The sequence below is a fragment of the Rubrobacter calidifluminis genome (genome assembly GCF_028617075.1).
In the GTDB taxonomy this organism is placed as follows: Bacteria; Actinomycetota; Rubrobacteria; order Rubrobacterales; family Rubrobacteraceae; genus Rubrobacter_E; species Rubrobacter_E calidifluminis.
This window is the reverse complement of the sequence record NZ_JAQKGV010000013.1, coordinates 56,433-99,635: the sequence shown is the minus strand read 5'-3', so window position 1 is coordinate 99,635 and position 43,203 is coordinate 56,433. Positions and strand designations below refer to the sequence as shown.

Sequence of the window (43,203 nt, the reverse complement as noted above, 5' to 3'; positions counted from 1 at the left end):
GCGCACGTTTTCGGTATCGGAGAGGTGATCTGCCACCCACTGGGTGCTGACCAGCTTCTCCGGATGGGCGTAGCCCTTCTCGCGTATCTCCTTCTCCACCTCGGCCATCTTCCTCAAATGCCTCCTTCTTCTTCCACATTCAGAGGTGCGTGCAGCTCTCATTGTAGAACATATCCCGATAAATTTTGTCGGATATGATGAGGTCGATGTAAGGGGGGACGCTCCGGGTTTATACTGCCCGAACTATGGAGGGAATTCACGCATACAGGGAGCTACTGGAGAGAGCGGCGGAGGTTTCGCTCGGGGCAGAAGAGGCCAGGGTGCTGGCGCGAATGGCCGTGGAGGATCCCGAGCCCGCGATGGAGGCGGCGGCACGGGTACGGGACCGGACGTACGGGCCGAGGATCTCGTACTCGCGCAAGGTCTTCATCCCGCTGACCAGGCTGTGCCGGGACAACTGCGGCTACTGCACCTTCGCCCATCCACCGCGTAAGGGAGAGAGGGCCTACCTCACGCCGGAGGAGGTACTCGAGATAGCCCGGGATGGGGCCGAAGCCGGGTGCAAAGAGGCGCTCTTCACGCTCGGGGACAAGCCGGAGAAACGCTATCCTGAGGCCCGACGCGAACTCAGGGAGATGGGGTTCGAGACGACCGTGGAGTACCTGGCGCACTGCTGCGGGCTGGTGGCCGAAGAGACCGGACTCCTGCCGCACGCCAACCCCGGCGTGCTCTCGGAGGAGGACGTACGGCTGCTGCGGGGGGTGGCCGTCTCGCAGGGTATCATGCTGGAGGAGGTCTCGGGGAGGCTGCTGGGCCGGGGCATGGCCCACTGGGCCTCGCCGGACAAAGTCCCCGAGAGACGACTCGAGACGCTCGAGGCGGCGGGGAGGCTCGCGGTGCCCTTCACGACCGGGCTCCTCGTCGGGATCGGGGAGAGCCCCGAGGAGCGGGTGGAGACTCTGCTCGCGATCCGCGAGGTGCACGGGCGCTACGGGCACATCCAGGAGTGCATCGTGCAGAACTTCCGTGCCAAGCCGGGGACCAGGATGCAAGACGCACCCGAGCCTTCTGAGAAGGAGATGCTCGCGGCGATAGCGCTCGCCCGGCTCATCCTGCCGCCCGAAGTCACGGTGCAGGCCCCGCCGAACCTGGCCGACGGCGAGGCCGGGTACCTGAGGTACATAGACGCCGGGATCAACGACTGGGGAGGCGTCTCCCCCGTCACCCCCGACCACGTCAACCCCGAGCGGCCCTGGCCGCACCTCGAAGAGCTCGAACGGGCCACCGGTAGCAGAGGATATCTGCTCCTCGAGCGGCTCGCGGTCCACCCACGCTACGCGCTGGAGGCGGAGCGGTGGGTTGACGAGGCCCTGAGGCCGAAGGTCCTCGCCGGGATGGACGCCGAGGGGTTCGCGCGCGTCGAGAGCTGGGCCCCGGGCAAGGACGAGCCGGTGCCGGGGAGGACGCTCGAGGAGATGAGAGGCCGGAGGCCCTCCCGGATGCGCCCGGAGTTCGTCGCCGCTCTCGCCGGGGCCGGGGAGAGGGATCTGGACGAGGAGGAGGTAGCGCTGCTCTTCACCGCCCGCGGTCGGGAGCTGGCGGAGCTGTGCCGGGTCGCGGACGAGCTCAGGCGGGAGGTCAACGGGGACGTGGTCACCTACGTGGTGAACCGCAACATCAACTACACCAACCAGTGCTACTTCCGCTGCCGCTTCTGCGCCTTCTCCAAAGGGCCGAAGTCGCTCAATCTGCGCGGCGAGCCCTACCTGATGGATCCCGGGGAGGTCGCGCGCAGGGCACGCGAAGCCTGGGAGCGGGGGGCGACCGAGGTCACGATGGTCGGGGGGATACACGGCAGGTTCACCGGCCAGAACTACCTGGACTACCTGCGGGCGGTGAAGGACGAGGTGCCCGGGATGCACGTCCACGCCTTCACGCCGCTCGAGGTGTGGCAGGGGGCGCACACTCTGGGCATCCCGGTCGATGAGTTTCTGGTGCGGCTGAAGGAGGCCGGTCTCGCGACGCTCCCCGGTACGGCGGCCGAGATCCTGGACGACGAGATACGCAGGATCATCTGCCCGGACAAGATCAACACCGCCCAGTGGGCGGAGGTGATGCGCAAGGCGCACGCGATCGGGCTGCGCTCTACCTCGACGATCATGTTCGGCCACGTCGACGGGCCGGTGAACTGGGCGCGCCACCTGCTGGTCCTGCGCGAGATACAGGCCGAAACGGGTGGGTTCACCGAGTTCATCCCGCTCCCGTTCGTGCACATGGCGACGCCCCTCTTCCTGCAGGGCCGTTCGCGGAGGGGCCCGGCCTTCGCCGAGACGGTGAAGATGCACGCGGTCGGCAGGATCGCGCTGCACGGCTACATAGACAACGTGCAGGTCTCCTGGGTCAAGCTGGGCGTCGAGGGGGCGAAGGCGTGCCTCGAGGCAGGGTGCAACGACCTCGGCGGCACACTCATGAACGAGAGCATCTCGCGCTCGGCCGGGGCGAGCCACGGGCAGGAGATGCTCCCGGAGGAGATGGAGCGCATGATCCGGGAGATCGGACGCATCCCGCGCCAGCGCAACACGCTCTACGGTGAGCCCGAACGTCACGTGAAGGCGTCATGAGGAGGCGTCGTGGGCCGTTTCAGGAGGTTTTTCAGGAGGTTCTCGGGGGGTGATGAAGAGGGTCGGGGAGGCTCCCACCTGGGAGGCCTCACCGACGAAGAGCTCGAAAGGATAGGCACCGAGGAGGATCCCCTCGCGGACTACGAGGAGGCCCTCCGGCGCAACTTCGAGGCGATGGAGGCCGAGGGGCGGGGTGACGTGGAGCGGGCCATTTTGCTCTACGAGCAGAACGTCGCGGAGCGCTTCGTCGAGAGCCATCCCTACGAGAGGCTCGCCATGATCTACGAGCGCCGGCGGCGGTACGCCGAGGCCCTGCGGGTGACCGAGAGCTTCATCGAACTCGCACGGAGCGGGACGATGCCGCGCGGCGCGCAGAGGTCCGCCGACCGCAGGCTCGCTGGCTTCGAGGAACGGGCCGAACGCTACCGCAGGATGCTCGGTTCGGGGTGAAGCTCAGCGGTCTTCCCCATTCCGTCCCCTGATCCGCTCCACCCTTTCGAAGGTCCTCTCGCAGAGCCGGTAGACCAGGTAGGAGCCGACGCTACCCGAGACGAATATGGAGAGCGGGAAGAAGACGAACGCGGCGGCGGCGAGGATCAGCACCAGCAGGCAGGCGAGGGTCACCAGAGGACCGGTCATCGAGAAGAGGAGCGCGTTCCTTATCACGAGTGACCAGCGGGCCTCGAAGTTGACGATGACCGGGAAGATGTAGACCAGCGTGAAGACGTACAGGAAACAGACTACGAAGAGGACGACGTAGAGGATCTCGCTTACCGGGGATCCCATCCCGCGCACCACGGCGAAGTCGACCGCGAGGATGACCCCGACCAGCGCCCAGAGAAAGCCGATCCAGGTACTCTGACGGAAGTTCTCCCGGAAGAACGAGAAGAAGGAGCCGGTCACCCCGGGCTCCCTCCCCTTCACCCACTCCCGCACCACGCCGAACATCGCGGCCATGGAGGCCGGAAGCGTGATGATCGGGACGCTGCAGACCAGCCAGAGCAGGTTCAGGTACAGGAAGTTGGCGCAAACCTCGAGCGCCCGGTACCATCTGCTCTCCAGCATGTTCATTCGCCAAAGACTTCCTTCCCCGGCCGACTCTACCAGAGATCAGGTCCCCACAGCATTACACATTTGACAACAACCTTCCCGGCGGAATAAAGTGAGTACATTCTGTGGTGGGATTGGTGGGGCAAGGTGTGGGACCGCGTGTCCTGCACCGCTCCGTACGCGGAACCTCTTCGCGGAAAGGAGGGAACCATCTGGTGCACGACGGACGTGTCAGAAACGAAAATCGCAACAAACGCTGGTGGAACCTGCTCCTCATACTGCCGTTTCTGGGCCTTCTGTTTCCCCAGCTATACGCTTCGGACGCACCCCGGCTGTTCGGCTGGCCGTTCTTCTACTGGTACCAGTTCGTCTGGCTGTTCATAACGGCGGCCATCGTGACCACGGTATACCGGGCGACACGCTAGGGGGTCTGCAATGCCGCACACCTTCGACCCGGTCGCGCTGACGGTCTTCGCGATACTCTTCCTGCTGGTCACGGTGGTGGGGTTCGTCGCCGCCCGCTGGCGCAGGGGAGACCTCGGGCTGCTGAGCGAGTGGGGGCTGGGTGGCCGACGCTTCGGGACATGGGTGACGTGGTTTCTGGTCGGCGGGGACATCTACACCGCCTACACGTTCATCGCGGTGCCGGCGCTGGTCTACGGCGCGGGCTCGACGGGCTTCTTCGCCGTTCCCTACACGATCCTGGTCTTCCCGATCCTGTTCTTCATCTTCCCCCGGCTGTGGTCGGTGGCGAAGAAGCGCGACTACATAACCCCGGCGGACTTCGTCCGGGGACGTTACGGCAGCGGGCTCCTGGCGCTCATCGTGGCGTTCACCGGCATACTCGCTACGATGCCCTACATAGCGCTGCAGCTCGTCGGGCTGCAGGCGGTCATCGCGGCGATGGGCATCGGCGGCAGCAGCTCCGCCCTCGTCAACGACCTGCCGCTCATCATCGCCTTTATCATCCTCGCCCTCTACACCTACCAGAGCGGGCTGCGGGCCCCGGCGCTCGTGGCGGTCGTGAAGGACCTCACGATCTACATCACCGTGATTGTGATGGTCATCTACATCCCGTACAGGCTCGGGGGCTTCGGACACATCTTCGACGCGGCGGCCGCCGAGCTGCCCAAGCACAACCCGCCGGGCACCCTGATCCCCAGTGCCTACAGCGGCTACTCCTCGCTGGCGTTGGGCTCGGCGTTCGCGCTCTTTCTGTACCCGCACGCGCTCACAGGCGTCTTCAGCGCCAACTCGGGTAACGCGATCCGGCGCAACGCCACCCTGCTCACGGCCTACTCGATAGCGCTGGCCATAATCGCGCTCTTCGGGTACATGGCCATCGCGGCGAACCTCAAGCTCGAGAGCCCGAACTTCGCCGTTCCGGACCTGGTGCTCAGGTTCTTCCCCTCGTGGTTCGCCGGGTTCGCCTTCGCAGCGGTCGGGATCGGGGCGCTGGTCCCGGCGGCGATAATGTCGATAGCCGCGGCGAACCTCTTTACCCGCAACATCTACCGCGAGTACTTCCGACGCAACATCTCAGACCGGGAGGAGTCACAGGTCGCCAAGATCGTCTCGCTGATCGTCAAGGCAGGAGCTCTGGCGTTCGTCATCGGCATCCCGACGCAGTACTCGATCAACCTGCAGCTTCTCGGGGGCATCTGGATCCTGCAGACGCTCCCGGCGGTGATCCTGGGCCTCTATACCCGCTGGTTCCACCGCTGGGCGCTCGCCATCGGCTGGCTGGTCGGGATGGCGACCGGCACGGCGATGGCCGTCTCGCAGGGGTTCTCCTCGATCTTCCCACTTACGATCGGCAGCTTCAGCCTCTCGGCGTACGCCGGGCTCTACGCGCTGTTCGCCAACCTGGTCGTAAGCGGTGCACTCACGCTGGCTTTCCGGGCGCTGGGCGCCCCCGAAGGGGAGGACGAGACCGCTCCGGGAGATTACAGCGACCTGGAAGTGGTACGGGAGGAGGGCAAAGAGCCCGCGGAGGGCCTGGCCCATTAGAGATCCCGGAAGACCACCAGCTCGTCAAGCGGTTTTCTCGGACGCCGCCGGGGTGGATCCCCGGCGGCGTACCCGAAGGTGAGTAGCGCGTGCGGGATGAGGGACTCGTCCAGCCCCAGCGCCTCCCTCACCGCGCCGGGCGAGAACAGAGGGGCGCAGATCCAGCCGCCATCGAGCCCGAGGTCGTACGCCTCGAGCAGCATGTTCTGCGCGGCGGCGCCGAGGGACTGCACGGCCATCGTGGCCTCGCACCTCTGCCTCCCGGGATCGGGATAGCGGTCGAGCTCCTCCAGGTACAGACACAGGAGCACGAGCACGGGGGTGCCGAGCAGCCTTCTCTTGGAACCCTCCAGCCTCCTCTCGACGACCTCGGGCCCCTGTCCGTCCATCTCGAGCGCCCGCCGCCACTCCCCCCCCATCGCCTCGGCGAGCCGCCGTTTCGTCTCCTCCTTCCTCAGTAGAGCGAAGCGCCAGGGCTGCCTGCCGTGCGGGGAGGGGGCCCAGCGTCCGGCCTCGAGTATCTCCTCCACCATCCACCCGGGAACCTCCCTGTCCAGGTAGCGTCGCACCGAGCGCCGGCCGCGCAGGGTATCGATGAGGCGCCCTCCGTCCTCCGGCGGCTCATCCAGAGCACCCCAGGACGAGACCCGCTCGGGAACGATCCGGATGACGGGGTTCCTCTCTATCTTCATGCGCTCGTACTGGTGGTACTTGCCGCGCAGCAGGCGGATGGCGGCAGCATGTTCTCCGGCCCCGGGTTCGACGAGCCCGGCTTTCCCACGCACCATGACGTACGCGAGCAGGCTCCAGTCTTCGTCGTAGCGGTCGGCGACGAGCGCGACCCGCGGGTTCTGCAGGATGTTTTTGACCCGCTTGAGACGGGTTGGGGAGCCTTCCTTCGGTTTTTCGTCCAGGGCAATGTAGATGTGCTCCCCGTCGAAGGCGAAGCAGACCGGGACGGCGTGCGGGTCGCCTCGTGCGTCGGCGGTCGCGAGACGCGCCACCCGCCGGCGCACGAGGAAGGCGGCTGCTTCGGCGGCGAGAACGGCCGGGTTCATCTTTTCATTTCCCGATCAGGAGCGGGTTGAAGCGGGTGTCGCGGTCGTAGACGTCGAGGCCTTCGATACGCTTGAGATACCCCACGATGAGGTACGTCAGCGGCGTGGCCACGATCTCGTAGGCGCTCTTGAAAAACCACTGGGAGACGATCGCCGCGACCAGAGCGTGCGCGGGTATCGTGGCGGCGAAGGCGACCGAGACAAAGATCAGAGAATCGAACCCCTCCCCCACCACGGTCGAGCTTATCGTGCGGCTCCACAGCCAGCGCCCCTCCGTGAGCACCTTCATCCGGGCCATCACGAAGGAGTTGGCGAACTCCCCCACGAGATACGCGAGGAAGGAGGCCCCGAGCAGCCGCGGCGTGTACCCCAGGATTCGCTCGTACGCACCCTGCGCGTGCCAGACCGGGGCCGCGGGCAGCACCCCACCGGCCCAGATCGCCGCCACAGCGAGCAGGTTGCACAGAAACCCGAGCCAGATCACGCGCCGCGCCGCCGAGTACCCATACACTTCGGTGAGCACGTCCCCGACGATGTAGCTGACCGGAAACAGCACGACCCCAGCCGGCAGCACCAGCCCGAAAATCCCGACCAGCTTCACCGCCGTGATGTTCGCCGTGATGAGCGTGGTGACGAACACCGCGACCACCACCACGAACCAGGATGTATACCTCAACTCCCCAGACAGCGCGTACCTCCCGCGACCTGCAACCATTCAGAACCAGAGACCGTCGGTCATGTAATCACATGCCACCGTAGAGCGTCAATCCAAGAGCCTGGCCTTGACACCATCCTACCCATCCGGTATCTTTCACTCAACGATATATCGCGATACTATGGGAGGCGCATGGATGTTCGGGGCTCGCAGAAAGCGCGGCACGTGGTTCGACTCGGGTCGCATGGAAGAGGTTCTGCAGAGGAGGGTTTTCGGCAAGGGTGATCTCAAGTACGTCATCGCGGAGCTTCTGGAGGAAGGGCCGGCGCATGGCTACGAGGCAATACGCCGTCTGGAGAGCAGGTTCAGGGGGATGTATTCGCCGAGTCCGGGTTCGGTCTACCCGACGCTGCAGCTGCTGGAAGACATGGGGTACGTGAGTTCTGAGGAGAAGGAGGGCAGGAAGATCTACTCGCTCACCGAAGAAGGTCGGAGCTTCGTCTCCGAGCACCGGGAGTCGATGCGGGAGATCTGGCGGCGGGCGGCGGGAGTCTGGGAGGGCGAGCATACCGAGGAGCTGCGCGAGATCGCCTACGAGGGGTGTGATCTCTTACGCAAGATCAGGCGCGCGATACAGACAGGGAGGGTGGACGAAGAGAAACTGCGGCGCATACGGGACGCGATGCGGGAAGCCAGGAGAAAGGTCGAAGACATCCTCTCGGAGGACGATCGTGACGAGGATGGCGGCAGGCTAGGGGTAGGCGGACGGTGAGCGCCGGGGTCCGCAGCACCGCCCCCGCCATAGAGGTGCGCGATCTGGTGAAGGTCTACCCCGGTGGGGTACGGGCCGTCGATGGGATCAGTTTCTCCGTGCGGGCCGGCGAGCTCTTCGGGCTTCTGGGCCCCAACGGAGCGGGGAAGACGACGACGGTGGGAGCATGCACCGCGCGGGTGCGACCGAGCTCCGGCAGGGTGTTCGTCGGAGGGGTCGATGTGGTGGCCGACCCGGCGCGGGCGAAGGCGAACATGGGTGTTGTCACTCAGTCGAACACGCTCGATCGCTCGTGTACGGTCTTCGAGAACCTCTACTTCCACTGCCGGTATTTCGGGATGGGACACAGGGAGAGCAGGGAGCGCGCCCGGAAGCTGCTCGAAGGGTTCCGGCTCTCCAGAAACGGCGGTAACAGCCCGGACCAGTTATCTGGAGGGATGGCGCAGCGGCTGATCGTGGCCCGCGCCATCGCACACCGCCCGCGGATACTCTTCCTCGACGAGCCCACCGCGGGGCTCGACCCACAGAGCAGGCTTGCGCTCTGGGAGATCGTCCAGAGCCTACGCGAGCAGGAGGGTATCACGGTACTCCTCACGACACACTACATAGAGGAGGCCGAGAAACTCTGCGAGCGGGTCGCAATCATAGACCACGGCAGGATCCTGGTCTGCGACACACCGGAGAACCTGAAGCGAAGCCTGAGGGCCGCCACCGTGATCGAGCTGCGCCTGGAGTCTCCCCCGGACAGTCTGATCGGAGCCCTGGAAGGGATTAAGGGGGTCGTCTCCACGGTCCGCACGAAAGAGGGGTTAAGGGTCATGGCCGAACGCAGGGACGGGCTGCTCCCGAGCCTCGTCGAGCTGGCCCAGCCCCATGGTCTAAAGGACGTCTCCGTCGCCGACCCCTCACTCGAAACCGTGTTCATAGAGCTCACGGGGAGGGACCTGCGTGAGTGAGTCGGCCATGGAGGGCGGGAGGCCGCGCTGGGCATGGTACGCGCGTTCGTTCTGGGGGCTGTTCCTGCGCGACGGTCGGGTGCTGCTGCGGGAGTTCATTCGGCTGATCCTGCAGAGCGCGGTTCAGCCTCTGCTGTTCTTCTTCATCTTCACCTACGTCTTCCCGAAGATCGGACAGGGCTTCTCCGGAGGAAGTCCCAGGGCCAGCTTCGCGACGATCCTGGTGCCGGGTTTTCTGGCGGTCTCGATCTTCTTCGCCGGGATCTCTTCCGTCGCGCTCCCGCTCGCGACGGAGCTGGGGCGCAACGGCGAGATAGAAGACCGCATCATGGCCCCGGTTCCGATATGGCTCGTCGGGATGGAGAAAGTAACCTTCAGCGCGGTGCAGGGGATCATCTCCGCGGCGATAGTACTCCCGATAGCCTATCTGGTCCCTGCCGGCGGTGTCTCCCTGCACGTCCATGACTGGCCACTGCTGGTAGCAGTGGTGCTGCTGGCGAGCTTCACAGCGGGGTCCCTCGGGCTCGCACTCGGTACCGTCATAAAGCCCCAGCAGATAGGCCTCCTCTTCGGCATCATCGTAACCCCGCTGATCTTCCTCGGGTGCGTCTACTATCCGTGGGCGAACCTGCAGCCGGTACGCTGGCTGCAAATCGTGATCCTTCTGAACCCTCTGGTCTACGTGAGCGAGGGGCTGCGGGCGGCCCTGACGCCACAGGTACACCACATGCCTCCATGGGCCTTTCTGGGTGCACTGTCGGCGCTGCTGATCGGGCTTACGGCCTTCGGTCTGCGCAGCTTCTACCGCAGGGTCGTTACCTGAGGACGCTCAGCGCGCGCCGCTGAGCGTCCTCAGGGGCTTCAGGTATCCACGCTCCTCCAGGTACTCGATGACCCTGCGGGCGCTCTCCTGTGGACTCTCCTGGGTTGTCTTTATGTGCAGCTCCGGGTTTTCCGGCGGCTCGTAGGGATCTGAGACGCCTGTGAAAGCCTTTATCTCTCCGGCGAAAGCCTTCTTGTAGAGGCCCTTGACGTCCCGCTCGGCGCATACCTCCACGGGAGCGTCCACGTACACCTCTATGAAATCCTCACCTATCTCTTCCCGGACCCTGTTGCGCGCCTCCCGGTAGGGGGAGATAGCGCTGACGATAACGGCCACACCGTTGCGGGTCAGCAGCTTCGCGACAAAACCTATCCTGAGTACGTTGGTGTCACGGTCTTCCTTGGAAAACCCGAGCCCCTTGGAGAGGTTCGTCCTGACGATGTCGCCGTCCAGAACCTCGACACGTCCGAAACGCAGCCTGAGCTCGCGCTCGACTATCTCGGAGATGGTGGTCTTCCCGGCGCCCGAGAGCCCGGTGAACCAGAGCGTGAACCCGCGCTCGCCCAGCCCCCTCTCGTTCTGCATCTTCAAAACCTCCCTCCTGCGAAACTTTCTTCCGTAGAAATGCCTCGACCTCAGCCGTTCATACCCTCCACGAGGACCTCGACGACCTCGGGCCTGGAGAACTCCGGCGGCGGGTACTCCCCACGCCTGAGCATCTCGCGCACTTTGGTACCGGAGAGCATGACACGCGACTCGTCGTCGTGCGGGCAGGTCTTGGTGGTGGCCATCCCGCCGCAGTTGAGACAGAAGAAGGCATTCTCGAAGAGGAGCGGGGTGATCCCTATCTCCCCCTCCTCGAACTCCTCGAAGATGTGATGGGCGTCGTAGATGCCGTAGTAATTGCCGGGGTCCGCCGGGCTGCGGCCGATGATGAAGTGGGTGCAGCCGTAGTTCTGACGACAGATGGCGTGGAAGAGGGCCTCACGCGGCCCGGCGAAACGCATCGTGGCCGGGTAGACCGCGAGCACCGTGCGGTCTTTGGGGTAGTAGCGCTCGAGCAGCACCTCGTAGGAGCGCATCCGCACGTCCGCCGGGATATCCTCTGCCCGCGTCTCTCCGACGAGCGGGCTGAGCAGGAGCCCGTCGACGGTCTCGAGGGCGCTCTTCTGAATGTACTCGTGCGAGCGGTGGATCGGGTTCCTGGTCTGGAAGCCTACGACCCGCTTCCAGCCGCGGGAGGCGAAGATCTCCCTGAGCTCCGCGGGTTCGTGGTAGTGCTCGGGGAAGGGCCGTGGCGTGGGCTCTTCGACGAGCAGCGTGATCCGGCCGCCGAGAAGCACATCACCCTGCCGGAAGAGGTTGGCGACGCCAGGGTGCTTCTGGTCTGTGGTCTTGTAGACCTCTTTCGCCTCCCGCTCCTTGTCGTGGTCGAAGACCTCCTCGACGGTCATCGATGCGACCACCCGTCCCTCGCGGTCGGCGAGCGCTATCTCCTCTCCTTCCGAGAGATCCCGGGCCTCCTCCCGGCTCACCGGCAGGGTGATCGGTAGCGGCCAAGCGACACCGTTCGCGAGATGCATGTTCTCGACGACGCCCTCGTAGTCCTCGCGGGTCATGAAACCCTCGAGGGGCGAGACGACGCCGGTGGAGATCAGCTCCACGTCGGAGAGCTCCCGGGAGCCGAGACGGACCTTCTTCAGCCCGGACGCCCGCTCTACCGCTTCCTCCCGTTCTTCCTCGGGGAGCCGGCGGTCTACCAGCACCCCGCCGTGCGGGGCGATGGTGGTGTGGCTCTGCTCCGTCTTCACCTGCAAACCTCCTCTGCTTCGGTTCTCTTCAGGGAAGACCGCGCCCCGGGCGGAATACGTCTCAGAACCCTGCCGGCGAGTCCGGAGGCGCAGTGCTCCCAGACGTGCTCCCCGAAGACCCAGAGTCGGATCTCGGGTGTGTATCCTCGCACGATCCGCCCGAACCGCTCACGGTCCATCCCCGCCTCGCTGAGCCGGGCTCCCCAACGTCTCCACAGATAATCCGCGAGAAAATCCCCCTCCTCTACGAGCCTCTCGCCCTCCGAGGGGCGGTCTTCGAGGAGCTGCCGGACCTTCCGCCTGAGCTCCGCCGGCTCCTCCGGCACGCCGAGAACATCGTGTGCAACCACCCTCAGTACCTCACCGCGTCGTGCTCGACCGGAGCCCGGTCGGTGCCCGCATAACTGTTGAGGTGTTCCTCGTAGTCGATGAACAGCGGAGCATCCGGGTCGAAGGCGCGCTTGAGGCTCTTGAACGCGATCCTCTTGTCCAACCCGTCCAGCTTATACAAAGCTTCCGGTTTGTCAAGCTCGCGCAGCTCGAGCTTCTCCCGGGCATGCTCGAAGGCCTCGAGCCCCTCCTCACTGCGGATGAGCACCGAGGAGTATCCGTCGGCGCTACCGACGCTCCCGACGGAGATATCGGCGGCACGCCCCATGAAGTCGGCGCACTCGTCGCAGCCTTTGAGCGCCGCGCCGTGGAAGTGCTTTATGGACTCCTCGAGGATCGTCTCACCCGCGTGGTCCTGCAGGATGAGCTTGCCCCGGATCACATCGACCCGCCCCACCTCGTCGAGGTCTATGCCGCGTTCCTCGCTTATCTCCTGCAGCATGAGCTTCTCGTAGTTGAAGCTCTTGGTGCACAAGAGCGCTATCGTCAGCACGACGGCCTCGACCCGCGAGGACCCCCAGTTCCAGGGCCTGGCCTGCATGGCCTTTATGCCCTCTATCTCGCACGGGGTTCCGACGACGGCTATCCTCGGGTTGGGCGGAAGATCATAACCCTTGAAGTCAAGGTGCCCGAGCGCGAGCGTCTGGTTGTAGAAGCTGCCGGCACACTCGCGGACCTCCTCCGGGGTGCGGGCGAGAAACGTCTCCCCCTTCCAGGGTTCGGTCTCGCTCTCGCGCGCGAGGAGCACCCCGTCTATTTCGCCGGCCTCGAGAAGCGAGGTGAGGATCGCGGTGACCACCCCGCCGTCCTGCACGCCGGGGACGTCCTCCCTGAGCCGGGCGGTGTAGCTCTCTTCGATGCGCCCGAGCCCGTCGATGCCGTCATCAGCACCGGTTATCTTCCAGGTCGCCTCGTGGCGCATCCCGCCGCGGGGGCAGAAGTCCCAGCACAGCGAGCAGCCGGTGCACATCTTGACCAGCCTGGGCAGATCATCCTCCGCGATACCGATGGAATCCGAGGGGCAGGCGGCCACGCACGCCCCGCACTGCACGCAGCGGTCGGCATCTATGACCGCCTTTTCAAGATCCCAGAACCAGACCTTCCCGGGAGCCTCCTCGATGTCGTTCATCATCTCCCGGATGTCGAACCCGGCCATCCTTTCAGCCAGCCTCCTCCCGGATGATCGCCCTGAGCTCGGCGTTGGGTTTCCTGCGGGCCCACTGGTGGAAGCGCTCGCCCTCGCGCCGCTCCTGCTGGAAGCGCCGCAGCAGACGCTCGAGTGCGTCCGGCACCCCGTCCACCGGCCGGGCCCCTTCGACCCAGTCTATGAAGGCTGCATCCGCCCCGAGGGAGCCGCCGAGGCCGATGTCCACCCCCTCGACGATACCGTCCTCCGTCTTCGCCGTCTCACCCCGGAAGCCGATGTCCGCGATCTGGGGCTGGGCGCAGGAGGCCGCGCACCCTGAGAAGTGCATCCGGACCACGTCCTGCCCGACCCCATCGCCGAAGCGTCGATCCATCTCGTGCGCCCACTCGACGGCCCGGATCTTGGTCTCCACGATCGCGAACCGGCAGAACTCGCTCCCGGTGCAGGCGACGACCCCGCGCTCGAAGGGCTTGGGGTTCGGGGAGTAGCGCTCCAGGAGCTTCTCGCGCAGAAGCTCATCCAGCCTCTCCTCAGGTACGCCGGTGATGATGAGGTTCTGGTCGTTGGCGAGCCGGATATCCCTCCCGTATTCCTCCGCGAGCCGCCCGGCCTCCTCGAGATCCTCCCCCCTCATCCGTCCCACGACGACGTTGAGCCCGACGTAGTAGCGCCCGTCCTTCTGCTCGTGCACGCCCAGGTGGTCGCCCCGGTATCTCTTCGTCAGCTCCTCCCCGGCGGGGAGCAGTCCGATCGATACCCGCTCCTCGAGCTCCTCCCGGAAGCGCTCGGGGCCGAGCTCCTGCACCAGGTAGCGCATCCGGCAGGTCCAGCGGTTCTCGCGGTTGCCGAGCTCCCCGAAGAGCTGGGCGATGCCGCGCGCCACCTCGACCGCCTCCTCGGGCCTGACGAACACGTCTATGTCGGTGGCCATCCTCGGCCCGTCCCCGAGCCCTCCTCCGACACGCACGTTGAACCCGAGCGTGCCGTCCTCCAGGCGCGCCGGGACCATCCCGATGTCGTTGATCTCAGCCTGCGCGCAGTCCTCGACGCAGCCGGTCACGCTCATCTTGAACTTGCGCGGCAGGTTGGCATACTCCCGGTTCCCGACGAAGAAGTCGGTTATCGCCCGCGCGACCGGGTAGGCGTCGAACGCTTCCTCCCGGTCGAGACCGGAGACCGGGCAGCAGACCACGTTGCGCGCCGAGTCCCCGCACGCCTGCACGGTGGTCATCCCCACCTCCTCCAGACGGCGCCAGATCTCGGGGATCTCTTCTATCTGGAGCCAGTGCATCTGGATGTCCTGGCGGGTGGTTATATCCAGGAAATTGTTCCCGAAGTAGGGGTTCGGTTCAGGCCCCGTGGCGAAATCCTGCGCTATGCGCCCTATGACCTTCGCCTGCTCGGGCGTGAGCCTGCCCCCGGGCACCTTTATGCGCTGCATGAAGTTGTTGCCGCCCTGGTTCTGCGGGTAGATCCCGACCCACTTCAGGCGCTCGTGTTCGCCGGGGATCTCATCTATGGCCTCGACGCCCTTCTTCGAGTAGACCTCGAGCACGGCCTCACGCACGTCGAGCGGGTGGCGCTCGAGCTTCCACCGCTCGACGTTGTTGAGCCTCTCGTTCTCCCTAAGAATCCGCACGGCGCACCTTCCCGTTGACGATGTGTATCCCGCACTCGGTCTTCTCCATCCCGGGCCACCTGCCCGCCCGCTCATCCTCACCCTCGTAGACGGGACGGGTCTGCGGAGCACACCCTATGCTCCTGTAACCCCTGCTAAGAAGCGGGTTGAGCGGCAGATCTCGCTCCTCGACGTACCGCATCACGTCATCCCGGCTCCAGGCCGCGAGCGGCGAGATCTTCACCACCCCGAAGAACTCGTCCCACCCCACCACCGGGGTGTCGGCCCTGAAAGGCGTCTGATCCCGCCTTATCCCGCTGACCCACGCGTCGTAGTTCTCGAGGAACCTCTTCTGCGGCTCGACCTTCCTTATCTGGCAGCAGAGGTCCGGCGAACAGCTCCTCATCCTCTCCCCGTAGCGCGCGACCTGCTCCTCCACGGAGAGCTCGGGCCTCACCACCTCCAGGCGCAGAGAGGGATAGCGCGACATCGTCTCCTCCCTGAACCTGACGGTCTCCTCGAAGAGAAAGCCGGTATCCAGCGTGAAGACCGTGGCAGACTCCGTGATCCTGGAGAGCATGTCCAGAAGTACGATCCCCTCGGCCCCACCGAAAGACACCGATAGCGCAAGCCTCTCACCAAACCTCTCGGCAGCCCAGCGCAGCACCCGCTGAGGACTCTCGCCTTCGAGTTCGCCCCCCTCCCGCAACAGCTCCTCACGGTCCAAAACCGGGCTCGTCTGTTTGGATACCCTCGCTTCAGGCATAGAAATCCTCCCTACAAAGGCAGTGCTTGGGTGTCGATTGAAAGAAACTTACCGGAGCGATGCGGTCTCAGCCGCGAACGCTACATCGCCCGCGCATTCGCCGCAAACCCGGCCCCCCAGCCACCAGAGGAGTGCTCCGCTCTTCGGCTCCGTATCTCACGCGAAAAATACTAGGCTACGAACCCCCGGCCGTCAATAAAAAACACGATAAATTTTGTCGGATTCGAAAAATTTCTATCTGAAGAGGTCTCTGCCGGGGTCCATGACCATCTCGGAGGCGGCGCCTTCGCCCGGCGTGTACGGGAAGCCGCGCACCAGGGCTGCGGGCACGGCGGCGGTCTTCCCCATCACGAGCTCGGCGGCGGCGGCGATCTCGTCGGCGGAGGCGAGGACGCTTGCGGAGAGTTCGTAGCCGTAGGGGTCGCGGTGGCCCCGGTAGTCCGAGAAGGGCTTCATCCCGGAGAGGCCGATGGCGACGTTGGTTATGCCGTTCCTCCAGGGCCGCCCGAAGGAATCCGAGACGATGACCGGGACGTCGATGGCGGTGAGCCGGGCGATCCGGTGACGGATCCGGGCGGCGGAGGCATCGGGGTCGAGGGGGAGCAGGCATACGACTTCCTCTCCGGGGACGTTCGAGGCGTCGACCCCGGCGTTGGCGCAGACGAAGCCGTGGCGGGTCTCGGAGATGATGAGCCCGCGGTCCATCCGGACGATGCGCCGGCTCTCGCGCAGGACCGCCTCGATCTGGCGGGGGTCTTTGCCGTGTTCGGCGGCGAAGCTCTTCGCCAGTGGCGAGGGCTCGACGGTGCGCAGGTCGAGCAGCCGTCCCTCGGCCTTGCTCACCACCTTGTGGGTTACGACGAGGATGTCCCCCGGCGCGATCTCGTCTCGTACGGCCGCGCAGAGCAGGGCGGCGAGATCGTCGCCGGGTTGGATCTCCGGGAGCCCTTCTACCGGGATTACGGAGATGCCGCTCAAGAGACCAGCCGCTCCAGATCCGCCGCGGTGTCGAGGTCGAAGGAGAGGTTCGGGCGCTCGCAGACCTCTACGGCAAGCCCCCTCCCCCGCGCGAGACGAATATGCCGGGCGAAGCTCCCCTCCCCGAACGCGAACGGCATGGCATCCGGAGGGCGGAGCAACAGTGCGTTGGTGCCGGTGCGCGCGCGGTCCGGGGCGATCACGACCGGAGCCCTCCCGGCGGATCGGAGCAAAACCCCGACATCGTCCGGCTGCAACAGGGGGAGATCGGAGGGGAGCACGAGCAGGGAACCGGCGTCCCCGGAGAGCGCCCACGCCCGCGCCTCCTCGAGCGCCGGGTTCAGGCCCGCGCTCCTCTGGTGCAGGGGGTGGGCACCCTCTTCCCCTGCGACCCCGAGCACCCCCTCGTCCGGGCTCACGACGCAGACCGACCCGATCTCAGCCCCTCGCAGGGCGCCGAGAACCCGCCGCAGAGTCCTCAGCGTCAGGGCGGCACGCTTCTCCGCCGGCAACACGCCACCGAGCCGGCTCTTCGTTTCGCGAAGATCCTTGACGGGTACCGCGGCGAAGGGCCGCATCACGCGCCCAAACTCCCGCAGAAGTCGAGCACCTCCCCGGCAAGCCTCGCGCGGTCCTCCTCCGAGCGCATCACGGCATCCGTGACGAGAACCTCCATCCCGAGATCTTCTATACCGGCCCGCTCCCTCTCGTCGGCCCGGTCTACCACCATCCCCCCCACCACCCCCTCGTACTCCCGCGCGACGCCGAGGGCCGAGGCCTCCCTGCCCAGCGAGGACATCATCCTGTCGGCGGGCCCCTTGAGCGCCCGGCCCCCGACGAGCGGGCTCACGGCCGCCTTCGGCGCACCGCTCTCCGCGAGGGCCCGACGCATACCTGGTACGGAAAGGATGGGCCCGATGCTCACCACCGGGTTGGAAGGGCATATCACGACAGCGTCCGCCGCCGAGATTGCATCCTCCACCTCCCGGCTCGCCCGGGCCTCCCCGATGCCGCGCAGCTCCACCCCGAGCACCTCGTCCTTTTGGGCGCGTCGGACGAAGTACTCCTGGAACTCGAGCTTCCCGGCGGGCGTGTAGAGCAGCGTCGAGACCGGCTCGTCGCACATCGGCAGGATCCGGCCGGGCACGCCGAGCGCGGCAGCGAGGCGGGCGGTCACCTGCGTGAGCCTCTCCCCTTCGCGCAGCAGGCTCGTGCGCAGCACGTGGGTCGCGAGGTCTCTATCACCGACCCTGAACCAGGCGTCCTCCCCGTACCGGGAGAGCATGCCCAGCGCAAAGAACGTATCGTCCATCACGCCCCAGCCGGTTTCGGGGTTGGCGATCCCGGCGAGGGTGTACATCACGGTGTCGAGGTCCGGGCAGATGCGAAGGCCCCACAGCCAGAAGTCGTCGGCGGTGTTGACCACGACGGTGAGCTCTCCCGGGGTGAGAACCGCCTGCAAGCCCGAGGCGAGCTTCGCCCCGCCGACCCCCCCTGCGAGCGCCACGACCTTCACGACGGCTCCGCTGTGATCCTCCGCATCGTCACAGGCTGCTATCTTAGCACCGGAGGAGAACGCAACCTTCAGCAAAGAGCCGGAGCACCGGAAGGAGAGAGGAGCAGGATGGAGATCATCGCCGCCGGTCGGCTCGAAACCCCGGAAGAAGGGTTTGGGCTGCAGCAGGCAATCCTCGAAGATGTGGGCGCAGGAAGACGCCCTCCGACGGCCCTCCTCTGGTCCTCCGGTCCCTTCGTCGCCGCCACCCGTCCCGAGGCCCGCAGGGAAGGTTTCGCCGCGGCCGTCAAGACCGCATCGGCTCTGGGGTTCCCCACGCTCGTGCGCAACTCCGGGGGCGGGGCCGTCGCCGCGAACGAGGGGACGCTCTCCTTCTCGATCACGTACGCCGTGGAAGACCTGCGCAGCGGGCTCTACGAACGCTACGCGGAGCTCTCCTCCCTCATCGTCGGCGCGCTGCGTCGCCTCGGGATCGCGGCGGAGACCGGTGAGGTCGAGGGGGCGTTCTGCCCCGGCGAATACTCCGTCAGGGTAGGGGACCCGGGCGGCAAGAAGGTCGCGGGTCTGGCCCAGAGGGTGACCCGGCACGCCGCGCGGGTGGAGGCGCTGATCCTGGTCGAGCGCACGCGGGAGCTCGTCCCGGTCCTGGAAGCCTTCTACGGGGCGCTCGGCCTCCCCTTCAGGCCGGGAAGCATCGGAGATCTCCCCGTGGGCGCCGCGGAGGTGAGCCGGGCCCTCGTGCGGGAGGTCGAACGGCGCTACGGCGCGCTGCGGTCCCCCCTCGAAGAGGAGCTCGCGCACCGGGCACGCTCGCTGGTCGGCACGTGGAGCCCGGCGGCGTTATCCTGAAGTGGAGGAGGCGGAAAGGAAGGAAAGATGAAGCAGAAGGAGCGAGAACGCGAGGAAAACATAGAGCCGGAGGAGGAGCCGGGGACCATCCTGCTCCCCGAGCCGGAGCAACAGCCCGAGGAGGAACCGCAGAAGGACGCCTCCTGAGGCGAACCCGGCGATGACCTCCAGGATACCCGTCCTCGGCGTCCGACACGTCGGGGTCCCGCGGTCCCACGCCGAGCCGGAGTTGAGGCTCGGGCGTGGTCAGGGTGCGATAGCCCCCGGCGAGGCGGCGGTGGCCACCTGCCGCCCATACCCGCTGGAGAGGCTCCTGAGCGCCCTGCGCCCGCTCATGCCGGCGCTCGTCCCCGAAGAGGCGGCGGTGCTCCTCACGCCCCACACCTCACCGGCGCGCGAGTGCGTGTGCGGCATCTACGCCTACAACGAGATCGGGGAGAGGTTCAGGGACACCTACTTCTGCGTGTATCTGGGGTGGGGACGCGTCTACCACGGCAGACACTACTGGAGGGCACAGTACGCGAAGCCCCTCGCGCTCGGCAAGCTCGGCCACCCCGAAAGGTACGATCCGGCGGGGAGGCGGGCCGCCTGGATAGAGAGGCTCGCACGGAGGTACGACATCCCGCTCCTGCCGCTCGACCGTCTGTACCGCTACGTGGAACACTTCGGGCGGTGGCCCGAAGAGGCGGGGGTGAGCGAGGGGGCCGGGCGTTGACCACCCGTCCGTAGAGGAATATAGTTCTCGTATTCCCCGGGGATTTCCTTGCAGGGAGAGGTTTTTCGCGGGCCAGCTTTTCCAGGGAGGGTAGTTTCCGATGGCATCCGTTCCGAGGCACGGTTTGTTCTCACAGGCTAGAGGGCTCACCACGGACCAGCGCAACGCGTTCATAGCAGCCTTTCTCGGCTGGACCATGGATGCGTTCGATTACTTCCTGCTCATCTTCGTGCTCTCCGAGGTTGCGAGCTCCTTCGGGGCCAGCGTCACGCAGGTGGCGTTCGCCACGACGCTCACGCTCGTCGCCCGGCCCTTCGGGGCTCTTTTCTTCGGGCTGCTCGCCGACAGGTTCGGCAGACGCCTCCCTCTGATGGCGGACGTACTCTTCTACACCATCGTCGAGTTCCTCACGGGGTTCTCCAATTCCCTGACGATGCTTCTGGTCCTGAGGACCCTCTACGGCATCGGTATGGGTGGAGAATGGGGCATCGGAGCCTCGCTCGCGTTGGAGAAGATACCGCCCGAGAAGCGGGGGTTCTTCTCGGGCGTGCTGCAGGAGGGCTACGCCTTCGGGTACCTGCTCGCCGCTCTGATGTTCTATCTGGTGACCCAGCTGCTGGGGCTGAGCTGGCACTGGCTGTTCTTCATCGGGGCACTCCCGGCGCTGCTGGTCCTGTTCATCCGTGCGCGGGTGGGAGAGTCCGAAGCCTGGGAGCAGACCCAGGAGAGGATGCGCCAGACCAGAACCAGCCTCAGCGAGGTGGTGTTCAACCGGACGGTGCTTCGGCGGTTCGTCTACCTGGTAATCCTGATGGGCTTCTTCAACTTCATGAGCCACGGCACCCAGGACATCTACCCCACCTTCCTCGAGGAGCAACACGGGTTCTCTTCCGATATGGCCGTACTCGTCGCCGTCATCTACAACGTCGGAGCGATAATCGGCGGCATCGTGGTGGGCTCGCTCTCCGAGCGCATCGGCAGGAGGCGGGCGATCATCGCCTCGGCGCTCGTCGGAATTCCGATAGTACCCCTCTTCGCTCTCTCCTCCTCGCCCGGGTTCCTCGCGGCTGGGGCCTTCCTGATGCAGTTCGTGGTGCAGGGGGCCTGGGGCGTGATCCCGGCGCACCTCACCGAGATGTCCTACGACGAGATCCGGGGTTTCTTCCCTGGCGTCACCTACCAGCTCGGGAACCTCCTGGCCGCGCTCAACCTGCCGCTGCAATCGGCGATCGCCAGCAGCACAGGGGGCAACTACGCGCTCGGTCTCCTGGCGGTCACGATTCCCGTCCTAATCGGGGTGGCGGTGGTGACGGCGCTCGGCGGCGAGGCACGCGGGGTACGCTTCGGCAAGGGCGAGGCGGGCAGGGTCTCCTGAGACACTGGAGAGCGGCAGGATCGGGGATATAATCGCCCCGGTATGCTTGCGCTGATCTTCAACTCCTTCGTGACGCTGCTGGTGGTGGTCGACCCGCTCGGCCTCGCCCCGGTCTTCGCCGCCCTCACCCGGGGTTCCCCCAGTGGCTACAAGCGGGAGGCGGCCGTGCGGGGCACCCTCCTGGGTGCAGCCATACTCTTCGTCTTCGCGTTCATAGGAGACGGGCTTCTCGCAGCGCTGGGGATAGGTATGCCGGCCTTCAGGATAGCCGGGGGCATCCTTCTTTTCCTGACCGCGCTCGACATGGTCTTCGGGCATCCCCTGGGGCACCCATCCCAAACCCAGAACCAGGAAGGCCCGGTGGTAAAGAGCGATATCTCGGTCTTCCCCCTCGCCATACCCCTCATCGCCGGGCCGGGAGCGATAACTACCGTCCTGCTCTACACGGGCGGTAGCAGTCCGGTGGAGACCGCTGTCTTTCTCGGCGTGCTCGCGTTCGTGCTCTTGCTGGTACTCGGATCGCTGCTGCTGGCGCCAAGGGTGATGCGCCTGTTCGGCGAGACTGGTTCGGACGTGATCTCGCGGATACTCGGGGTGCTGCTCGCGGCGCTGGCCGTGCAGTTCGTCCTGGACGGGCTGCGGCCGGTGCTGCGCGTCTAGAGAGTCAACCGTCTGAGCGTATATACTCAACAGGGTATGTCGAGAGATCCGATAGTCGTCGTAGGTGGGTTCATGTCGTGGCCGTGGCGGTACACGTCCCTGGCCCGTGCGCTCCGGGAGGTCTCCGGCGCCCCGGTCTACGTGGTACCGATGACGCCGCTCGACTGGATCATGGGAGCGTTCCGGGGCTTTGGCCAGCTGGTCTTCGCGATCGGCAGGACGGTAGATCGGGCCTTGCTGGAGACCGGGGCGGAGAGGGTCGCCCTCGTCGGCCACTCGGCCGGGGGCATAGCCTGCAGGGTCTACATCGGAGGTGACCAACCCTATGGCGGCAGGCGCTACTCGGGTCACCGGCGAGTGTCGCGCCTCGTCACGCTGGGCTGCCCGCACGTGGTGGCCGACAGGAGGGGCCTAGCGACGATCGCGGAGATCAACCGGCTCTTCCCGGGAGCGCTGCACAAAACCGCAGGCATAGACTACGTCTCCGTCGTCGGGGTCGCGGTCGACGGCTCGAAATCCTTCCGGGCGCGCCGGCGCTACGAGCGTGTGACCCACGATGGTCGGGTCAGCGGGGACGGAGTGATCCCCGTCTCCTGCGCCTTCCTGCCCGGTTCAGAGAGGATAATGCTCGATGGCGTCTTCCACCACGTGGGCCTGGGACGCTGGTACGGCTCGGACCCGGAGACGGTCGCGCTGTGGTGGTACGGTGAGTCCCCCGGGCGAACTCCTCTTGCGGAGGACGGAAGCGCGCGGTAGCCTCGAAACAGCAGACGAAGATCGGAGAGCCATTGTCCCAGGGAAACGATCCTGGAAGCAGGAAGAGAGAAGACCCGCTCTGGGAGATCCTTCCCCCGGAGGGTTCCTCGCTGCGTGAGGCGATGCGCCACTTCCCCACGGGCGTCACCGTACTCACCACCGGCCGCGGAGAGCGGGCCGAAGGGATGACGGCGAACGCGGTGATCTCGGTCTCCCTCGACCCTCCCCTCATGCTGGTGAGCGTGAACCGGCAGGCCAGGATCCACGACCGTCTGCAGGAGGAGGGCTACTACGCCCTGAACCTCCTGGCCGACGACCAGGAGGGCCTCTCGAGGCTGTTCGCCTCCCCGGAGAGATCGAGTGGGCTTCAGGCCGTGAACTCACTCGGCGGCGGTTACGGATCGACCGGCGCTCCCCTGGCAGCCGGGGCGCTCGCCGCGATAGAGTGCGAGATAGAAGCGGTCTACCCCGGAGGCGACCACGACCTCTTCCTGGGGCGCGTCGTGGAGGTGCGGCTCGGCGACGTGCGCAAAGGCCCGCTCGTCTACCACGAGGGAACCTACCCCTCCCTGAGACCCACACCCTCCCCCGCGGAAGGGCCGGGGGCGTTCGTGGACGCGGTGCGCGGCTACGACGCCCGGGTGAGCGGCCTGCGCCGCAGAAAGCGCCGCTGAAGCCCGCACCCTCTTCGCCCCGCCGGGGTGTGAAGACCTTCTCTCCTTCACTACCCCTCCCGGATACCCGGATGCTTGACAGACCAAGATGCCGTGGTCCAATCCCGATATATCATGTAGTGTTTTTCGGCGAAGGGGGTTTTAAAAAGCGATGCAGAAGGTCGAAAGGAGAGTTTCGGGCGGCCCGGGAAGCCCTGAAGCCGGGGGGCTACCGCGGGTCCGCTTCGGGGTTCTCGCCGGGGCTGTGGTCGTGGCCGCGGCGCTCGGTTACGGCGTCGAGCGGGTCGGTGAGACGAGGATGCTCGCCCTCTATGCGATCGCGCTGCTGCTCGGGGTGGCGCTCTACCACGCGAGGTTCGGCTTCACATCCGCGTTCAGGCAACTCGTGACGGTCGGGCAGGGAGCGGGCCTGCGGGCACACATGCTGATGATCGCGGCGGCGAGCCTGCTCTTCGCCCCGATTCTGGCCTACGGGATCGGCGTCGGCGGGATCCATCCGAGCGGGTACGTCTATCCGCTCGGGCTCAGCGTGGCGGTCGGGGCTTTCATGTTCGGGGTCGGGATGCAGCTGGGCGGAGCGTGTGCCTCGGGTTCCCTGTACACGGTCGGGGGCGGTGAGACCCGGATCGTCCTGACCCTTTTCGGGTTCGTCGTCGGCTCGGTGCTCGGGGCCTGGAACTGGGGCTTCTGGACCCAGGAGGCATTCAACTGGAGGACCATCTCTCTCGCCGACACCCGCTTCGGATACGCCGGTGCGGTGGTCATCCAGCTCGCCATCGTGGCCGCGATTGTTGTGGTAAGCCGCGCCGTCGAACGCAGGAAGCAGTCCCCCAAGTATGCTCCGCGACCGCACGCAAGCGGCCTGGCCCGCACCGTGCGCGGGACGTGGCCGCTGTGGGCCGGGGCGCTGGCTCTCGCGGTGCTCAACGCCGCGACCCTTATGCTCAGCGGCAAGCCCTGGGGGATAACCAGCGCGTTCGCCCTGTGGGGGTCGAAGGCAGCGCAGGCGGTCGGAGTCGACGTGGGATCCTGGAGCTACTGGTCCGGAGATAAGGCAGCCGCGCTGCATGCGCCCGTCCTCTCCGACGTGACCTCGGTGATGGACTTCGGGATCATACTCGGGGCGATGGCCGCCGCCGCGGCGGGCGGCACCTTCGCCATCCAGCGGCGCGTTCCATTGAAGGCGGCGGCCGCTGCCATCGTCGGGGGCATCCTGATGGGCTATGGAGCCAGGATCGCCTACGGGTGCAACATCGGGGCGTACTTCGGTGGGGTTGCCTCCTTCAGCCTGCACGGGTGGTTGTGGCTGGTGATGGCGCTCGCCGGAACCTATCTCGGGACGAGGCTGCGCCCGCTCTTCGGGCTCTCCAACCCGAAGCCGGAAGACTCTTCCTGCTGAGTGCTAAACGTCGGGAACGAGCGATCCCACCTCGGCGGCCGAAGGTAGCGAGCTTCTCGCTCCGGCGCGGGTGACGGTGATGGCCCCCGCGGCAACCGCGTGGGAGACCGCCCCCGCAAGGTCCGCGCCGGCGGCCAAGCGGGCAGCGAGCGCCCCGACGAAGGCGTCGCCGGCCGCGGTGGTATCCACCGCCTCCACCCGGGGGGCAGGGACGTGGCGTACATCACCGGGGGCGGCCACGACCGCCCCCGAGGCGCCGAGCGTCACCACCGCGGAGCCGGGACCGCGGGCGAGGAGTTCTCCGGTCGCCCGCGAAGCCCCTCCGACGCCCTCGACCTCCCGACCGAGCAGGAAGGCCACCTCGTGCTCGTTGACGACGAGGATATCGGTCGAGCGCAGCAGGTCTTCCGGGATACGGGACGGCGGGGCCAGGTTGAGCACGAACCTGGCCCCGCTCTTCCGGGCGAGGCGGGCCGCCTGCTCGACGCAGGCGAGGGGTATCTCCATCTGGCAGACGACGACCGAGAGCCCGCCGAGACGTCGCCAGGCCAGGTCCACATCGGTGGGGCTCAGGGCACGGTTCGCACCGGGGGCCACCGTGATGGCGTTCTCCCCGTCCGGGGTGACGGTTATGAACGCCGTGCCGGTGTGAACGCCCTCCGCGGAAGAGACCAGGCTCGTGTCAACCCCGGTCTCCCCCAGCTCCCGGACGAGCTCCTTCCCGAAGGCGTCGTCGCCCACGCGGCCGAGGAAGGCGACCCGCGCGCCGAGCAGGGCAGCGGCTGCGGCCTGGTTGGCACCCTTGCCCCCACCGTGCAGGGAGAGCTCGGCGCCAGTGACCGTCTCCCCGGGTTGCGGCCGGCGCTCGACCCGGAGCACGAAGTCCTGGTTTATCGAGCCGACGACCAGAACGTCCGGCACGGGAGTCTACCCCGCGGCCCGGACGAAGGCACCGGCTCTGTAGAGCTGCCCGGGAAGCTCCCTGCCCAGGTGCACCGAGAGCCAGCCGGCACAGGAGATCAGACGCTCGAGGTCCAGGCCGGTCTCGTACCCCATCCTCTCCAGGAGGTACGCGAGGTCCTCGGTGGCTATGTTGCCGGTCGCGCCCGGCGCGAACGGGCAGCCGCCGACGCCCCCGATCGAGGAATCGAGCACCGAGACCCCGGCCTCCACCGCGGCCAGCGCGTTGGCGTACCCGGTGTTGCGGGTGTTGTGGAAGTGGCACCCGACGACGGGGCAGAGGTCCAGGACCTCCCCGATCAGAGCCCTCACCTGCGCGGGCGCGGCGACGCCTATGGTGTCGGCGAGCACCAGTTCGTCCGGCCCGGCGGCTGCCACCTCGCGCGCGAGCTCCACGACCTTCTCCTGCGGCACGCTGCCCTCGAAAGGACACCCGAAGGCCACGGAGAGGGTTACCGAGACCCTCACCCCGTCGAGCCGGGCCCGCTCCACCAGGTGGAGCGCGAGGTCGAGCGCCTCCTCGACGGTGGTGTTCTGGTTGCGCCTGGCGAAAGATTCGGTCACCGGCAGGGCGTAACGTACCTCGTCGACACCCGCACCGAGCGCTCGCTCGTAACCACGCTCGTTCAGAACGAGCCCGCAGTAGAGCACGCCGGGCTCCCGCACCAGCGAGGAGAAGACATCCTCGGCCCCGGCCATCTGCGGTACCAGCTCCTCGTTGACGAAGCTCGCCGCCTCTATCCGCCGCACGCCGGCGGAGACCAGCCGCTCGCATAGCTCGGCGCGTATCTGCGGGCGTAGCACGGTCTTCTCGTTCTGCAGCCCGTCGCGCGGCCCTACCTCCACGACTTCTATGTGGCGCATCGGATCCACTCCTCTCACCCGGAACCACCCCCTGAACTTATATCACAGGATACTGACCCATCGTTCAACGAAACAGAGGATCGTCACCCCCCGGGGATATACTGATACCAACCGTACAGCGGGGAGAGGAGGATGGATGGCGACGGTGGTTCTCGTGGGGACGCTGGACACCAAGGGCGAGGAGTACGCTTTCCTGAGCGAGCGGCTGCGGGAGCTCGGGGTGGATGTGATCCTGGTGGACGCCGGGGTGCTCGGCGAGCCGAAGGCGACCCCGGACATTCCCCGCGAGGAGGTGGCACGGGCCGCCGGGACCAGCATAGAGGTACTGGTGGGGGCGGGAGACCGCGGCGCGGCCGTCGGGACGATGTCGCGCGGGGCCGGAGAGATCGTGCACAGGCTCCACGATGAGGGGCGGCTCGACGCGGTGCTCGGGCTCGGAGGCTCCGGAGGCACCTCGCTCGTGACGGGTGCGATGCGAAGCCTGCCGGTGGGCGTACCGAAGATCATGGTCTCCACGATGGCCTCCGGCGACACCCGCCCCTACGTCGGGGCGTCGGACGTAACGATGATGTACTCGGTCGTGGACATCTCCGGGATCAACCGCCTCTCCGCCCGCATACTCACCAACGCCGCGGCTGCGGCGGCGGGCATGGCCCGAGCGGAAGCTCCGCAGGGGGCCGGCGAAGACCGCCCGCTCGTCGGGGCGACGATGTTCGGGGTGACGACGCCCGCGGTCGAGGCGGCCCGGGAGCGGCTCGAGGAGCTGGGCTACGAGGTTCTGGTCTTCCACGCCACCGGGACCGGCGGGCGCTCGATGGAGGCCCTGATGCGCGACGGCTTCATCACCGGTGTGCTGGACCTGACGACGACCGAGCTCGCCGACGAGCTAGTCGGCGGGGTGCTCTCCGCGGGCCCCGACCGGCTGCAGGCGGCGGGCGAGCTCGGGCTGCCGCAGGTCGTCTCTCTGGGCGCCCTGGACATGGTCAACTTCGGGCCCAGGGAGACGGTGCCGGAGCGCTTCCGGAACAGGAGGCTCCACGAGCACAACCCCACGGTCACCCTGATGCGCACGACCCCCGAAGAGTGCGCCGAGCTCGGCAGGACGATCGCCCGCAAGCTGAGCGCCGCGCGGGGCCCGACGACCCTGTTCGTGCCGCGCGGCGGACTCTCCGCCATCGACCGCGAGGGGCAGCCCTTCCACGACCCCGAGGCCGACGGGGCGCTCTTCGAGGCCCTGCTGGAGAACCTCTCCGGGAACGTCGAGGTCGTCGAGAGCGAGGCCAACATAAACGACCCCGCCTTCGCGCGAGAGATGGCCAAGAAGCTGGACCAAAATTACAGGTCGTGGAGGAATGAAGAGCAGGAGGAGACGAGATGAAAAGAGAAGAGGCGCTCGCACGGCTGCGGAAAGAGGTCGAGCGCGGCAGGCCCATCATAGGGGCCGGGGCCGGCACCGGACTCTCGGCCAAGTGCGCCGAGGCGGGCGGGGCGGACCTGATCATCATCTACAACTCCGGGCGTTACCGGATGGCCGGGCGCGGTTCGCTCGCCGGGCTTCTGCCCTACGGGGACGCCAACGCGATAGTCGTCGAGATGGCCTCCGAGGTGCTGCCGGTGGTGAAGGACACGCCGGTCCTCGCGGGGGTCTGCGGCACCGACCCGTTCAGGCTCATGCCCAACTTCCTGAAGCAGCTCAGGGAGATGGGTTTCTCCGGGGTGCAGAACTTCCCCACCGTCGGGCTTTTCGACGGCAACTTCCGGCAGAACCTGGAAGAGACCGGGATGGGTTTCGAGCTCGAGATCGAGATGATCCGGGAGGCCCACGAACTCGACCTCCTGACCGCGCCCTACGTCTTCGACGAAGATGAGGCGCGCAGGATGGCCGCCGCCGGGGCGGACGTTTTGGTCCCTCACATGGGGCTCACCACCTCCGGGACGATCGGGGCGAAGACCGCGCTCTCGATCGAGGAGGCAGCCCGCAGGGTGCAGGCGATGCACGACGCGGCGAAGGAGGTGAACGAGGAGGTGCTCGTCCTCTGCCACGGCGGCCCGATCGCCACCCCCGAGGATGCGGCCTACGTGCTCGAGAACACCAGCGGGGTCGTCGGCTTCTTCGGGGCCTCCAGCGTGGAGCGGCTGCCGACGGAGGTCGCGATCACCGAGAACATGCGGCGCTTCAAGGGGATCGCACCGGGCTCCGTCTAGAGCGAGGGGGGCGTGTAGGCCCCGCTCTTCTCGAACGCCCGCGCGGCGCGCAGCACGGTCTCCTCGTCCCACCTCCGGCCTACGAGCATCATGCCCACGGGCAACCCCTCCGAAACCCCGCAGGGAACGTTCATCGCCGGGTGCCAGCTCACGTCGAAGGGGGCGGTGTTCGGGATCATCTCGAGTCCCCGGGCTATGATCTCCTCGCGCGGGGCATCCGGGGCGGGTATCTCCGTCGCCTTCATCGGGAGCGTCGGCATCAGGAGCAGGTCCACCTCCCCGAGCGCCGCGTCGTAGGCGGCCCTGAGCCTGCGCGCCAGGTTCTGCGCCCTCGCGTAGTAGCGCCCTCCGTAGCGCTCGCGCACGTACTCACCGAGGAGCATCGTGAGCTTGACGGTCTCGGAGAGTTCGTCCGCAAGCAACCGCCTGCCCCGCCCGTAGACCTCGAGCAGCGAGGTCGGGTAGTGACCGGACCAGTTGGTGCCGAGCGCGTTGCCCTTTACCATGAGCTCGGTCGCTCCCTCGATGGCGATCCCGTTCCAGACGTGGATCCCGTCGCGGTGCATCGGGATGGAGATCCGGCGCACCTCCGCCCCGAGCTCGCTGAACCTCTGCGCCGCGCTCCGCACCGTCTCGTCCACGTCTTCCTCGGAGAGGCCGGGTAGGCCGAACCCCTCCTCGACGACGCCCACCCGCAGGCCCTCCACGCCCCTCTCCAGAGCTCCCAGATAGTCCCCGACCCGCACGTTCCTCTGGCGCGGGTCGAGCCCGTCCTCCCCGGCGACCACCGCGAGGAGCAACGCCACGTCGTGGACGCTGGCGGCGATGGGGCCGGTGTGGTCGAGAGTGAGCTCTATCGGGAAGATCCCGGTGTAGGGGACCAGCCCGTAGGTGGGCTTGAGGCCGTAGGTCCCGCACCAGCAGGAGGGGATTCGTATAGAGCCTCCCTGGTCCCCGCCGATCGCCATGTCCACCTCTCCGGCGGCGACCAGCGCCGCGCTCCCGCTCGACGAACCGCCCGCCGAGCGAGCGTGGTCGTGGGGGTTTCGCACGGGCCCCGTGTCCGAGGTGTGGCTCCCCCCGGAGAAGCAAAGGTGCTCGCAGACGGCCTTGCCCGCTATCTCACCCCCGGCGTCCAGGATGCGGGTGACGATGGTCGCGTCGAACTCGGGGACGTACCCCTCGAGCGTGGCCGATCCGTTCATCATCGGCACCCCGGCGACGCAGACGTTGTCCTTTATCGCAAGGCGCTTTCCATAGAGGAGACCGCTCCCGACGCCTTTTATCGAGCACCTGTAGTACCAGGCCCCGAGAGGGTTCTCCGCGGGGTCGGGACGGTAGCCGCCGCTCCTGGGATACTTCACCCGGGGTACGGGCTCGGCCAGCTCGTCGAGCCTGCGGTACGATGTGGAGAGCGTCGCCTCCATCAACGCCGCGAAAGAGGCCGCATCCTCCCTCTCCAGATGCAGCCCGAAGCGGCCTCCGATCTCCTCCACCTGACCGACCGAAGGCTTCGTGCTCACCATGTGTACCGGTCCTCCTCTCCGCCACTCGCCCTCACGGGCAAGCTAGCAAAGAGGAGGCGCCGGATCAACTCCCCGCAGGCACCCTCTCTCTGTCAACGCCGGCCTTCGCGATGCGGCCGTCCGTTCCGTTCGCAGTCCCCCCTCCCGCGACGGCGAGCAGCCTCTCTCGCGCGTCGAGCAGGATGCCGGCTACCTCTTCCTTTAGCCGTTCGTCCCGGCCGTACGAGGCCCGCGTCCTGACGAGCGCGAGATCGAGCAACTCCACCGCGTCCCTGAGGGTTCCATCGAGGTTCAGATAACCCTCGCAGCGACGAAGTCGCGGAAGACTCATGACCGTACCTCGTACCATCTCATCCGACACACCGGAGAGGTCCGGCACCCCGCCTCAGGACCTACGGTTGCGGGGCGCCGGACGCGCCGGCTCGGGCGTTGCGACGACGCAAACTCCAAGGGGGTCGGCGCTTTTTATATTATGCACCTGGACTTCCATTATTCACGTATCCGGGGATACAACGAGACGAATATCATATTCTTCCCCCAAGGAAAGCTTCCCGTTCGATGCTCACGAGCGCTATCGTTCCGTCAGAGGCACTCCCCGGCCAGGGATCCAGTGCGAACCTGGTGAAGCTGCCGAGCGAGCCCTCCAGGAGCTGCAACCGCAGCTCCTCCGCCGGTACTCCCCTGGGAATCCAGCCGGGTTGTAGCCCCTCGACGAGCGCGAAGCAGATCGCCTCCCCGGCGGTGCTAAAGACCGGCAGGGTCCCGCCTTCCAGAGAGATCGGGGGCGTGCCAGCGCCACCGGAGAAGAGCAGCCAGTAAGAACCACAACCCGGCAGCTCCCCACTGCGCCCCGCCCGAATCCCATCTCGTACGAACTCTGACATGGATTCGGCTATTCTGCAGCAGCGCGGGAGAGGGGTAAGTATCCTTGGGCACCATTCATGGAAAATCCTGTGGGACGCGCCCGGCGACCAACTCCAGGGCCTCGACGTCCTTCACCCGGATGCGGCGCCTGCGCACCTCGATCATCCCGGCCCGGCGCAGACCGCCGAGCGCTTTGGTGACCGCCTCCCGGTTCGCCCCGATCATCGTGGCCAGCTCCCGATGTGTGTAGGGGGTGTCAACCTCGTAGACACCGCCCTTCACCACCCCCTCCGCTTCCACGAGTCGCAGGATCAGGCTCGCGAGCCGGGCAGGTACGGCTTTGAGGGCGATTTCCGCGAGGCGTTCCTCCTGCACCCGGAGCCTCTCCCCCAGAAGCTCGACCACACGGAGGCCCACCTCGGGGTGGGAGAGGACGAGCTCCTTGAAGTCCTCGACGCCGAGCAGGCTCACCTCAGAGGGCTCGGTGGCCTCGGCGAACGAGTCGTGCATACGCTGGGCGGTGAGCGACATCTCACCGAAGACCGTGCCGGCCCCGAGCACCGCAAGCGTCAGCTCGCGGCTGCCGACCATTTTGTATATCCTCACCCTCCCCCGGAGGAGGATGAAGAGGATCTCGCTCTTCTGGCCGGGGGCGTAGAGCAGCTCCCCGGGCGACAGTTCCATGTCCGGCAGCCGGCGTCCGAGCTCCTCGACCTCATGGCGGGAGAGAGGTTCGAGTATGTCCGTGAGGGAGAGAATCCGTATCTTCTCTTCCGGAACTCCCAATACGCCCTCACCCCTTCTTCAACGGCTCTCGGGATCACGATCCATCTCCAGACCCCTGCGCGCCTTCTCGGCAGCCTCGAGGCGGGCGCGCGCCCGCTCGCGCCGCGCCCTGAGTCGCGCGGTCTCGGTCCCGGAGAGCTTCCCTCGCTCCCCGGCCTCGATGCACAACCCGAGCTGCAGCATCACCGCCCGCAGGGAGGCTATCCTGTCCTCGAGGTACAGCCTGCTGGCGTGCCCGGGACAGAGGATGAAGCCGAGGATGCGCACTTCGCCGGGCAACCCACACCCCGGCCCGCCGGAGATTAGCCCGAACTGGCAACCTCCGCCTCCTCGCCGACCATCCGGCGCATCCGGGCGGCTCTCTTCAAGCATACCAGCCCCCGCCCAGGCTCACCCCCCTTCCTGTTCTATCTCCGCCAGCACGGCTCCCCCCGGAACGACGTCTCCCTCAGAGAATGGGATCCTCTTCACCCTGCCGACGTACGGGGCGGAGACCGTCTGCTCGGTCTTCATCGCCTCGAGCACCAGCAGCGGCTGCCCTTCAACGACCTCTTCGCCCTCGGCGGCGAACACCTTGATCACCGTGCCCGGCATCGGGGCGGTGAGGCTGGTACGTCCGGAAGCGCCGGTCCCGCCCCCGCCGTCCGCCCGGAGCGGTTCCGGCCGTACGAACCGGTAGCTCTCCCCCTCCAGGGAGACGAAGAGCACGCCGCCGTCATGCGCGAAGCTGCCCCCAAGGATCTTCCCGTCACAGGATGCGCTGATGCGTCCATCAGCGACGCGCACCTCCTCCAGGAGGCTCACCTTCCCGTCCGACTCGACCCGCAGCGCCCCACCCGCGGCACGCCGCACCCCGACCCTGCGCTCCTCCCCTTCGAGCAGGTAGCGCAGCTCCCAGCCCCCGCCGCGCCAGGGACCGGAATCGAAAGGATCGACGACGCCACCAGAAGAAGACGTCTCGGCGGCGGCCGCGAGCAGGACGGCCTCCCCGGGCACCCGGCGCGGCCCGGTGGGCGCACCGGTGAGCCCGTGTTCTTCCAGGAAGGAAACGTGGGTCTCCCCGGAGAGGAAATCCGGCTCCGCGGCTATCCTCCTCAGCAGCGGCAGGTTCGAGGCGGGACCCAGGATCGTGTAGTCCGCGAGCGCCCGGCGCAGCCTCCTCACGGCCCGCCTGCGGTCCGGAGCCCAGACGATGAGCTTGGCGAGCATCGGGTCGTAGTTGAGCGGCACCACGTCCCCGGCCTCGAACCCCGCGTCGTTGCGGATGCCCGGGCCTTCGGGAAGCTCGCAGGCGAGCAGCTCGCCCCCCGAGGGCAATCCGGCCTCGTCCTCGGCGTAGACGCGGGCCTCTATCGCCGAGCCGCGCAGCGCGATCTCCTCCTGGGAGACCGGGAGGCGCTCCCCGGCGGCGACGGCGATCTGCAGGTGCAGAAGGTCCATCCCGGTCACGAACTCGGTCACCGGGTGCTCGACCTGCAGCCGGGCGTTCACCTCCAGGAAGTAGAAGTTCTCCCCGTCGAAGAGGAACTCCACGGTGCCCGCGTTGTAGTAACCCGCCTCGCGGGCGAGCCGGACGGCCGCGGCGCAGACCTCCTCGCGCTTCTGCGCGTCGAGTGCCGGGGAGGGGGCCTCCTCGACGATCTTCTGGTGGCGGCGCTGGATCGAACACTCCCTCTCGTAGAGGTGGATGACGTTGCCGTGCTTGTCGCCGATCACCTGCACCTCGATGTGCCGCGGGCGCTCTATGAGCTTCTCCAGGAAGACCGAGCCGTCCCCGAAAGCCGAGGCGGCCTCCCTGCGGGCGCTCTGCACCGCCTCCGGGAACTCCTTCGGGTCCGCGACGGCACGCATCCCGCGCCCACCGCCGCCGGCGGAGGCTTTGATCAGGACGGGGTACCCGATCTCGCGGGCCGCCCCGGCGAGTTTCTCGTCGTCGGCGTCCGGGTCCATGAAGCCCGGCACCGTCGGAACCCCGGCCCGCTGCGCGAGCTCCTTCGCCCGGGTCTTGAGGGCCATCGCCTCCATCGCCTCCGGCGGCGGCCCGACCCAGACCGCCCCCGCCTCCTCGACCGCCCGGGCGAAGGCGGCGTTCTCGGAGAGGAAGCCGTAGCCCGGGTGCACGGCGTCGGCGCCGCTTCTGCGGATCACGTCGGCGATGCGTTCTATGTTCAGGTAGCTCTCGGTCGCCGGAGCGGGGCCTATCGGGTACGACTCGTCGGCGAGCCGCCGGTGCAGGGAGCCGGCATCGGCCTCCGAATAGACCGCCACGGTCCTGATGCCGAGCTCCCGACAGGCCCGGATGACGCGCACGGCGATCTCGCCCCGGTTGGCGACGAGCAGCTTATCGAACGGCGGGTTCAACGGCTCACCTCCTCCCTCCACGCGGGCTCGCGTTTCTCCAGGAAAGCACCGAGCCCTTCCTGCCCCTCCTCTCCCCCGCGCAGCCGGGCGATCCAGCCCGCCATCCTCTCGGTCGCCTCCTCCGGATGCTCCTCGAGCTCGCGCAGGAGTTCCTTGGTCGCCGCGAGGGCCCTGGGGCCCCCTTTGAGAAGCCGGGAGACGGCCCGCTCCGTCGCCTCGTCGAGCGCCTCCGCGGAGGACACCTCGTGCACGAGCCCGATCTCCCGGGCCCTTCCCGCGTCGAAGCGGGAGCCGCTCAGGAAGAGCTCCCTGGCGTGGGAGATGCCGATCTTGCGCACCACGAACGGGGCGATCGTCGCCGGGGAGATCCCGAGCCTCACCTCGGTGAAGGCGAACCAGGCATCCTCAGCCGCGACGACCAGGTCGCAGGAGGCGACGAGCCCGCACCCGCCGCCGACCACGGCCCCGAAGACGCGCCCGACGACCGGTTTGGGGCAGCGGTCTATCGCCCGGTACATCGCAGCGAGGCGTCTCGCGTCCTCTACGTTCTCCTCGTGGGAGAAGCGGGCGGTCTGGCGCATGTAGCCCACGTCGGCCCCGGCGCAGAAGGATCTCCCCTCCCCGGAGAGCACGACGACGCGCACCGCATCGTCCCGTGCGGCCTCCTCGAAGCAGGAGGCAATCTCCCCGATCAGTGCCGGGTTCAGAGCGTTGTGCACCCGCGGCCTGTCGAGCAGGACGCGCAGCACCCCGCCGTCTATCTCGAGCCGCAGGTTCTCGTAGCCCAAGGTCTTCAATCTTCCTCCTCCCAGGCGTCCAAGAGCAGGGTATCGTAGGCGAAGGTGAGGTTCATCCCCTCGCCACGCAGCTTCTCCTCCACCTCGAGCAGATCGTCGTAGGAGAGCCCGTCCATCTCCTCGATGTGGGTGAGCACGGTGCGCCTCGCTCCGAGCCTGCGCACGATGCCGAGCGTCTCCTCGAAGGTGGCCTCTATCTTGAGCACCGGGTGACCCTCGGGGATGTGCCGCTCTCCCGTCAGAGGATCGAACTCTGCGAGCCCCTTCGGCAAGACCGCCAGGTCTACCCCCCGCACCGGCTCAGGCGGGTCCCAGCCCTTCAGCTCGTCCGGTGCGACGAGGGCGCGGCGCTCCCCTCCCTCTACCAGGAAGGCGTAGACCCCGTCTTCCGCCAGCTCTATCGGGGTGATGCGAAACCCGTTCGTCTCGATTTTTTCACCTTCCGCGAGCTCTATCAGCCGCACCACCCCGTAGACGTCCTCGAGGAAGGAGAGGTGCCCCCAGCTCCCCAGATACCTGCGGAAGTCGCGGGCGACCTTCTCCGGCAGGTAGACCTCGGTGAGCCCGCTCTCCGGCGGGCGTCCGAGCCAGTCCTGGTTCATCGTCTCGAAGAGGCGGCGGCCCATCACGTGGTCCGGGTGCCAGTGGGAGTAGATGCAGCGGCCCACCCGCTCGACGCGCGAGCGCTCGAGCTCGAGCTTTATCTCTTCGGGCGTGTCGACGAGCAGGTCGGGACCGTGCAGGTAGAGCGCGGGGCCCATCCTGCTGTAGGGGATGCCCCTCCTCCGCGCCTCCTCGCACACCCGGCAGCGGCACAGGGGACGCGGCGTGGTGATCGCACCTCCCGTCCCGAGGAACTCCACCCGCAGCATCGCCTACATCCTGAAGACGCCGAAGGTCGTCTCTCCGATGGGGGCGTTCGCCGCGGCCGAGAGGCCGAGCCCGAGGTACGTCCGGGTCTCGGCGGGGTCTATCACGCCGTCGTCCCAGAGGCGGGCGGTCGAGTAGTAGGGGTTGCCCTCCCGCTCGTACTTCTCGAGGATGGGCCGGCGGAACTCCTCGCGCTCCTCGTCGGTCATCGTCCTGCCCTCGCGCCGCAGCCCGTCCTCCCGCACGGTGGCGAGCACGTTCGCCGCCTGCTCGCCGCCCATCACGCTGATGCGGGCGTTGGGCCACATCCACAAAAAACGCGGCGAGTAGGCCCTGCCGCACATCCCGTAGTTGCCCGCCCCGAAGGAGCCGCCGATGATCACGGTGAACTTTGGCACCGAGGCGCAGGCGACGGCCATGACCAGCTTGGCCCCGTCCTTGGCGATCCCGCCATTCTCGTACTGTTTCCCGACCATGAAGCCGGTTATGTTCTGCAGGAAGACGAGCGGGACGTGGCGCGAGGAGCACAGCTCGATGAAGTGCGCCCCTTTGAGCGCGCTCTCGGAGAAGAGGATGCCGTTGTTGGCGAGGATGCCGACCGGGTGGCCGAAGATACGGGCGAAGCCGCACACCAGCGTCTCGCCGTAGAGCGGCTTGAACTCGTCGAAGCGGCTCGCGTCGACGATGCGGGCTATGACCTCCCGGACGTCGTAGCTCCTGCGGTAGTCCTGCGGGACGATCCCGTAGAGCTCCTGTGGATCGTAGAGAGGCTCCTCGGGGTCCGCCACCTCCCACGGGAAGCTCTTCTTGCGGTTGAGGTTCGAGACGATCTGACGCACCAGCGCGAGCGCGTGCTCGTCGTTCTCGGCCAGGTAGTCGGCGACGCCGGAGATGCGGGCGTGGACGTCGCCCCCGCCGAGCTCCTCGGCTGTGACCTCCTCGCCGGTCGCCGCCTTGACCAGCGGAGGGCCGCCGAGGAAGATCGTCCCCTGTTCGCGCACGATGACGACCTCGTCGCTCATCGCCGGGACGTAGGCCCCACCGGCGGTGCAGCTGCCCATCACGGCGGCGATCTGGGGGATCCCCTTCGCGCTCATCCTGGCCTGGTTGTAGAAGATGCGCCCGAAGTGGTCGCGGTCGGGGAAGACCTCGTCCTGCATCGGCAGGTACGCCCCGCCGGAGTCGACCAGGTAGATGCACGGCAGGTGGTTCTGCCCGGCGACCTCCTGCGCCCGCAGGTGCTTCTTGACCGTCATGGGATAGTAAGTGCCGCCCTTGACGGTGGCGTCGTTGGCGACGATGACGCACTCGGTCCCCTCGACCCGCCCGATACCGGTGACGATCCCGGCCGAAGGGACCTCCCCACCGTACATCCCCCAGGCCGCGAGCGGAGAGAGCTCGAGAAAGGCCGTCCCCGGGTCGAGGAGCCGCTCGATGCGCTCGCGTACGAGCAGCTTGCCGCGCCCGGTGTGCCTCTTTCGGGCCCGTTCGCTCCCGCCGCGGCGCACCTCTGCGGTCCTCGCGTGCAGCTCTTCGACGAGCGCCTCGAAGGCGCCCCGGTTGTCCTCGAACTCCCCGGTCTGCGTATCCGCGAAACTCTTCAGCTCTCCCATCTCACCTCACGCTCTTCTTCTCGCTCTCGCGCTCCCGCAGGACGTTGCGCCGGATCTTGCCGGTGGTGGTGAGCGGCAGCTCGGAGACGAACTCCACCTCGCGCGGGTACTCGTGGGCCCCGAGTTTCCCGCGCACGAGCTCTTTCAGCTCCTCCGCCAGGCTCTCGTCGCCCCCGCCGCCCCTGGTCACCACGAACGCCTTGACCACCTGCCCGCGCACCTCGTCCGGTTTCCCGACCGCCGCGGCCATCAACACCCGCGGGTGGCGCACGAGTGTCTCCTCGATCTCGGTCGGTCCGATCCGGTAGCCGGAGGAGTTGATCACGTCGTCCTCCCGGCCGACGAAGCGGAAGTAACCCTCCTCGTCCATCGAGGCGAGATCTCCGGTCTTCATCCACCCGCCGGCGAACTTCTCCTCCGTCGCCTCCTCGTTGTTCCAGTAGCCGATCATCATCGCCGGATCGGGGCGCCTCACCGCGACTTCCCCCACCTCGCCGGGACCGAGAACGTCCCCGCACGCGTCGATCACGGCGACCTCGTGCCCGGGGACGGCGCGTCCCATCGAACCGGGCTTCACCTCCATCACGGAGGAGCAGTTGGAGACGATGAGGTTGCACTCGGTCTGCCCGTAGAACTCGTTTATCGTGAGGCCGAGCTCCTCACGTCCCCACTCGAGGGTCTCCTCCCCGAGCGGCTCCCCGCCGCAGGCGAGGCTCTCCAGCTCGATGTCCCACCGCTCGCGGGGATGCTCGACGGCGCGCATCATCTTGAGCGCCGTCGGCGGCAGGAAGACGTTCTTCACCCCCCAGCGTTCCATGAGGTCGAAGGCTCGCTCGGGATCGAAACGCCCCATCCGGCAGGAGAGCACCGGGAGCCCCCAGTGCAGCGCGGGGAACAGAACGTCGAAGAGCCCCCCGATCCAGGCCCAGTCCGCCGGCGTCCAGAACATGTCCCCCGGCCGGGGGGCGAGCTCGTGCGGCAGGCTCACCCCCGGCAGGTGCCCGGGGAGGATCCTGTGCCCGTGCAGGGCGCCTTTGGGCGGCCCCGTGGTCCCGGAGGTGTAGATGATGATCGCGGGATCATCCGGCGCGGTCGCGACCGGCTCGAAGCGGCGGGAGGCCCGCGCGAGGAGGTCGTCGAAGCGCTCCGCTCCGGCTCCCTCCCCGTCGACGAGCACGACGTGCTCGAGGGCGGGGAGCTCCCGGCGCAAATCGGATGCGACCTCGAGGTGCGCCTCGTCGGTGACGACGACCCTGGCCCCGCTGTCGGCGAGGCGGTAGCGCAGCGCGTCCTCCCCGAAGAGCGCGAAGAGCGGCACAGCGACCGCGCCCATCTTGTAGGCGGCGATGTGGGCGACGGCGAGCTCGGGCCTCTGCGAGAGCAGCACCGCGACCCTCTCCCCCCTCTCGACCCCGAGCCCCCCGAGCGCGTTCGCGAACCGGTCTGAGGCCTCCTTGAGCTCCCGGAAGGTCCACTTCTCGGCCGTCCCGTCCTCCCGGTCGTGGATTATGGCGATCCTGCCCGCATCCCAGGCGTGCCGGTCGCAGGCGTCCACCCCGATGTTGTACGTCTCCGGAAGGGCCCACGCGAACGAGCGGCGAAGCTCCTCGTAGGACGTTCTGCGCGGTATCCGGGAGGAGAGCCGCCCGAAGAAGTCCTCGTGGATCACCGCTCCTCTCCCGCGGAGCGAGCCTCCCGGAACACGGGACGCAGATCGTCGAGCTTCTCGTAGGTCCACCAGAGGTAGTTCTCGGTCCCGCCCTCGCGCAGCGGGTGCAGATCTTCGTTCTCCGGATCGTCGAGGAACGCCTGGAAAGCCTCTTTCGAGGGCCACTCGACCAGGATCATGACCCGTCGCGGCCGGACGTCCGAGCCGTCAAGCCCGCCGTCGAGCTTCCCGAGCGCGACGACCTTCCCGCCCTGTTTCTCCACCGCCGCCACCGACCGACGAGAGTACCGCAGATAGAGGTCGTTGTCCGCCAGATCGAAGAGGTTTAGGGCGTAAAAACTCACTGTGCGACCATCCTCTCCTTCCCGCTCTCTACACCCTCCGCCCGCAGCAGGCTGCGGGCGATGATCTGCCGGTTTATCTCGGAGGTTCCCTCTCCGATCTCGTTGATCTTGACCTGTCGCCAGTAGCGGGCGACGGCGCTCGTCTCCATGAAGCCCTCGCCGCCCCAGATCTGGACCGCCTGATCAGCGGCTCTTTTGGCCGTCTCGGAGGCGAAGACTTTGGCCATGCTGGCTTCGCGCGAGAACGGCCGCCCCCGGTCCTTGAGCCAGGCGGCCTTGAGAACCATGTTGCGGGCGAGCTCTATCTCCATCGCCATGTCCGCGAGCTTGAACTGGATGGCCTGAAACTCGGAGATCGAACGCCCGAACTGCTTCCTCTCTCTGGCTCTTTGTATCGCTTCATCGAAACAGGCCTGCGCGAGCCCGACGGAGAGGGCACCGACGGCGACCCGCCCGCCGTCGAGGGTGGCGAGGAACTGGCGAAATCCGCGTCCGCGTTCACCCAGGGTGTTCTCCTCGGGGACCCGGCAGTCTTCGAAGTAGAGGGGGTGCTGGTCGGCGGCGCGCCAGCCGGTCTTCTCGTAGGAAGGCCCGCGGGTGTACCCGGGTGTGTCCTGAGGCACTATGATCGCGGTGAGCTCCGGGCGTCCGTCCTCGCGGGTCCCGGTGCGGGCGATGATCGTGACGCCTCCGGTGATGTCGGTGCCGGAGTTGGTGATCCACTTCTTCGATCCGTTTACGACCCAGTGCCCATCCTCGAGCCTGGCGGTCGTCCTCGTCCCGCCGGCGTCGGTCCCGGCCTCCTCCTCGGTGAGCCCGAACGCCCAGAGCCTCCGGCCGCCCTGGATGACCTCACCCAGATAGTGCTCCTTCTGCTCCTTCGTCCCGTAGGCGACGAAAGGGGAACAGCCGAGCGAGATGTGCGCCTCCAGCGTGATCCCGACCGAGGTATCGGCCCGGCTGATCTCCTCCAGGACCATGTTGTACGCTACGAAATCCCCCCCGCTCCCCCCGTACTCCTCGGGTATCGTCAGCCCGAGAAACCCCTCCTCGGCCATCTGGCCGACGATGTCGTACGGGAAGCGCCCCTCCCGATCCAACGCCGCCGCCCGCGGCTTTACGACCCCATCCGCAAACTCCCGCGCCTTCTCCCTCCAGGCCCGCTGCTCAGGTGTCGGATCGAAGTCCATCATCCCCTCCACTCTCGTCTCACTCTCCATTCATGAGTTTAACAGCAGCAGCCACCTGAACCCGCAATATATCTCCATGTTTATTTTTCTTTTTTATCGAGCAAAATACCCCTGGAAACGGAGTGAGGAAGGCGGTCTGGAAGATGAGCGACGGCATGCGCGGTCACTTCAGTATCCTGGAAGGGCACGACTACATGAACCTGACGACGTTCCGGAGGAGCGGGGAGCCTGTTCGGACGCCGGTGTGGTTCGCGAAGGACGGGGAGAAACTCTACGTATACACGGGGCGCGCAAGCGGGAAGGCAAAAAGGATCCGCAACCACGGGGGCGTGATCGTCGGGCCGTGCGACCGGCGTGGGAGGCCGCTCGGTCCGGAGGTTGCGGGCGTGGCCCGCCTGCTCGCGGCGGAGGAGAGCGCGCATCCCGAGCGTCTCCTGAGGGAGAAGTACGGGGCTCAGATGCGTCTCTTCCGCGGCGCGCAGCGGCTGTTCGGGAGGAGTGGGGCGCGGGTGTACCTCGAGATCACCCCGGCCCCGCCGGACGACCCCGTAAACGAGCGCCTCGCGGAGCGGAGCGCCCCGGGACGGGCGCCGAGGTCAGCACGCTACCGCTGGTACCACGCCGCCGCCTTCGGGCTCGCGGTGAACGCGGTCTCGGCCTCGCTCTCCCGCCCTGATGACGGAGAGCGGCGGCAGTACGAGGAGCTGCGCCAGGCACCCTTCGCCCCGCCCGGGTGGGTCTTCGGGCCGGCCTGGACGATAAACAACATAAGCCAGCTCTGGGGCGACCTCAGGCTCCTGAACCTGCCCGAAGGCACACACAACCGCCGTCCGCTGCTCGCCCTGCAGGGCGCGAGCTGGGCGCTCTACGCCACCTTCACCTGGGCGTACTTCAGGAAGCGAAGTCCCCTGCTCGCGCTCGGATGGACCTCGGCCTTTCACGCCCTCACCCTCGGCAGCACGCTCCTCGGTCTTCGGGTCGACCGCCGCTTCGCGGCCTCACAGGTCCCGATCCTGATCTGGCTCTCCATCGCAACGCCCACCGCGGCTTACCAGGCCCTGTACAACCCCGACCCCCTCTTCGGCACCCCGGCGCCACTGCCGGAGCCGCCCTTCGGCCGGTGAGCGCCATGGGACCTCGAGGGCGTGCGACGTCGGGCGGTGGACGAGGAGGGTTTGGGGCTCTGATCTCGTTCGCCGCCGGACGGCGGACGAAGTGGCTCGTGCTGGCGGTCTGGGTGATCGTGGCCGGCATCACCGGGCCTTTCGGGGGCAGGCTCCCCTCGGTGGAGAAGAACGACCAGTCGAGCTTCCTGCCGGCGAGTGCCCAGTCGACGCAGGCGCTGGAGTTGCAGAAGCGATTCTTCGGGAAGAACCAGCCGATACCGGCGGTGGTCGTCTTCCGCCGGGCGGATGGGCTGACGCGCTCCGACTACAGGAAAGTCACGCAAGATCGCCAGGCGGTGGCGAAGCTCGGCACCAGGGGGATCGGAGCCCCCTCCCCGCCCGTACCCTCCAGGGACGGCAAGGCGCTGCTCTTCACCGTACCAGTAAAAGCATCGAGCGACGATCCGTCGGTGCTGCAGAACGCGGTCTCGGCAATCCGCCGGACCGTCGAGAAGGATACCGGAGGGCTCGCGGTCGCGGTGACCGGCCCGGCTGGGTTCACCTCCGATCTCGTGGAGGTCTTCGGGGGGATAGACACCAAGCTGCTCTTCGCGACGGCGCTCGTGGTCGCGGCGCTCCTGCTCCTCACCTACCGCAGCCCGTTTCTGTGGCTTCTGCCGCTCGTCTCGGTCGGGCTCGCCGAGGGAGTCTCACAGGCCGTCTACTACGGGCTGGCCGGTGCAGGGGTCACCATCAGCGGGCAGACGGCCGGGCTCGCCACGGTGCTCCTGTTCGGCGCCGGGACCGACTACGCGCTGTTGCTCGTCGCCCGCTACCGGGAGGAGCTGCGCCGGCACGAGGACCGGCACGAGGCCATGGCCTACGCACTCAGGCAGGCCGGTCCGGCCATCCTCGCCTCCGCCGGCACGGTGACGATAGGGCTTCTGTGCCTGCTCGCCTCCGAACTCAACAACAACCGGGGGCTCGGTCCGGTCGGGGCCGCGGCGGTGCTCCTGGCGCTGCTCGCGATGCTCACGGCCCTGCCGGCGCTGCTGCTCGTGCTCGGGCGGGGGGTCTTCTGGCCGTACGTCCCGCGCTACGGGACACCCTCGCGCGAAGAGGCGGGGGTGTTCTTCAGGCTCGGGCGCACAATCTCCGCGAGGAAGAGGTTCGTGTGGGTGACGACCGCCGTCGTGCTCGCGATCCTCGCGTTCGGGCTCGTCAGGTTAGACACCGGCCTCACCCCGCAGCAGGGCTTCCGGGGCAAAGTCGACTCTGTAGAGGGTCAGAAGCTTCTGGCAAAGAGCTACCCTGCGGGTGCGAGCGCCCCGGCGACCGTCGTGGTGCGCCCGGCGGACAGGGCACGGGAGGTGCGTGAGGCGGCGCGGAAGGTCGGGGACATCTCGCGGATCGGGCCGATAGAGAAGAGAGGCGGCGTCGCCCGCTTCG

General features: G+C 67.2%; 44 protein-coding genes (1 of these 44 cut by a window edge). 18 read left to right on the top strand and 26 right to left on the bottom strand.

Annotation, left to right across the window (positions count from 1 at the left end):
- Positions 1–245 precede the first annotated feature (245 nt).
- Both cofH and PJB24_RS11650 read left to right on the top strand, forming a co-directional pair.
- Positions 246–2,621: a 5-amino-6-(D-ribitylamino)uracil--L-tyrosine 4-hydroxyphenyl transferase CofH gene (gene cofH, locus PJB24_RS11655; protein ID WP_420541934.1), complete on the top strand. Its 2,376-nt coding sequence runs from the start codon at positions 246–248 to the stop codon at positions 2,619–2,621.
- 9 nt (positions 2,622–2,630) lie between these two features.
- Positions 2,631–3,071, top strand: a complete 441-nt coding sequence (locus tag PJB24_RS11650; protein ID WP_273846083.1) for a hypothetical protein — start codon at positions 2,631–2,633, stop codon at positions 3,069–3,071.
- Between the two features lie 3 nt (positions 3,072–3,074).
- On the opposite strand, the gene PJB24_RS11645 is transcribed toward PJB24_RS11650, so the two are convergent.
- On the bottom strand, positions 3,075–3,692 hold the full coding sequence (locus PJB24_RS11645) for a YesL family protein (protein WP_273846081.1): 618 nt from the start codon (positions 3,690–3,692) through the stop codon (positions 3,075–3,077).
- Between the two features lie 194 nt (positions 3,693–3,886).
- On the opposite strand from PJB24_RS11645, the gene PJB24_RS11640 reads away from it, so the two are divergent.
- A complete protein-coding gene (locus PJB24_RS11640) occupies positions 3,887–4,096 on the top strand; it encodes a DUF3311 domain-containing protein (RefSeq protein ID WP_273846079.1) in 210 nt (69 codons plus the stop codon).
- A 10-nt stretch (positions 4,097–4,106) separates the two neighbouring features.
- Entirely contained in the window at positions 4,107–5,681 is a 1,575-nt protein-coding gene (gene mctP, locus PJB24_RS11635; RefSeq protein ID WP_273846077.1) for a monocarboxylate uptake permease MctP, read from the top strand.
- On the opposite strand, the gene PJB24_RS11630 is transcribed toward mctP, so the two are convergent.
- Both PJB24_RS11630 and PJB24_RS11625 read right to left on the bottom strand, forming a co-directional pair.
- Positions 5,678–6,739 carry a TIGR03668 family PPOX class F420-dependent oxidoreductase gene (locus PJB24_RS11630; RefSeq protein ID WP_273846076.1) on the bottom strand — a complete coding sequence of 354 codons (1,062 nt, stop codon included), beginning with the start codon at positions 6,737–6,739 and terminating at the stop codon, positions 5,678–5,680. The genes mctP and PJB24_RS11630 overlap by 4 nt on opposite strands.
- 4 nt (positions 6,740–6,743) lie before the next feature.
- Entirely contained in the window at positions 6,744–7,415 is a 672-nt protein-coding gene (locus tag PJB24_RS11625; RefSeq protein WP_273846073.1) for a queuosine precursor transporter, read from the bottom strand.
- A 175-nt stretch (positions 7,416–7,590) separates the two neighbouring features.
- Here PJB24_RS11625 and PJB24_RS11620 point away from each other — a divergent pair, with 175 nt between their 5' ends.
- From PJB24_RS11620 to PJB24_RS11610, 3 genes are read left to right on the top strand one after another with little or no spacing between them, the layout of a single operon-like run.
- Complete coding sequence (locus tag PJB24_RS11620) at positions 7,591–8,166, top strand: PadR family transcriptional regulator (protein ID WP_273846070.1); 576 nt, start codon at positions 7,591–7,593, stop codon at positions 8,164–8,166.
- Positions 8,163–9,122 carry an ABC transporter ATP-binding protein gene (locus PJB24_RS11615; protein WP_273846068.1) on the top strand — a complete coding sequence of 320 codons (960 nt, stop codon included), beginning with the start codon at positions 8,163–8,165 and terminating at the stop codon, positions 9,120–9,122. Before PJB24_RS11620 ends, PJB24_RS11615 begins: the two co-directional genes overlap by 4 nt.
- Entirely contained in the window at positions 9,115–9,945 is an 831-nt protein-coding gene (locus PJB24_RS11610) for an ABC transporter permease (protein ID WP_273846066.1), read from the top strand. The genes PJB24_RS11615 and PJB24_RS11610 overlap by 8 nt, the downstream gene beginning before the upstream one ends.
- Positions 9,946–9,951: 6 nt before the next feature.
- Here PJB24_RS11610 and cysC read toward each other — a convergent pair whose 3' ends face one another.
- From cysC to cofD, 9 genes are all read right to left on the bottom strand, one after another.
- Positions 9,952–10,536 carry an adenylyl-sulfate kinase gene (gene cysC / locus PJB24_RS11605; RefSeq protein ID WP_273846064.1) on the bottom strand — a complete coding sequence of 195 codons (585 nt, stop codon included), beginning with the start codon at positions 10,534–10,536 and terminating at the stop codon, positions 9,952–9,954.
- A gap of 44 nt (positions 10,537–10,580) precedes the next feature.
- Positions 10,581–11,762, bottom strand: coding sequence for a sulfate adenylyltransferase (gene sat, locus PJB24_RS11600; protein WP_420541933.1), 1,182 nt, complete (start codon positions 11,760–11,762; stop codon positions 10,581–10,583).
- A complete protein-coding gene (locus tag PJB24_RS11595; protein WP_273846059.1) occupies positions 11,753–12,106 on the bottom strand; it encodes a hypothetical protein in 354 nt (117 codons plus the stop codon). The genes sat and PJB24_RS11595 overlap by 10 nt, the downstream gene beginning before the upstream one ends.
- 2 nt (positions 12,107–12,108) lie before the next feature.
- Positions 12,109–13,302, bottom strand: coding sequence for a Coenzyme F420 hydrogenase/dehydrogenase, beta subunit C-terminal domain (locus tag PJB24_RS11590; protein WP_273846056.1), 1,194 nt, complete (start codon positions 13,300–13,302; stop codon positions 12,109–12,111).
- Between the two features lie 4 nt (positions 13,303–13,306).
- Complete coding sequence (locus PJB24_RS11585; protein WP_273846054.1) at positions 13,307–14,932, bottom strand: nitrite/sulfite reductase; 1,626 nt, start codon at positions 14,930–14,932, stop codon at positions 13,307–13,309.
- Positions 14,919–15,677 carry a phosphoadenylyl-sulfate reductase gene (locus PJB24_RS11580; RefSeq protein WP_273846052.1) on the bottom strand — a complete coding sequence of 253 codons (759 nt, stop codon included), beginning with the start codon at positions 15,675–15,677 and terminating at the stop codon, positions 14,919–14,921. Before PJB24_RS11580 ends, PJB24_RS11585 begins: the two co-directional genes overlap by 14 nt.
- 234 nt (positions 15,678–15,911) lie before the next feature.
- Positions 15,912–16,646, bottom strand: coding sequence for a coenzyme F420-0:L-glutamate ligase (gene cofE / locus PJB24_RS11575; protein WP_420541935.1), 735 nt, complete (start codon positions 16,644–16,646; stop codon positions 15,912–15,914).
- 5 nt (positions 16,647–16,651) lie between these two features.
- Positions 16,652–17,233, bottom strand: a complete 582-nt coding sequence (gene cofC, locus PJB24_RS11570) for a 2-phospho-L-lactate guanylyltransferase (RefSeq protein ID WP_273846090.1) — start codon at positions 17,231–17,233, stop codon at positions 16,652–16,654.
- Entirely contained in the window at positions 17,233–18,246 is a 1,014-nt protein-coding gene (cofD, locus tag PJB24_RS11565; RefSeq protein ID WP_273846049.1) for a 2-phospho-L-lactate transferase, read from the bottom strand. The genes cofC and cofD overlap by 1 nt, the downstream gene beginning before the upstream one ends.
- A 33-nt stretch (positions 18,247–18,279) precedes the next feature.
- Here cofD and PJB24_RS11560 point away from each other — a divergent pair, with 33 nt between their 5' ends.
- The 7 genes from PJB24_RS11560 to PJB24_RS11530 all read left to right on the top strand — a co-directional run bounded on the left by PJB24_RS11560 (position 18,280) and on the right by PJB24_RS11530 (position 24,599).
- Entirely contained in the window at positions 18,280–19,020 is a 741-nt protein-coding gene (locus PJB24_RS11560; RefSeq protein WP_273846047.1) for a lipoate--protein ligase family protein, read from the top strand.
- A gap of 160 nt (positions 19,021–19,180) precedes the next feature.
- Positions 19,181–19,735 (top strand): hypothetical protein, encoded by a 555-nt coding sequence (locus PJB24_RS11555; protein WP_273846045.1) that lies wholly within the window; start codon positions 19,181–19,183, stop codon positions 19,733–19,735.
- A 100-nt stretch (positions 19,736–19,835) separates the two neighbouring features.
- Complete coding sequence (locus PJB24_RS11550; protein ID WP_273846042.1) at positions 19,836–21,110, top strand: MFS transporter; 1,275 nt, start codon at positions 19,836–19,838, stop codon at positions 21,108–21,110.
- A 42-nt stretch (positions 21,111–21,152) separates the two neighbouring features.
- On the top strand, positions 21,153–21,770 hold the full coding sequence (locus PJB24_RS11545) for a MarC family protein (protein ID WP_273846039.1): 618 nt from the start codon (positions 21,153–21,155) through the stop codon (positions 21,768–21,770).
- Positions 21,771–21,806: 36 nt separating this feature from the next.
- Positions 21,807–22,526: an esterase/lipase family protein gene (locus tag PJB24_RS11540; protein ID WP_273846037.1), complete on the top strand. Its 720-nt coding sequence runs from the start codon at positions 21,807–21,809 to the stop codon at positions 22,524–22,526.
- A gap of 32 nt (positions 22,527–22,558) precedes the next feature.
- Positions 22,559–23,200, top strand: a complete 642-nt coding sequence (locus tag PJB24_RS11535) for a flavin reductase family protein (protein WP_273846035.1) — start codon at positions 22,559–22,561, stop codon at positions 23,198–23,200.
- A gap of 151 nt (positions 23,201–23,351) precedes the next feature.
- Positions 23,352–24,599 (top strand): YeeE/YedE family protein, encoded by a 1,248-nt coding sequence (locus PJB24_RS11530; RefSeq protein ID WP_273846031.1) that lies wholly within the window; start codon positions 23,352–23,354, stop codon positions 24,597–24,599.
- 3 nt (positions 24,600–24,602) lie between these two features.
- Here the strand turns inward: PJB24_RS11530 and rbsK are convergent, their stop codons facing one another.
- Both rbsK and PJB24_RS11520 read right to left on the bottom strand, forming a co-directional pair.
- The gene (rbsK, locus tag PJB24_RS11525) at positions 24,603–25,520 is read right to left on the bottom strand and encodes a ribokinase (protein WP_273846029.1); all 918 of its coding nucleotides are present in this window, start codon (positions 25,518–25,520) and stop codon (positions 24,603–24,605) included.
- A gap of 6 nt (positions 25,521–25,526) precedes the next feature.
- A complete protein-coding gene (locus PJB24_RS11520) occupies positions 25,527–26,423 on the bottom strand; it encodes a hydroxymethylglutaryl-CoA lyase (RefSeq protein ID WP_273846027.1) in 897 nt (298 codons plus the stop codon).
- Between the two features lie 136 nt (positions 26,424–26,559).
- Here PJB24_RS11520 and PJB24_RS11515 point away from each other — a divergent pair, with 136 nt between their 5' ends.
- Positions 26,560–27,801, top strand: a complete 1,242-nt coding sequence (locus PJB24_RS11515) for a Tm-1-like ATP-binding domain-containing protein (RefSeq protein ID WP_273846026.1) — start codon at positions 26,560–26,562, stop codon at positions 27,799–27,801.
- Positions 27,798–28,628 carry a phosphoenolpyruvate hydrolase family protein gene (locus PJB24_RS11510; RefSeq protein ID WP_273846025.1) on the top strand — a complete coding sequence of 277 codons (831 nt, stop codon included), beginning with the start codon at positions 27,798–27,800 and terminating at the stop codon, positions 28,626–28,628. The genes PJB24_RS11515 and PJB24_RS11510 overlap by 4 nt, the downstream gene beginning before the upstream one ends.
- Here the strand turns inward: PJB24_RS11510 and PJB24_RS11505 are convergent.
- The 12 genes from PJB24_RS11505 to PJB24_RS11450 all read right to left on the bottom strand — a co-directional run bounded on the left by PJB24_RS11505 (position 28,625) and on the right by PJB24_RS11450 (position 40,648).
- Positions 28,625–30,154, bottom strand: a complete 1,530-nt coding sequence (locus PJB24_RS11505) for an amidase (RefSeq protein ID WP_273846022.1) — start codon at positions 30,152–30,154, stop codon at positions 28,625–28,627. The two genes, PJB24_RS11510 and PJB24_RS11505, sit on opposite strands and share 4 nt — an antisense overlap.
- Positions 30,155–30,218: 64 nt before the next feature.
- Entirely contained in the window at positions 30,219–30,485 is a 267-nt protein-coding gene (locus PJB24_RS11500) for a hypothetical protein (RefSeq protein WP_273846019.1), read from the bottom strand.
- A 193-nt stretch (positions 30,486–30,678) separates the two neighbouring features.
- Positions 30,679–31,038, bottom strand: coding sequence for a hypothetical protein (locus tag PJB24_RS11495; protein ID WP_273846017.1), 360 nt, complete (start codon positions 31,036–31,038; stop codon positions 30,679–30,681).
- A 55-nt stretch (positions 31,039–31,093) separates the two neighbouring features.
- Positions 31,094–31,804: a Crp/Fnr family transcriptional regulator gene (locus PJB24_RS11490; protein ID WP_273846015.1), complete on the bottom strand. Its 711-nt coding sequence runs from the start codon at positions 31,802–31,804 to the stop codon at positions 31,094–31,096.
- An 18-nt stretch (positions 31,805–31,822) separates the two neighbouring features.
- Positions 31,823–32,176 (bottom strand): hypothetical protein, encoded by a 354-nt coding sequence (locus PJB24_RS11485; protein WP_273846013.1) that lies wholly within the window; start codon positions 32,174–32,176, stop codon positions 31,823–31,825.
- 18 nt (positions 32,177–32,194) lie between these two features.
- Entirely contained in the window at positions 32,195–34,165 is a 1,971-nt protein-coding gene (locus PJB24_RS11480) for an ATP-binding protein (RefSeq protein WP_273846011.1), read from the bottom strand.
- Positions 34,162–34,962 (bottom strand): enoyl-CoA hydratase-related protein, encoded by an 801-nt coding sequence (locus PJB24_RS11475; RefSeq protein WP_273846009.1) that lies wholly within the window; start codon positions 34,960–34,962, stop codon positions 34,162–34,164. The genes PJB24_RS11480 and PJB24_RS11475 overlap by 4 nt, the downstream gene beginning before the upstream one ends.
- Positions 34,959–35,834, bottom strand: a complete 876-nt coding sequence (locus PJB24_RS11470) for an MBL fold metallo-hydrolase (RefSeq protein ID WP_273846006.1) — start codon at positions 35,832–35,834, stop codon at positions 34,959–34,961. The genes PJB24_RS11475 and PJB24_RS11470 overlap by 4 nt, the downstream gene beginning before the upstream one ends.
- A 3-nt stretch (positions 35,835–35,837) precedes the next feature.
- On the bottom strand, positions 35,838–37,445 hold the full coding sequence (locus tag PJB24_RS11465) for a carboxyl transferase domain-containing protein (protein WP_273846004.1): 1,608 nt from the start codon (positions 37,443–37,445) through the stop codon (positions 35,838–35,840).
- A gap of 1 nt (position 37,446) precedes the next feature.
- Positions 37,447–39,114: an acyl-CoA synthetase gene (locus tag PJB24_RS11460; protein WP_273846002.1), complete on the bottom strand. Its 1,668-nt coding sequence runs from the start codon at positions 39,112–39,114 to the stop codon at positions 37,447–37,449.
- Positions 39,111–39,458, bottom strand: coding sequence for a DUF1330 domain-containing protein (locus PJB24_RS11455; protein WP_273845999.1), 348 nt, complete (start codon positions 39,456–39,458; stop codon positions 39,111–39,113). The genes PJB24_RS11460 and PJB24_RS11455 overlap by 4 nt, the downstream gene beginning before the upstream one ends.
- Positions 39,455–40,648 carry an acyl-CoA dehydrogenase family protein gene (locus PJB24_RS11450; protein WP_273845997.1) on the bottom strand — a complete coding sequence of 398 codons (1,194 nt, stop codon included), beginning with the start codon at positions 40,646–40,648 and terminating at the stop codon, positions 39,455–39,457. The genes PJB24_RS11455 and PJB24_RS11450 overlap by 4 nt, the downstream gene beginning before the upstream one ends.
- A gap of 143 nt (positions 40,649–40,791) precedes the next feature.
- On the opposite strand from PJB24_RS11450, the gene PJB24_RS11445 reads away from it, so the two are divergent.
- Both PJB24_RS11445 and PJB24_RS11440 read left to right on the top strand, forming a co-directional pair.
- Entirely contained in the window at positions 40,792–41,772 is a 981-nt protein-coding gene (locus PJB24_RS11445) for a PPOX class F420-dependent oxidoreductase (RefSeq protein ID WP_273845995.1), read from the top strand.
- Between the two features lie 5 nt (positions 41,773–41,777).
- Positions 41,778–43,203, top strand: partial view of an MMPL family transporter gene (locus PJB24_RS11440; protein ID WP_273846088.1) — the 5' portion only. 677 nt of this gene lie beyond the right edge of the window; 1,426 of the gene's 2,103 nt are visible here — the first part of the coding sequence; the start codon lies at positions 41,778–41,780; its stop codon lies beyond the right edge, outside the window.

Bases quoted from the DNA above. Each gene is read 5' to 3' on its own strand.
- PJB24_RS11645 (WP_273846081.1), bottom strand. From the start codon at position 3,692: ATGAACATGCTGGAGAGCAGATGGTACCGGGCGCTCGAGGTTTGCGCC.
- PJB24_RS11510 (WP_273846025.1), top strand. From the start codon at position 27,798: ATGAAAAGAGAAGAGGCGCTCGCACGGCTGCGGAAAGAGGTCGAGCGC.
- cofH (WP_420541934.1), top strand. From the start codon at position 246: ATGGAGGGAATTCACGCATACAGGGAGCTACTGGAGAGAGCGGCGGAG.
- PJB24_RS11495 (WP_273846017.1), bottom strand. From the start codon at position 31,038: ATGTCAGAGTTCGTACGAGATGGGATTCGGGCGGGGCGCAGTGGGGAG.
- mctP (WP_273846077.1), top strand. From the start codon at position 4,107: ATGCCGCACACCTTCGACCCGGTCGCGCTGACGGTCTTCGCGATACTC.
- PJB24_RS11545 (WP_273846039.1), top strand. From the start codon at position 21,153: ATGCTTGCGCTGATCTTCAACTCCTTCGTGACGCTGCTGGTGGTGGTC.
- cofC (WP_273846090.1), bottom strand. From the start codon at position 17,233: ATGCGGCCCTTCGCCGCGGTACCCGTCAAGGATCTTCGCGAAACGAAG.
- PJB24_RS11470 (WP_273846006.1), bottom strand. From the start codon at position 35,834: ATGCTGCGGGTGGAGTTCCTCGGGACGGGAGGTGCGATCACCACGCCG.
- PJB24_RS11620 (WP_273846070.1), top strand. From the start codon at position 7,591: ATGTTCGGGGCTCGCAGAAAGCGCGGCACGTGGTTCGACTCGGGTCGC.
- PJB24_RS11465 (WP_273846004.1), bottom strand. From the start codon at position 37,445: ATGGGAGAGCTGAAGAGTTTCGCGGATACGCAGACCGGGGAGTTCGAG.
- PJB24_RS11445 (WP_273845995.1), top strand. From the start codon at position 40,792: ATGAGCGACGGCATGCGCGGTCACTTCAGTATCCTGGAAGGGCACGAC.
- PJB24_RS11450 (WP_273845997.1), bottom strand. From the start codon at position 40,648: ATGGACTTCGATCCGACACCTGAGCAGCGGGCCTGGAGGGAGAAGGCG.
- PJB24_RS11590 (WP_273846056.1), bottom strand. From the start codon at position 13,302: ATGGCCGGGTTCGACATCCGGGAGATGATGAACGACATCGAGGAGGCT.
- PJB24_RS11515 (WP_273846026.1), top strand. From the start codon at position 26,560: ATGGCGACGGTGGTTCTCGTGGGGACGCTGGACACCAAGGGCGAGGAG.
- PJB24_RS11580 (WP_273846052.1), bottom strand. From the start codon at position 15,677: ATGCCTGAAGCGAGGGTATCCAAACAGACGAGCCCGGTTTTGGACCGT.
- PJB24_RS11505 (WP_273846022.1), bottom strand. From the start codon at position 30,154: ATGGTGAGCACGAAGCCTTCGGTCGGTCAGGTGGAGGAGATCGGAGGC.
- PJB24_RS11550 (WP_273846042.1), top strand. From the start codon at position 19,836: ATGGCATCCGTTCCGAGGCACGGTTTGTTCTCACAGGCTAGAGGGCTC.
- PJB24_RS11555 (WP_273846045.1), top strand. From the start codon at position 19,181: ATGACCTCCAGGATACCCGTCCTCGGCGTCCGACACGTCGGGGTCCCG.
- PJB24_RS11530 (WP_273846031.1), top strand. From the start codon at position 23,352: ATGCAGAAGGTCGAAAGGAGAGTTTCGGGCGGCCCGGGAAGCCCTGAA.
- PJB24_RS11560 (WP_273846047.1), top strand. From the start codon at position 18,280: ATGGAGATCATCGCCGCCGGTCGGCTCGAAACCCCGGAAGAAGGGTTT.
- PJB24_RS11540 (WP_273846037.1), top strand. From the start codon at position 21,807: ATGTCGAGAGATCCGATAGTCGTCGTAGGTGGGTTCATGTCGTGGCCG.
- PJB24_RS11500 (WP_273846019.1), bottom strand. From the start codon at position 30,485: ATGAGTCTTCCGCGACTTCGTCGCTGCGAGGGTTATCTGAACCTCGAT.
- PJB24_RS11485 (WP_273846013.1), bottom strand. From the start codon at position 32,176: ATGCTTGAAGAGAGCCGCCCGGATGCGCCGGATGGTCGGCGAGGAGGC.
- PJB24_RS11520 (WP_273846027.1), bottom strand. From the start codon at position 26,423: ATGCGCCACATAGAAGTCGTGGAGGTAGGGCCGCGCGACGGGCTGCAG.
- PJB24_RS11630 (WP_273846076.1), bottom strand. From the start codon at position 6,739: ATGAACCCGGCCGTTCTCGCCGCCGAAGCAGCCGCCTTCCTCGTGCGC.